The organism is Nocardioides sp. (assembly GCF_035576065.1).
In the GTDB taxonomy this organism is placed as follows: Bacteria; Actinomycetota; Actinomycetes; order Propionibacteriales; family Nocardioidaceae; genus Nocardioides.
Window position 1 is genome coordinate 1 of the sequence record NZ_DATLWX010000032.1, and the last position, 42,453, is coordinate 42,453.

Below are 42,453 nucleotides of genomic sequence, written 5' to 3' on the forward strand. Positions count from 1 at the left end.
TGCGACGTCACAAGATTCTCGAACTGGAAGGCACTCCGTAGGTGAAGCGTACTTCGTGGTCTGCTGGCTTGTCCGTAACCTCTGATGGTGTCGGCGTGGTGGCCCACGCGGGCAGCGTCGGGCTCCGTCTTCTGGCCGATCTCGACGCGAACGGTAAGGAGCGGACGTTCCAGTACGACGGAGCTGGCCGTGTGGTCAGCGAGACCGATGCGCTGGGCCGGTCCTCGTTACTCGCCTACGACGCTATGGGCCGCACTACCTCGGTCAAGAGTCCGACGGGCGCGACGACGAGGTATGCCTACGACGGAGCCGGGCGCCTGGAAACGGTCATTGACCCGTCCGGCCGGAGGACGGAGTACGCGACTACGACGCCGCCGACCGGGTCGTCGCGACGCGCACGCCGCTCGGCGGCGAGTCCAGATCGACCTACGCACCCAACGACCTGGTCAAGACTTCCATCAGCGCCGCTGGAATCGAGACAACCTACGCCTACGACGCGCTGGGCAATGTGTTGCAGATCAACGACGGGGCAGGCACGACCAAGATGACCTATGACTCCATGGGCCGTCGAGCACCGGCACTGGGAGTGGTCCTGGAACCGGTACGGGGACGGGCACTGGCACCGGCACCGGGCCTGGCACCGGTCCGATCCCCGGACCCCTGCCTGTCCCCGAGCCGGATCCCGGCGGCGGTGGCGGTGGCGGTGGCAACAATGATGACGACGGCTGCCAGGAGTCGCGCGAGGAGTACTACGCCTCCCTCGGCGCTCCTCTCCCCGTGTCGCCGAAGAACCAAGCCTCCAAGGACTACCAAGTGGCGGTCACTGGTCAGAACTACGAAACGATGATCCGCGACAGTACTTCCGCAGTGACCATGAAAGCCGACGGACTTTGGATGCCGGCTGACACGGCCGTCGACGCCAAGTGGATACAGCCGGGGTACGGCTCGCCCTACGTCGTTCCAGACGAGGTGCGGCCAGACATCTTCGCGTACGTTCGGATGGGGCAGCACAGTGAGTTCGGGAAGTATGGTCAAATCATCAACGATCCGTGTGTTCCTATAAAGAACCTCGACGTGATCGTTTCGCAGCCGCGTGGTGTGAGCTACTTTGAGTCTTTGCTTGCGGCCAACGGCCTCGGAGGGGCCGGTCAGGTCGTCGTGGTCCCCGATTAGGAGAAGGAAGGAGTGGAGAATGAGTGATGCCACATATGTCGTCGTTCTGGACGGAGAATGGCAATTTGATGCCCGCGCAATGTTGGCGCTGCTTCAGCAAGTTCAAGCGCCTGCCGTATTTCGGGAGGTCGGCGACGAGCTCTCCCTCATTTCGGGCGGCTCCGGGCCGCATTGGGAGGCCAGCATCACTCCAGACCGGGGCGGCTTTGTGGTCAAAGGCTCACCGAGAGACACTGCCGACATAGTGGCATGGGTACGCGGGTACGTGCCGAGTCATGTCGACCTGGAGATGTTCGACGAAGATGTGACGGGGGGACCTGTTCTGTTGTCGCCTGGCGTGACCGCGAATTACGTGGGGGAGACGATGTTTGGCAACGACTGGACGTCAACGGCGCAGAAGAGCTGGGAGCCGCCAACTCTAGAAGAACGGATGGGTGCTGGCCCGCCGCTTCACGTCCGCGAGGCGCTGGAAAAACAGCGGGAATCGCAGGGTGAGTAGCCGCGAGAGAGTAGTTTCATCGGGAACCTATGTGGCGGCCGGGGGAGTAGCCGGAACAGCACGGAACGGGCCGAGGCAACGCCACGCGTTCGGTGGCCGAACATGCTTGCGCCATGCACGGGCCCGGCCCGGGATTCCCCCCCCGGTGCGTCGGGCGGTCCGGGCACGGGTGGCGGCCCTGGCGGCGGCGATCCGGGCGGCGGTCCAGGCAACGGAACTGGGACTGGCACCGGAACGGGGACCGGGACTGGCAGCGCCATCCCGCATCCTTCCAAATGTACTACCGGGCTGACTTTTCGCGCTGATCCGAGAGAAGGAGAGCAGACTCATGGAGCCCTACGGGGAGATTCCTCGACATGAATGCGTTCCTATTGAAAATCTCGAGACCGCGACGAACGACCCCCGAGCGGTCGCCTATTTTGAGACTTTGATGGCCCAGCATGCTGTTCCCGGGTGGGTCGATGTTGTGCCGAGATGAGTTCTCCGTGGTATGTGATGGTGCTCGACGAATCGTCGCACACTTTCGACGCGGACACGCTGCAGTCCAGGCTCGAAGAGAACATTCATCCTTCGGGACAGATGCGTGCCGCTCCAGTCGCTGCACGTGGCCATCTCGCAGGCGAAGGGGATCAGCTACTTTGAAACGCTGCTCGCTGCGCATCACGTCCCTGGCGCGGTTCACGTCGTGCCGGAGTGATGTCCGTCGGTTCCAGTAGGAGGTCTACGTGGGTGTGAGTACGTTCGTGATGGTCGCGGACCCAGTTTGGCGGTTCGATGCCGAAGGCACGTTCGACGCGTTGCGGAGGGACTACGCCACCAGCGATCTTCGAGTCCGGGGCCCGAGAAGACTGGCAGCAGTCGGGTGGTCAGATTCTTGGGAAGTGAGCGTGGACGAAGGAGGGACTACCTTCATCATCTCCGCGCCCCCGCAGCCACTGATGTCGTTGGTTTCGTGGGTCCGAGCGTTCGTGCCAGTGGAGGTCGAACTGGAAGTCTTTGACGACCAGGACCCAGAGCCGGTCAGGCTGCGACCCGGGATCACACCGGATCAGGTCCGCTCTGAGTTCTTCCCCGACGCATGGATGGTGGAGGAGATGACTCCGAAGGAGCCCCCAAGTCGTGAAGAACGCGCGCGAGCGAGCAAGCCGCCTTACCTTCCTTGAGGCGTTTTTCTGCCTGACCCGCGGAGACGAATATCCCGCAGACGCGTCGGCGCGAACGCTGGCGTGGCGGGTTTCCCTCAGAGCATCGTGAATGCGCTTCACACTCGACGACATCCGGGCCACAACTGGAGCCACCGCCGGGGCCCCTTCTTCAGCAATGTCTGTGAGAGGAGTGTCACCATGAATGTTGCACCGCAACCTCGGCAAGGACATTGCCTACACCCGTGACGCTGACGACCGCATTACCAAGATCGTCTCGCCGGCAGGCACCACGTCTTACGGCTACGCCAACGGCGACCTCGTGTCCTCGACCGACCTGGCAGGGGCGGTGACGCGCTATGAGTACGACGGCGCCCACAACCTCACCAACGTCATCGGGTCCGGCGGGGTCTCGCTTGGCCGCAGCGTCTACGACGCCGCCGGACGGCTCGTCGCCTGGATCGACGCCGAGGGCAACCGCACCGAGATCTCCACGGACCTGAGCGCCAACCAGGAGCGGGTCACCGACCCGACGGGGCGCCTGACCACGGTCACGACGTTCAGTGACGACGGCGACAAGCTCCGTGAGGACAAGATCGCCGACGGTCAGACCCTCACGACCAAGTGGACCTACGACGCGCAGCACCGGATGCTCACGCAGACCGACCCGGTGGGTCAGACGATCACGGTGGAGCGCAACGCGGACGGGCTGATCACGAAGCGCACCGATGCTGCGGGACGCTCGACTACAACGCGTGGTCGCAGCCGACTGCTTTCCACGGCCCGGGCGGGGTAGGCGACTACGCCTGGACGTACGACGCCCGCAGGACCCAAGGGCGAGCAGGGGAAGCAGGGCAACCCAGTGTCGACGCATGCGGTCCAGGCGACCCGGTCGGGCGACGCTCGAGTGACGAGCTGGGGTTACGACCATGAGCACGTGGCCGCGGTGTGGCGCAACACCGGCACGGGAACCAGCTGGTGCAGACGTTAGTGACATCGCCGTTGTCAGGGCGCACTCGGAAGCCGTCGACTTCGTGGAGGAGCTTCTCCCTTCGCCTCCGCTCGAGGTGGAGTTGGCGCTGTGGGCGTGGCTCCTGGATCAGACCGGTCAAAGCGGGTCCCTCGCGAGCCTCCTCGACCATCGAATGTGACGGCCCGTACCCTCGCCGGGTGACGATCGGCGGGACTGGCGTGATGCTCGTGTGCTCGCTGGCCACCCTCGCGGTCTTCGCCCTCATCGCCCGGGCCCTGACCCCCAGGCTCGGCGGTGTCACTGCGATCGCGTTGTCGGGCTGTGCGTGGACGGTAGTCGCAATCGGCATCCTCACCCTGCTGCCGGCCCAGTGGGACACCGGCATCGTGCCGGCCGATGGGCGCCCGGAGACGTGCTCGATGGACTACGGCGGCCCGGCGCCCGACGGGTTCTGGATCCTGTCCGGTAGCCAGCGCATGCTCAACGTCGCCGTCTTCGTGCCGGCGGGCGCGCTGTGGGTGCTCGGCGTCGCGCGGTGGCGGCGATCGTGGATGCTGGCTCCGCTGGGCCTGGCCGCGCTCGGCCTCTACAGCGCCGGCATCGAGCTGCTCCAGTTCGAGCTGGCCCGCATCGACCGGTCGTGCGACGTCACCGACGTGGTCGACAACATCACCGGCGTCGTCCTGGGCGGCGCGATCGGGGTCGTCCTTGCCCTGGTGCTGCGCCCGTGGCGGCAGCGCTAACCTGCTCGGCATGGCCCAGTCACCTCAGCCGACTCCCCAGCCCCGCAGCAACGTCGCGCAGATCCCGACGTACGTCCCCGGCAAGCCGCCGACGCCGCGCGCCGGCCTCACGACATACAAGCTGTCCTCCAACGAGAACCCCTACCCGCCGCTTCCGGGCGTCGTCGAGGCAGCCACCCGGGCCGCCGAGGCGATGAACCGCTACCCCGACATGGGAAACACCGCGTTGTACGACGCACTGTCGGCCAACCTCGGTGTGCCGGTCGAGGACCTCGCGGCCGCCACGGGCTCGGTCGCGCTGATCTACCAGCTCTTCAACGCGTTCTGCGACCCCGGCGACGAGGTCGTCTACGCCTGGCGTTCCTTCGAGGCATACCCGATCGCGGCGACCGCCGCGGCGGCGACCTCGGTGCAGGTGCCGGTGCTCGAGGACGGTCGCCACGACCTCGACTCGATGGCGGCGGCGGTCACCGACCGCACCAAGGTCGTCATCGTCTGCACCCCCAACAACCCGACCGGGCCGGCCGTCACCCAGGCCGAGCTCGACGCCTTCCTGGCCAAGGTGCCCCCGCACGTGCTGGTGGTCGTCGACGAGGCCTACCTCGAGTTCGTCCGGATGGACGACCCCATCGACGGGCTTGCGACCTACCGCGCCCACTCCAACGTGGTGCTGACACGCACCTTCTCCAAGGCCTACGGTCTCGCGGGCTTCCGGGTCGGCTACGCCGTCGGACCGACCCCGCTGGCCGGGGCTCTGCGCGCGGTATCGCTGCCCTTCGGTGTCTCCTCGGTCGCCCAGGCCGCGGCGATCGCGTCATTGGCCTCGACCGATGCCCTCTTCGAGCGGGTCGACGCCCTCGTCGCCGAGCGCTCGCGGGTGATGGACGCCGTGCGCGACGCCGGCTGGGAGCTCCCGGACGCGCAGGGCAACTTCGTCTGGTTCCCCCTGGGCGAGCGGACGATGGAGTTCGCTGCTGCCGCCGACGAGCTCGGCATCGTCGTCCGCCCCTTCGCCGGCGTCGGCGCCCGGGTCTCCATCGGGGAGCCCGAGGGCAACGACCGGCTGATCACCCTGGCGCAGACCTTCCCGCGCTGACGCCACCCCGCTTGTAACGCCGGGTTGTCTGCTCTGACCACCCTGAAGCAACAGGGTGGGTACAACGGCTGACACGGCGTTACAAGCGCGCGGGCTCCGTCTTCGCGGGCACTCGGTCCATGGCCCTGAAGCTCGGCACGCGGCTCGGTGCCATCGTGGTGATCGCGTAGGCGATGCCCGCGACAAGAAGGGCGGGGGACAGGCCGAACCCGGTCACGGCGAGCCCGCCGAGCACACCGCCGAGCGGCATCAGTGACCAGCACAGGGCGGTGTTGAGCGAGGAGACCCGGCCGAGCAACGGCGCCGGGATCCGTTCGAGGATGACCGCCCCCAGGATCGGGTTGAGGAAGCCCGCAGCGACGCCGGCGACCGCGGTCACCACGAAGACGGCCCACACCGGCGAGTCGAGCGCCATCACCACGAATCGTGGCGCGCCGGCGATCAGGTAGGCGATCACGTAGGTCCGGAAGCGGGGCAGCGTCTCGCCCCACCTGGCCGCGATCAGTGACCCGAGCACCGCCGCGCCGCTCATGACGGCGAAGAGCGCACCGAGCACGGCCACCCCGGCGCCCGACTCCTTGGCCCACACGGGTGCGAGCACCGCGGCGTACGCCTGGTCGATCAGGTTGGTCGTCGCGATCATCGCGCAGAGGGCCAGCAGGACGCGGTCGGTGCGCAGGAACCGCCAGCCTTCCCGCAGTTCTTGGGTGTACGTCGACGGGTCGGCCTCGACCGTCCGCGTCACGGGCCGGCCCAGCCCGGTCGTGGCCAGCGCGAAGACGACGAGGGAGACGAGGAAGGACACTGCGTCGGCATACAGCGCGTTGGCGGCACCGATCCAGGCGACCAGCAGACCGGCGAGCGCCGCCCCGAGCATCGACGACGTGCGTTCGACCGCGCTGGCCAGCCCACTGGCGCGCTCGAGGGAGACGCCGGCGACGCGCGCGAGCTCGGGAGTCATGACCGCCTTGCCCGCATCACCCGGCCCCCGGAGGGCGCCCGTGACCGCCACCAGGGCGAGGAGCAGCGGGAAGCTCAGCAGGCCGACGTGGTGCAGCAGCGGGATCATCGCGACGACGAGCGCGGACGCCAGGTCGCAGGCGAGGGTCACCCGACGTGGCCCGACCCGGTCGAGGAGCGGACCGCCGAGCGCCTTGAAGATGACCAGGGGCGTGATCTCGACAGCAGCGACCAGGCCGGTCTGGGTCGCCGAGCCGGTGGTCGACAGGACGAACCACGGGATGGCGATCGTCGAGACCCGGGTGCCGACCAACGAGATGCCTTCGGCGACCAGACCGCCGACGAGCGGCCCGCGACGGCTCACTCGCCGGCTCCGAGGGCCCCGGGCCGAAGGAAGGCGTTGAGGTTGACCATGAAGGGAGCCGCACCCTTCGCCTGGCTGTCCGGCGTCTCCTCGATGATCGCGATGAGCCTCTCCACCAGGGCTTCTGCATCAGCGGGGGTCAGGGACCGCTCCCAGTCGCTGAGGGTGCCGACCGTGCGCCACTCATCGGGCAGGAATCGCATCTCGGCAACGGCGGAGCGCAACCTGTCGCCGTACACGAGGGCCACGGTGGCGAGGTAGGCCTCGACGTCCTCGTCGCTCTGGCGCTGCTGCTGGAAGTCGGTGCGCGTGCTGTCGTGGGTCGCGCACCACCAGCGGTCGCGGGCGTTGCCGCGCTCGGTGTCCTCGGTGATGAAGCCGTGCTGCGCGAGCTGACGCAGGTGGTAGGAGGTCGCCCCGGTGTTGAGTCCGAGGCGCTGGGCCAGGGTCGTCGCAGTGGCAGCGCCCTCGCCGCGCAGGAGGCTCAGCATCCGCAGTCGCACGGGGTGGCTCAGGGCACGGAGACCGGCGATGTCGGGGGTGACGGAGGAGGCCATGGAGCGACCCTAAGACTGCAAAGAGTCATTTGCAAATAGTTCTTTGGAAAGGATGTGGGCGGGCTCACCACATGTAGGGCGTCAAGGTCCTCAGCGCTGACAGGAGGCGGTCCCGCACCGCTTCTGCGTGGGCGAGGGGCAACGGCTCGGGAGTCCCGCTGGGCCGCACGCCGGTGAGGGTCAGGCCCAGCACCATGCGCAGCGTCCGGGACGCGTTGCTCACCCACGCCGGAGGCGGTCCGGGCTCGCGTGCAGTCCAGCTGTCCTCGACGGCCTGGATCCAGCAGATCGAGTCAGTGTCGCTCAGCTCGCTGCGGGTCAGCGTGAGCGCGATCGCATATCCGAGGCGCTCGTCCTCGCCGTCGCGCCACACGGCCTGGGTCGGGGTAACCAGCCGGTTGGCTGCGAGGTCCAGCATCGGCACCGGGTCCACCTCGGAGTGCTGACCCAGGACCGCGAGCAGGTCCGCGCCGTGCGCCACGGCGTGGAGCCACCCGAGCTCAGGGTCGTGACCGCGGAGGTCCGGCTCTGCGGCGTACCACCGCTCGAACGCCGCCGCCCAGGCCGGATCGAAGGGGCCGCGCGAGACCAGGCAGTCGAGGATCAGCGGAGCGAACGTACGCACCCACACGTCCCCGGCCGACATCCGGCTCGCCATCTCGTCGCCGAGGCGGTGGCAGGCGTCATCATCAAGCACGCCTCGGTCGATCCACGTGGCCAGGATCGAGTAGGCGAGCTCGTCGCGCTGGACCGGATCGGGGGAGGCGAGCATCGCGGCCAGCTCCTCGACGAGGGCGTGACGGTCGACCCCCTCAGGAACCGCGTAGTCGTCGGCCTTCACGGCGTGCCAGTCAGTCACGGAGCCCCCTCGAGATGTGCAGGACCGGTGCCTGCGCAGACGGTCAGCATGCCGTGTCCTCCACAGCGCCAGACCAAGAGGGCGGGCGCGTCGGACGGGTCGAAGTCCGTGCGGCCCGCTCGATCGAGCGGGCCGCAGGCGGCGTACGGCGACTTCGACACGTCCGACGCGCCGCGGCACGGCTATGTCCCCGAAGCGTGAGCCCAGCGAGGACGCAAGCTACGTCTACTTTGGACTCAGCTCGGTCTGGTTTAACCGGGCTGCCGATGGCACCACCTCTCCGGACGGAATCACTGGAACCGGATCGGGCATTGGATTTGGCGAACCCCCTGGTGCGGTGCCTTCGCGAATCGACACCATCGTGAGCCAGGCTGTTGCTCTACTCAAGAGCGGACCGCGGCAGTGATGCCCTTCCCGGAGGAACAATGGGCGGGCTCTTGCCACAGGATGCCGTGAGGGCCTACGAACTGGCGTCCTAGCAACTGGCAGGGACGGGACCCTACGACCGAACGAAGGATCTCGGGGGCGGCAGATGTGCCCGGGACGCCAGCGAGTTTCCACAGGAGGGAATTCGACAGTCCAACGCACCGGGGCCCTGAGGCAACAACATGGCGGGTGCAGGGACGGCTCCGGCCGGGTGCCTCGCACCCGGCCGGAGTGCATGGTCCTAGCGGTCGTTGGTGGTGATCGCCAATCCCTCGATCCGCACCGGCTTGCGCTCACTGACCACGACCTTGACCTTGCCGCTGCGCGGCTTGTCCAGGACGATCTGCCGCAGCCGGTTGACCCGGTTCCTGCCCTTCAGGCTGAAGGTCTTGATGCGCTTCTTGCCGATGAACACCGTCACGCTGCCCGCCTTGCGACGCGTGCTCACCACCAAGGTGATCTTGGTGGCGTCATGGATCCGAGCGACGAGCTTGGCACCCAAGTCGTGCGAGGTGACGTAGCTGCCGCCATACGCCGCCTTCTTCTTCACCTGGTCCCACACGCCCTTCTGAGCGAGTGCGTGGCTCTCGATCGGCACGGTGAACGACCGGGTCGCCGGGGTCGGGTCAGCCACGCCGGCCGCGTTGACCGCGGCCACGCTGAAGTCGTGCGTGCCCGCTGAGTAGGTCTCGGTCACGCCGTCCGCAGCGCACGGCACCTTCTCGTCGTCCACCCGGCACACGAACGTCGCCGGGGCGACGGTCGAGACGTAGTCGAGCGACTGCACCTGGTCCAGCACGACGGAGCCGTCTGCGGGACCGGCGGTGATCACGGTGTCCGGGACACCCGGCGCCGGTGGCGTCGTCGGCGCCGGCGGTGTCGCCGGGGCCACCAGCGCGAACGCCGCGTCGTTGACGTCGAAGAAGTAGTTGCCCACCGCTTCGATCTTGATCCGGACGTTGGTGGCGTCGACGTCTGGCATGGTCAGCGTCTCGGTCCCGTCGTTGGGGGTGGCAGGCGCCAGGACGGTCCCGAAGCTCGCACCACCGTCGGTGGACAGGGAGATCTTCACCGTGGGCGCGAGGCCCTGGGTGTTGTTCACCGCCCACGTGATCGGGACGGCGGAGCCGCGTGCGACGGCAGCGCCGCTGGCCTGCGACGTCACCAGGAACGGACCGGCGGCCGGGTCGACGGTCAGGGTGACGTCGTCGTAGGCGAGCCCCCCACCCAGCGGGGCCAGGTCGCGTGCCGTCAGCCGGAACTGCATCTTCCGGTCGTCGGCGTCCAGGCTGCCGAGGTAGTCGGTGTCCGGGAGGAACTCCGAGTAGCAGTCGAGGAGCGGGTCGGGCAGCTGCTTGTTGAGCGGTGTCGTCGCTGCCGGGCAGTCGCCGCTGGCAGCGTTGGTGTTGCCGGCCAGCACCTGAGCCATGTCGGGGAACACCCGCATGGGGCTGCCGTCGGCGAGGTTGATCCCCGGCGACGGGCTCTTCAGTGCGTCCGCGTCAGAGACGACGGCGTCGTCGCCGAAGACCCGGAAGAGCGGTCCGTAGACCTTGGTGTTGTCGGCCAGCTGGGTGCCCTCACCGAAGTTCGTCTGCTCCCAGAGGTAGATCAGGGAGTCGCCGTCGGGGTCGGTGCCGGTGCCGCTCAGGGCGAACGGCGTCCGGATCGGCACCGTCTTGTCCGCGGGCGCCGTGGCGACCGGGTTGGTGTTGTCACTGTCCAGCGGGATGCCCTGGGCGTGGGACGGACCACCCTGGGCGGTCTCGCCCACGAAGCCCGAGACGCCGCCGGCGGCTCCTGTGACGCCCATGGCCGCGACGTCGGTGCCACCAGCGGCCTCGATGGTCGGCAGGGCGTTGAAGATGACCTGGAAGCCGGCGTCGTCGGGGGCTGTCGGCGGCGCGTAGGGCAGCACGGGGTGGTTGTACTGGTCGTAGCCCCACTGCGCGATGGAGACCGTCTTGTCACTGACGGCCTCGATGGCGAGCTTGATGCCGACCGCGTTGTAGTTGGCGCCCCGCACGATCGGCTCCGTGGTCACGCCGTCGACCTGAAGGGTGAAGGAGTCGCCGGCCTGGTCGAAGTCCCGCAGGGAGACGGTCTGCACCTCGACGTTGTCGTAAGACGTCTGGTCCATGACCGCGTACGCCTCATCGACCGTGAGGAACGAGAAGTAGGGGTCGGTGTGGGGCTGGAGGTCGTCCTGCCCGCAGATCCCGGCGTAGGCCATGACCGACGAACCCGAACCTGGCTCGACCGAGGCGTCGGAGATGTTGCCGCCACACGCGCCCAGCGCGCCGTTGAAGGTGTGGTTGCCCCCGAACTGGTGGCCGATCTCGTGCGCCACGTAGTCGATGGCGAAGAAGTCGCCCTTGGGCTCCGGGAGCCCGGTGCAGCCGCCGCCCTTGTAGTCGCCGCCGATGACGCCGAGGTAGGCGACGCCGCCGCCGTTGACACCCAGCGCGACGTGGCCGACGTCGTAGTTGGAGGCGCCGATCAGCTGGCCGAGCACGGTGCGGTTCTTGCCGAGGGTGGAGCCGCTGCAGAAGGTCAGCTCGCCCGGGATGTCGTCAGCTTCGATGGGGGTCCCGTTGTCGTCGTACGGCGTGAAGCACGGCGCGGTGCCGCACGGACCGTTCGCACCGGTGGCCTCGGCGTCGGTGTCGAGGTTGAGGGCATCGGTGCCGTTCACGAGGCGCAGCTCGACCCCGAGGTCGTCGTTGTAGATCTCGTTGACCCGGTTGATGAGGGTGACCTTCTCGGCCAGCACGTTCGCGGTGCCGAAGTAGGCGGCGTACGTCGGGTCCGAGGTCAGCGCGAGGCGGAAGTAGCGGCGAGCCACCGGCTGGCCCGCGCCGGCCCGCTGGGCCTCGGTGACGGTCTCCCGCAGCGCCTGGATCTCGCCCTCGGCCCGACGCTTGTCGGGGCGGGGGAGCGCGCTGCCGAAGTAGCTGAGGTGGGCGGTGGTGCCGCGGCGGTTGTAGGCCGGGTCGACGTACCAGTCGCGGCCGTTGCCGGGACTGCGCACGAACACGTGGAAGCCCATCGGGGTCAGGTCGAGGGCGATCGAGGCGCCGGGGTCGTCGATCCCGCGACCGGCGAAGGTCGCGATCTCCGGGTGGGCGGCGGCGAGCTCCGACTCCATGACCTGGGTCCGGCTGACGCGGAAGGACTGCAGCACGCCCGACGGGTCGGGGACCGAGATGACACTCGAGCTGCCGGTGGCCGGCAGGTCGCCGCGCAGCGCAGCGAAGTCGACGCGGGACGCGGCGTAGTCACGCGGCTCGACGCGCACCTTGGCGCCGGTGGGCTCGAAGCCACGCAACGAGCTGAAGGCCTCATCGTCGGGGGCGGCCCCCGCAGAGGTGGTCATCACCGCGGGCAGCACCCCCGCTCCCAGCGCGAACATGGTGGTCAGGACGGCCAGACGGCGGGCACGGGGTGTGCGCACGATTCCCCCTCGAGAAGACATGGAGCCCGAACTCTGGCACGCCGGATGTGTCTGCGCCATACGCAGCGGCGATCTCGGTGATCTCGCCGCAACGGGGTGTCGTCGGGCGCCGGACGCTCCCTCGATGTGGTTGAAACCGGCATGATGTCCCCATGGCCGACACTGCGACGTACACCGACAAGGGCAAGCCGTTCGAGCGCGACATGAACTACCTGCCCGACCGGATCCTGGCGGGCTCGACGCCGGCGGATCCGCTCGAGGCGGAGTACGGCGCCAACCCGGACGCCCCCGTCTGGCCGGTCGAGCCCGGGAGATATCGGCTCGTGGCCGCCAAGGCGTGTCCGTGGGCCAACCGGGCGATCATCGTGCGGACGCTGCTCGGGCTCGAGGACGTCATCTCGCTGGGACTGCCGGGCCCGACCCACGACGCCCGCAGCTGGGCCTTCGACCTCGACCCGGACGGTGTCGACCCGGTGCTCGGCATCGAGCTGCTGCAGGAGGCCTACTTCAACCGGGTCCCCGACTACGAGCGCGGGATCACGGTGCCGGCGATCGTCGAGACCGACACCAAGAAGGTCGTCACCAACGACTTCCCCTGGATCACCCACGACCTCTTCTTCGAGTGGCGAGACCATCACCGTCCCGACGCGCCCGACCTGTGGCCCGAGGACTGTCGCGAGGAGATGGAGTCGGTGATGAAGCGGGTCTTCACCGAGGTCAACAACGGGGTCTACCGGTGTGGCTTCGCCGGCTCACAGGAGACCTATGAGGCGGCCTACGAGCGACTGTTCGACGCCCTGGACTGGCTGGAGGAGCGGCTCACCGACCGCCGCTACCTGATGGGGGACTCGATCACCGAGGCCGACGTGCGCCTGTTCACCACGCTCGCGCGGTTCGACCCCGTCTACCACGGGCACTTCAAGTGCAACCGCAACAAGCTGAGCGAGATGCCGGCCCTGTGGGGGTATGCGCGGGACCTCTTCCAGACGCCCGGCTTCGGCGAGACGATCGACTTCGACCAGATCAAGCAGCACTACTACGTCGTCCACACCGACATCAACCCGACCGGCATCGTGCCGCAGGGCCCCGACCTCTCGGGCTGGCTCACGCCGCACGGGCGCGGGTGAGCCCAGCCCCGATCAGCTGGTGGGCGGGTGCTGGCGGCCGCCTTCTGGTTCATGCCGAAACGTATCCCGCTGGGTTCTGGTGGAGCGACGGTTCGGTGGTGAGTTTCGGTCGGGGTAGGCGGGCGTGTCGAGCTCGTCGATGTGATGCGCTCGATCTGTGCGAGTAGTCGATCGACGAGGCGGAAGTTGCAGCCGGTGATCCTCGCGATGGTTGCTATGGCGGTGGTTTGGGCGAGGTGGTCGTCGTCGGTCATGTCGCTGGTGTGCCAGCGGCGCGTGAGGACGGCTGTCAGCTCGTCGGTCGTTAGTGCCCTGTATTGGTGTGCACAGCCGATCCGGCTGAATAGCTGGGGGTAGCGGGCGAGTCGTTTCTCTATGCCGGGCATGCCGATGAGGATGAGGCCGAGGTGGTGCCGGTCGTAGTAGTCGCGGACTTGCTCCAACCCAGTGGTTTTGAGTCGGTCAGCTTCGTCGATGATGAGCAGTTCGGTGAGCGCTGAGCCAGCGGAAGCGGTGTGCACGAAGGGATCGACGATGCCGAGCTGGTGGTAGTCGACTGCGTAGGAGACCTGCTGGCACGCGCGTGGCAGTGCTTGGTCGATCTCGCGTGTGCTCGCGCTGACGGTCGGTGTCCATACGGCGGTGCGGGCCTCCAGGACGCGGGCAGGCACAGCGCCTGGTTCTTGGGTGGTGGCGAGGTCGTGTTGCCATCGGGCCCACTCGTCGCTGCCGGGCCGTCCCACTTCCAAGGAACGGGAACGCCAGCGGTCAGTGCCGCACGACCCACCAAAGGGGTAATCCAACCCGGGCGGCCTTGAGACAAGACCGCCAACGCACCCTCGCTGACCTGCGGGATTGATTGGGGCGTCATCGCTTGAGCGTCGACGCAATGGATCAGTCAATGTGGTCGATGTCGTTGATGCTTCGGAGTCTCATGATGGGCGACAGGCCGACAATGCTGGCCGCCAGCAGTCCGCCCAGTCCTGCGAGGAAGAAGGTGGGCCGCAGGCCGATCTGGTCGGCCAGCACTCCTCCACAAATAGCGCCGAGTGGCCTGATGCCGTAGTTAACGGTGGAGTAGGCGCCTGCCACGCGCGAGCGCATTTCATCTCGGGTGACCGCGGTGCGCATCGCGTTGTTGTTGATGTCGAAGAGCATCACACCCAAGGCCGAGACCGCCTCAACCGACGCGATGAGGATGACGGCTCGGGAGCCCGTGCTGGCGAAGGCGAGGGCGATGAACGGTAGGCAGTAGAGGGTGGCGCCGAGCGCAATCGTGGGTCCGATACCGAGTCTGCGTGAGACTTGTGGAGCCGCTAAAGCGCCGAGGAGACCACCGGAGGCTCCCAAGGTGAAGGCCAGGCCGATCTGTCCGGCACTGAGCTGCAGTTCTCGGGCCGCGTAGAAGACGAGGAGTCCTTGGACGACGAACGCGGCAAAGTTCATGACGGTGGAGACGCCGAGGCTGGCTCGGAGGTGGGGATGCGCGATTAGGTAGCGGATACCCCCGACGAGTCGGCGCAAGTAGTGCTCGGGTTGATCGCTCTGTTCGCCCAGGTTCCCCGATGTGCGGGTCTCATGAACGCTGCGAATCACCACGGCGGAGATGAGGAAGCTGGCTGCGTCGATGATCATCGCGACCGGTGCCGTGATTGCTTGCACGAGGGCGCCACCCGCGGCGGGGCCGGCTATGCCTGCGACCGAGTTGGTGGTCGAGAGCATTGAGTTGGCGGCGACGTAGTCGCGGCGGGGCACCAGGTGCGCGAAGAAGCGTGGGTAGGAGGTGTCATAGACGACGCCGCCAGCGCCTAGTGCGAGCCCGGCCGCGTAGAGCAGCGGCATCGAAAGGGCGTCAATGAGCCAGGCGCAGGGGACAGCGCCGACCGCGAGCGCTTGAGCGAGGTTGGCAGCGATGAGCAGTGCGCGTGGCCGGGGGTGTCGATCGGCCCAGGTGCCGACGAACAGTGAGACCAGGTTCGGGGTCCAGATCGCGGCGGTGAGCAGCGCGACCTGGGTTGCACTCGCCTGAAGAGTGGTGGCGGCGATCAGCGGCAGCGCAAGCGCGGAGATTTGGTCGCCGAACGCCGAGACCGCGTGCCCGAACCAGTAGCGCAGGAAGTTTCTGTTTTCTCGGATGGAGCCCCCGTCACCCGGCTCCTGGATCACGCGGGATGCACGTTCGTCGAGGGGAGCAAATGGAGCAGGAGGCGCACTCGACGCGCATCAGCGGGTGCGTCGTCCGGGTCGCGGTTCGCCAAGGGTGCGATGAGCTGCTCGATCTGGTCATCGAGCTCACGCAACTCCTCACGGGTGACCACGAGACCGGTGTTGCGCCTTGAAGCGACCGCGAGCCACTCCAGCTCCAGGTCGGGGCGGGTCTTTGCGACCCAGTCTGCGACGGGATCTCCCCCCGCAATCTCCAGCGCATCGCTCAGCTCGGCCGCAGCTGCGGGATCGCTGGGATCGACCTCGAATCGGAAACCCCTCCCGGCCGCGCGCCACCACCTGCTCCTGCCCGAGCCGTGATCGGGATCGTCCTCGACTAGGCCATGCTCAGCCAGGTGGCGCAGGTGCCAGCTGGCCACCGAGGGGCTCGTGCCCACCTGGGGCGCGAGCCTCGTCGCGGTCGACGGCCCGCCTTCCCGCAGCCTGTTCAACATCGCTAGCCGGACCGGGTGCGCCAACGCGCGCATCCCTCGCGCGTCTAGTTCCACATCACCGAGTCTGTTCATGGCCCACCTCTTGAGAGAACTCTATCGAGAGAACTCTCTCACATGGAGCCGTGCAGCAGTTCAGGCAGCGTGCCGATCGGGGGCTGGCGGCAGAGACATTCACAGGATCGCTCTTCGTCGCCGAACAGACCTGAGCAGTCGACAGCGACGCGCCGCCGATGACTCAGGCTCCGGGCCTGTCACCTAGCGACGGAACAAGCACCGCCACTTATCGCTGAGAGTCACATCATTGGGGGTCTGGGGGTGCTTCTTGGCTCGTGGGTTCCCAGACGATGTAACCGCGTTCGCCAGTCGGGATATGGACGATCGCGTCTACCATCCGACGTCGAGTCACCCCCTCGTCCGGACTGCCGGCGTTCTCAATCTGTTGGATCTCGGAGGAATGCCCCTGGGCATCGGGAGCGAGACAGTAAAGATGGAGGAGAGGACGCTCTAGGCCAGCCAGCGCGTTGAGTGCGGTCTCGATCAGGTGCCACGACCAGTGCGCCTTCCGGCGTCGACCAGCACGGCATCTTCCTGGAGGACCTGGGGCAGCCGCCGGAGGTCGGCGATCGTGCCGTCCAGGTAGCCCGGGTCGGACGTCTTGTACCAAGCGGGGTCGTGGTTGAACCCTTCGTAAACGTTGCTGGCACCCTGGTTGACCACGAAGGCATGGTTCCACGAACCGCACTCCGGCCCTTTGGTGTTTCGAGGACGCCGACCGGGTCCGGAGCTAGGGTCGTGCTGCGAGGCCGTTGCGTATTCAGGTCGGGCCCCGATGGACCCCTTGGCTGAATGGTCGCGTGGAGCGTCCAAGCCCACCCGCCCTTCTCTTCGAGGACAACGATGAACTCTCTGCGCCTCCGGCTTTGCTTCGCGCTCTGTGGCTCCCTTGCCATCTTCGGGATCGCTGCGCCCGTCGCGGAAGCCCAGAACAACGCCGACAGTGCCGTCCAGAACAGCGTTCGCCCCGCCAAACGGGACATCAGCATCCTCTACACCCAGACGGCCCAACGCGGGTCGCTCAGGCCAAAGAGCGGGCACGGCCACTACACCCACGTCCTCAAGCTCAAGGGCGTCAGCCGTCAGGTGCTGTGGTTCTCTGATCGCCCCACCCGCCTGACCGGCGACATCCCGGTAGCCGGGTTCCTCGACTCCTGGAAAGGCTTCGGCTTCAGCGCCGATCCGCCCAACGCCGCGCTGACGCTGCTCAACGCCACAAACGACCAAGACACGATCGTCGTCGAGCTCGGCAAGGGCGTGTACTTCCCGCGTCACCGCCGCGTGAACTATCCGGTCCGGATCGTCACCCGAGCGACCGGCAACCTCGCCCACCTCGAAACCCGTCGCGACGACAAGATTGCCCAGCACTTCGGCCCGGCTTCACTGTTCATCGACGACACCTCCGTCCGAATCATCGGCAGCTGCCCGATCAGGCCCTACACGGAATGTGACCAGTTCAGAATGCTCGGCGCCGACCTCTACAAGGCCGACCTCACCGGCGCCTCACTGGTCGGCACCGATCTCATGTACGCCAATGCCCTCGACGCCAACCTGACCAGCGCCTATCTCACTTATGCCCTCCTCGACAACGCCAGGTTCACCGACGCCAACCTGAGCGGCACCCACTTCACCCACGCCTCCCTCACCAACACCAGCTTCACCGGCGCCAACCTGAACGGCGCTCTGTTCATCAATACCGACCTCCAGAACGCCGACTTCACCGGCGCCAACCTCACCAACGCGTACCTCACCAATGCCGACCTCACCGATGCCAACTTCACCAACACCAAGTTTTGCCAGACAACGATGCCCGACTCGTCGATCAACAACAGCGGCTGCTGACACGGCCGCGAGGCGCTTTATCGGAACCACGAATCGAACGATTTGGAGCTTCGTCCGGGGTTGGTTGGCGCCGCTGCGGTTCGCTCGCTCATCTCATCAGCCCACAGTTCCCAGTAGTCGACGTGGTCGTGTCCCTGAGGGGATTCGCCGCACCGTATCCGTGTGACGCCGTCTTGCCGGTTCTATCCAGGTGGCTTGGAGGTGGGTACAGGTCGTCACCCGGCGTTACAAGAGCGCGCATCCCGCCTAAGGTGCCGGGCTGGTCGGCGCTGACGTCGTCGTCGTGGGCGGCGAGGTGGTGGGGGGCGTCGTCGTCGGCGGCGAGGTCGTCGGGGTGACCGTCGGCGTCGCAGTGGGAGTCGGCGTCGGAGTAGGCGTCTCGGTCGGCGTCGGCGTCGGAGTCGGCGTCGGGACGGGTTCCAGTCCCTGGACGAACGCCGAGAGCGTGGGACCGTCCTTGGTCCACAGCAACCGGGCGGCGTACAAGGCGCGCTTGCCGACGTCCTCGTAGTCCTTCTCGCCCTGGTAGCTCTGGTAGCACGGGAGGTTGGTGCCCTTGCAGACCCAGCCGTGGAAGAACAGCCGGTTGGCGTGGGTGCTTGTCGCCTCGACGTAGTCGGCGCCGCCGGGGCCGCAGACCCCGGAGTTCTGCCGGTTGACGAGGGCGTGGCCGCGGGTGCCCTGCCAGCCCTGGTGGCGGAACTGCGAGCGGCGCCAGATCGTGCGGTAGCGGCAGTCGCCGTAGTTGCCGCGGGAGGTGATCAGGTAGTGCCAGTCGCCGTGCTTGACCATGACCGGGTTCTCCAGGACGCCCACGTCGCGGATGAGCTCACGACTGAGGCCGAAGGTGCCGGTGCCGGCGGCGTTGAGGCGGATCATCCGGATCGTCGACGGCGTCCCCTGCGTGCGGTAGAGCAGGTAGCGACGGCCGTCGGGTGCGATGTATGACGACGGGTCGATCACGCCCCGGCGGGGGAGACCGACGCGACCGCCGACCGGGTCGAAGGCGGGCTGCGTCGAGGAGTAGTCGGGGCACACGAGCGGTCGGTTGCTGACCGGGGTGAACGTCTCGGACAGTGTCGGTGCGGTGGCGACGCCGATGCAGCGGTCCTGCTCGTGGGGAAGGCCGCGCGAGGGCATCGTGTAGTAGGCGAGCCAGCCGGAAGGGCTCTGCTCGAGCTCGGGTGCCCACACCCCGGCGAACTTCGCCCACGCCGGCCTGGCGTTGAGCAGGTCGCCGGTCGGGTTCCACGCGGCGTAGTCCAGATCTGCGCTCGAACCGCGGCCGCGGAAACCGGTCGCTGCGCCGAACCAGCGGGTGCCGTCGTGGACGACGCTCGGGTCGCCGAAGTCCCGGTTCCAGATCAGTGGTCTCGGCGCGGCGGCTGCCCGGCGGGCGCGATCATCACGGGTGGGTGCCTGACCGTCGGCGCCGTCGTCCGCGCCGCTGGCCGGGGTCGAGACCGGCGAGAGGGCGAGCAGCGCAGGAAGAGCGGCGAGCGCGGTGAGCGCGCCGGCTCGGCGGACGAAGTGTCGCGTGTTGCGTGAGTTCATGGTGTGGACCCCCTAGGCGTCATCTCCTTGATACCCCGCCGATGGGGCTGGAGTGAAACCGAGGACGCGCCGAGGTGTCGCCCGCCCTACAGGAAATCGGCGATCACCGGCACGCCGTCGACCCAGTCGATGGTGGCGGCATACATCGGCCGGACGGCCCGCGACCGCTTCCTGACCCGTTCCTTGCGGATGCCTGGACGGCACGGGGTGGTGGTGCCGTGGCAGGTCCAGGCGTGGAAGTAGATGCGCAACCGCTTCGAGTGGGGCATCGGGGTCACGTCGGCGCCACCCGGTCCGCAGAGGCGGGTCGACAGGTCGAGGAGCACGCCCGTGGTGGCCTCGGTCCAGTTGAAGATCGAGGTCGACCGGCGCCAGATCGTCCGGTAGGAGCAGCCGGTGAAGTCGCCCTGGGAGAGCAGCATCACCCAGCCGGCCGGGCGCTCGATGAGCACCGGGTTCTCCAATACGCCGTCGTGGCGGAAGAGCTCGACACTGGTCGCGGCGGCGTGCTGACCGTTGCTCGTCAGCGGCAGCAGCCGGATGGACGAAGGGATCCGGTCGGTCTTGTAGACCAGGTGTGGCCGACCGCCGGCCACCACCAGGGACGGGTCGATCACGCCTGCGCGGGGGAGCCCGGGCAGGGCGATCGGAACGGCGTCGTCGGCGGCCGGCACGTCGACGTACGACGGACAGACGAGGGGATGGTCGCCGATCGGCTTGAACCCGGTGACGGCGGAGCGGGACCGCGCGACGCCGATGCACCGGCCGTACTCCCCGAGGCCGCGCACCGGGGCGGCGAAGTACAGCACCCACCAGCGGCCGACGCGAGCGATGTCGGAGGCCCAGATGTCGCCGTCGTCGTGCGACCAGGCGGGGAGGCGCACGAGGGCGGAGCCGGTCGTGCGCCAGGACGCGTCGGGGCCTGCGGCGTACGCCCGGGGAATCAGGCTGCCGGTGGAGAACCCGACGAAGCCGTCGCCGCGCACCGCCACCGTCGGGTCGGCGAATCCGGTGCCCAGCACCGGGCGCGGGATCCGGTCGGCGCTCGCTGGCCCCCCGCTGACGACGACTCCGACCAGCATGGGGCCCAGCAGCAGGCTCGAGGTGGCGAGTCGGAGTCGGAGGCGCACGGGCGACAACCTAACCCGGGCCGATTCGCGCCGGGGGTGGCGCGGCGGATACTTTGACGCCACCATGTGCCCGGGGTCACACACGCCTACGAGCACCTGGGCACAGTCAGCCATCGGCGTGCCGGAGACCCCGCGCAGCCGCCAGCGAAATGGAGTGTCATGAACGACACCACAGGAGTCAGCTCAGGAGCATTCGGCCCGGATCTCGTGGAGGTCTTCGGACCCTCGCAGCGAGATGGCGGCCCCGACCTCGTGCAGCTGCTCACCCCCGAGGGCGAGCGGGTCCACCACGCCGAGTTCGACTACGACTTCTCCGCCGAGCAGCTCCGCGGCTTCTACCGCGACATGGTGCTCACCCGGCGCATCGACACCGAGGCGACGGCCCTCCAGCGGCACGGCGAGCTGGGCATCTGGGCCCAGCTGCTCGGCCAGGAGGCCGCGCAGATCGGCGCCGGTCGAGCCCTGCGCCCGCAGGACTACGTCTTCCCGACCTACCGCGAGCACGGCGTCGCCTACTGCCGCGGCGTCGACCCGCTCGACCTGCTCGGCCTCTTCCGCGGTGTCGACCAGGGCGCCTGGGACCCGGCTGACAACAACTTCGGTCTCTACACGATCGTCATCGGCGCGCAGGTGCTCCACGGCGTCGGCTACGCCATGGGCATCCAGCGCGACGGCGCCGTCGGCACCGGCGACCCGGAACGGGACGCGGCCGTCGTCGCCCACTTCGGCGACGGGGCGTCCTCGCAGGGCGACGTCAACGAGGCCTTCATCTTCGCGGCGTCCTACAACGCGCCGGTGGTCTTCTTCTGCCAGAACAACCAGTGGGCGATCTCCGAGCCGATCGAGCGCCAGACGCGCATCCCGCTCTACCAGCGCGCCCTCGGCTTCGGCTTCCCCGGTGTCCGCGTCGACGGCAACGACGTGCTGGCGACGTACGCCGTCACGCAGGCCGCCCTCCAGCGCGCCCGCGACGGCCAGGGCCCGACCCTGGTCGAGGCCTACACCTACCGCATGGGTGCGCACACCACGACCGACGACCCGACGCGCTACCGCCTCTCCGACGACGTCGAGCACTGGAAGCTCAAGGACCCGATCAAGCGGCTGGAGGTCTACCTGCGCCGCAACGGTCTCGTCGACCAGCAGTTCTTCGACGACCTCGACCAGGAGGCCAAGGACCTCGGCCACCACCTCCGTGAGGGCTGCAAGGCCCTGGCGGACCCGAAGCCGATGAGCGTCTTCGACCACGTCTACACCGAGATGACCGACGAGCTCGCCGCCCAGCGCGACGGCTACGCGGCCTACCTCGCTTCGTTCGAGGGAGAGCACGCATGAGCACCACGCAGAAGATCACCCTGGCCAAGGGCCTCAACATGGGCCTGCGCAAGGCCATGGAGGACGACCCCAAGGTCCTCATCATGGGCGAGGACGTCGGCAAGCTCGGCGGCGTCTTCCGCATCACCGACGGTCTGCAGAAGGACTTCGGTGAGGACCGCGTCATCGACTCCCCGCTCGCCGAGTCCGGCATCGTCGGCACCGCAGTTGGTATGGCGCTGCGCGGCTACCGTCCCGTCGTCGAGATCCAGTTCGACGGCTTCGTCTACCCGGCCTACGACCAGATCGTCTGCCAGGTCGCGAAGATGACCTTCCGCTCGCAGGGCAAGTCGAAGATGCCGATGGTCATCCGCATCCCCTTCGGCGGTGGCATCGGCGCCGTCGAGCACCACAGCGAGTCACCCGAGGCCCAGTTCGCCCACACCCCGGGCCTCAAGGTCGTCGCGTGCTCCAACCCCGTCGACGGCTACTGGATGATCCAGCAGGCCATCGCCTGCGACGACCCGGTCATCTTCCTCGAGCCCAAGCGGCAGTACCACGCAGACAAGCTCGAGCTCGACGAGTCGGCGACCCCCGACCCGCTCTTCGCGTCCCGCACGGTGCGGGCCGGCACGGATCTCACGCTCCTGGCCTACGGCCCGACGGTGAAGACCGCGCTCAAGGTTGCCGAGGCTGCTGCGACCGAGGGCAAGTCCATCGAGGTCATCGACCTGCGCACGCTGTCCCCGCTCGACATGGCTCCGGTCCTGGAGTCGGCCCGCCGCACGGGTCGGGTCGTGGTCACCCACGAGGCGCACGTCAACCTCGGTATGGGTGCCGAGCTGTCGGCCCGCATCACCGAGGAGTGCTTCTACTCCCTCGAAGCCCCGGTGCTGCGCGTCGGTGGCTTCGACACGCCCTACCCCGCCTCGCGCATCGAGGAGGAGTGGTTGCCCGACCTCGACCGCGTCCTCGATGCCGTCGACCGTTCGCTGGAGTTCTGAGATGGCTGAGTTCAAGCTGCCCGACGTGGGCGAGGGGCTGACCGAGGCCGAGATCGTCTCCTGGAAGGTCAAGGAGGGCGACGTGATCGAGATCAACGACATCATCGTCGAGATCGAGACCGCCAAGTCGCTGGTCGAGCTGCCGTCGCCATACGAAGGAACCGTGCTCGCACTGATGGTGTCCGAGGGCGAGATGGTCCAGGTCGGTACGCCGATCATCTCGGTCGGCTCCCCGTCCGACGCCGCCGCGCCGGCGCCTGCTGCCCCTGCGGCTGCCGCGCCCGAGGTGGACCTCTCCGACATGGACCTCTCCAACCCGGCCGCCTCCGGTGGCGGTGAGGGCGAGTCGCTCGTGGGCCGCAACAAGGCCGAGCGCGGTCCTCAGCGTCGCGCCCGCCGCGGCTCGGCGTCGCCGTCGACCACCGCCGGCGCGCAGGCCCAGCTCCAGGTGCAGGGTGCGTTCGCCCCCGGCGGCGCGCAGTCCGAGGAGGTCGCGGCCGTCGACGAGCCGGCCGTCCCCGCGACGTCTGCCCGTCCGGGACCCGCTGCTGCTCCGGCCGAGGCGCTGGTGCCGCCCGCCGCGCAGTCACCCAGTGAGGTGCGGGCGCTGGCGAAGCCGCCGGTGCGCAAGCTCGCCAAGGACCTCGGCATCGACCTCAAGACCCTCACAGGGTCGGGTCGCGACGGAGTCATCACGCGGGCGGACGTCGAGGCTGCGACCTCTGCGGCCTCGTCGTCCGGCGCTGCTCAGGCCGCTCCGGCCGCGACAGGTGCGGTGGCCCGCTCCGGCGAGCGGGAGACCCGCGAGCCGATCAAGGGCGTGCGCAAGATGATGGCCCAGGCCATGAGCCAGTCGGCCTTCACCAGCCCGCACGTGACCGAGTGGATCACCGTCGACGTGACGGCCACGATGGAGTTCGTGGCGCGGCTGAAGAAGCGGCGCGAGTTCAAGGACGCGAAGGTCAGCCCGCTCCTCGTCCTGAGCCGCGCGGTCATGCTGGCGATGAAGCGCACCCCGGAGATCAACTCCTTCTGGGACGACGCCGCCCAGGAAGTAGTGTTCAAGAACTACGTCAACCTCGGCATCGCTGCTGCGACGCCGCGGGGACTGGTCGTGCCCAACATCAAGGACGCCGACCAGCTCTCGATGCTGGAGCTCGCCGGTGCCCTGGCCGGCCTGACCGCCACCGCGCGGGAGGGCAAGACGCAGCCGGCCGAGATGGCGGGCGGCACCTTCACGATCACCAACGTGGGTGTCTTCGGCGTCGACGCCGGGACGCCGATCATCAACCCGGGCGAGGCGGCGATCCTGTGCTTCGGCGCGGTGCGCAAGCAGCCGTGGGTGGTCTCCAAGGACGGCGTGGACGAGATCGTCGTCCGCGACATCACAACCCTGGCACTCTCCTTCGACCACCGGCACATCGACGGCGAGAAGGGCTCACGCTTCCTCGCCGACGTCGCTGGTCTGCTCGAAGACCCAGGCACGGCACTGCTCTTCTGAGAGCGACCGTCGCCAACCTGACTGACGTCAGTCAGGTTGGCTACGGGCCCGACTGTGTGGGTTGTGGTGCCACTTGCTGGTGCACGGAACCCACACGGTCGACCTGGTCTGTCGCGCCCTGGGCCGGGTTCTGAAAGGATCACCCCATGACCGCGGAGACGCCGCAGCCCACCGCAACGGTTCTCCTCCGGGCTCAGGAGGTCGCCGAGCAGCTTCGGCGCGAGTTCGAGGAGGAGGCTGCCCTCGCGACCGCCCACATTCGTGAGTTGGAGGCCGCAGCCGTCCGCGACCGCGCGGTGGCCGAGCAGGTGCGTGCCGAGGCCGACCAGGTGCGGGCAGAGGCCGAGCAGGTGCGGGCAGACGCCGAGCAGGTGCGAGTCGCCGCTGAGCAGGCGCGGGTTCGCGCCGAGCAGGTGCTCGAGGAAGCCTCCGAGGAAGCGCGGACGATCGTTGCCGACGCGGGCGCCCAGGCCACAGCCCTGCTGCGCGCCGCAGAGACCCAGCGTGACCGGCTCCTCGAGGAGGCTCGCCAGCGCGCGGACCAGCGGCTCCTCGAGGTGTCCGGCCTCATCGAACAGGTCCGGTCCGAGGCTGCGGAGCTGAGTGGCTCGGCCGAGACCGAGGCGGCCGCCGTGCTGGAGTCGTCGCAGCGCGAGGCGGCTGAGCACCAGGCGCGAGCCCTGGCAGCAGCGGAGGAGCTCGCGCGCTCCTCGACGACGGAGGCCGAGCAGGTCAGGGCGGCCGCTGGAGCCGAGGCGGAGGCGGTTCTCGAAGCGGCCGCGAAGGAGGCGAGCCAGCTGCGGGCGGCCGCCGAGGAAGCAGCTCTCGCAGTCCGTGAGGAGGTCGCGGCCGAGCATGCCCGCGCGGTGGAGACCGCGGCTGCGTTGCTGGCCGACGCGAGGGTGGAGGCCGATCGCGAGCTCAGGGCCGCCGGTGAGCAGACGGCGTGGGCCAAGGCCACCGTCGACTCACTCCTCGTCGCAGGCGAGCAGGAGCGCCAGGCGATGCGCAAGGCAGGGCTTCGCGAAGCAGCCGAGCACGTCGCCGTCCAGCGGCGGCGCACCCAGGAGCTGCTGAACCAGGTCACCGAAAAACTCCGGGTCAAGGTCGCCGAGGCGGACCGCAAGGCTGTCGAGATCAGCGAGGCGGCCCTCCATGTCTCGCAAGCCGCTGAGGCGGAGGCGACTCGCGTGCGCGCGGCCGCCCAGGAGGACGCCGAGCGGGCCCGGCAGGAGGCAGAGTGGCAGGGCGCCCGTGTGATGGAGCGCGCCGAGCGGCGACGCGCCGAGGCCGAGGCCGGCGCCGCGAGTCTGCGGACCCAGGCGGCCGAAGAGGTGGTGCGAACTCAGAACATGGCCGCGCAAGAGCTGCGCCGGACCAAGGAGGAGTGCCTGTGGATGCTCACCGAGGCGCGCGCCGAGGCCGACGACATGCGCCAGAAGGCCAAGGCTCTGCTGGCCGATGCGCGTCTCGAGGTCACCACGCTCCGAAGTCGCCGCGACGGCATCACCGCTGAGCTCAGCCAGCTGTCCGGCGTCATCGAGGCCCTGGCGGTTCCCACCGAGGCACAGGCCGCTGAGACGCCGCAACACCACGAGTCGCGTACACCCACCCCCAGCACCGACGAAGAGGATCCCTCATGACCGAGTCCGACCCCCAGTTCCGAGTGGTTCTCCGCGGCTACGAGCCCGGCCAGGTCGATCGGCGGCTGGCCGAGCTTGCCAAGCGGGTCGAGAGCTCCGAGCAGAAGGCTGCGTCGTACGCCGAGCGCGTGCGCATGCTCGAGCAGCACGCTGCCGAAGGCGCCGACCGTGAGCCCGAACCGGTCAGTGAGCCGACCTTCGCGCATCTCGGTGAGCGGGTCAGCCAGATCCTGACCCTCGCCGACGAGGAAGCGGCTGCGATCCGTGAGCGCGCCGACGCCGACGCCCAGGCCCTCCGCGAGCAGGTGGAGAAGTCGACCACCGGGCTGCGGAGCGAAGCCGAGCAGTACGCCGATGAGCGGCGCCGCGACGCCGACGCCGAGAGCGGTCGCGTCGTGACCGATGCGCAGCGGGAGGCCGATGAGATCCGCGACGCCGCCGAACGCGACGCCGCCGCTCGACGTCAGGAGGCCGAAGCCATCTACGAGGAGCAGCGTGCCAACGCCGCCCGCGCGGCGGCCGACTTCGAGACCACGCTCGCCGCCCGCCGCGAGCGCACGGCGACGGAGTTCCGTGAGCAGCAGGCCGCCACCCAGCAGCAGCTGGAGACGATGGCGAGGGAGGTCGAGGAGATGCGGGCCCGCGCCGAGGATGAGCGGGAGGCGGCCGAGACCGAGTCGCGACGCGTGCTCGCCGACGCGCAGAGCCAAGCGACGGCGATCGTGCGCGAGGGCCGCGCGAACGCGGACCGGGTGCGCGCCGACTCCCAGCGTGAGCTCGCTGCCGCGACCCAGCGCCGCGACAGCATCAACGAACAGCTCGTCAACGTCCGTCAGATGCTCACCACGCTCGCGGGATCATCGGTCGGCATGCTGACGGCCGACCTCGCGGACGAGGTGCAGACGCCCACTGAGAAGTCCGCCGACGAGCCGGAGTCCGCCGACGAGCCGGAGTCGGCGGATCAGCCGGATTCGGCGGATTCGGCGGAGGAGGAGTCGGAGCCCGTGGCGGAATCCGACTCGGTGGACGAGTCGGCCGAGGCTGTGGAAGACCAGCGCAGCTGACCCGTCCTCAGCCGTTCTCGGCGGGCGACGCCTGCCGGGTGTGCCAGGCGGCGAGCACCTCGGCCTCTCGCTCCGGACTGATCCCCACCGCGGTCTCCCCGAGGGTGTCGTGCGCGGTCTCGGCGACCGGCCGGAGTCGGAGCCCGGTGTCGAGCGCGGGCTGGGGTGAGTGGGACATCATCCCGTCGTACTCCGGGCGGGGCAGCCACAACGGGACGGAGCCGTCACCGGCCCAGGGCTCCACGCCCTGCTCGGTCAGGAAGTCCGAGTCCACCCAGGTGAAGGCCCGCCGCCCGGACACCCCGTCGGACACTCCGGCAGCGACCTCGTCCAGCAGGTCGCCCAGCCCGAGCAGCTGGCCCACCGCGTCGAAAGCGCCGGTGGTCCGCGCCTCACACGCGTCGAGGATCCACGCCGCCAGGTCGCGTACGTCGATCACCTGGACCACATCGTCAGGCGACCCAGGGGCCAGCACCTCACCGCCCCTGGAGAGTCGGTCGGGCCAGTAGGAGAACCGGCCGCTCCCGTCGCCCGGACCGACGATCAGACCAGGCCGCACGATCATCGACGAGGTGGTGCCGGTCGCGACGATCTCCTCGCAGGCGACCTTCATCGGCCCGTAGGCGTCTGGGTCCTCGGCCAGGTCGACGTCGTCGGAGACCGGCTCGACGAGCGGCTCCATCGCCGACGATCCGTTGTCGGCGTACACGTTGATCGTCGAGACGAAGACCCAGTGGGGCCGCGCCACGATCTCGACCGCGCGGCGCACGTGCGAGGGGAGCCGGGCGACGTCCACGACCGCGTCCCACGTGCCCTCCTGCAGCCCGATCGGGGCGTCCGTCGAACGGTCCCACGGCAGGTGCGTCGCGCCGTCAGGCACCGGGGATGAGCCGCGGCAGGCGCAGGTGACCTCCCAGCCGCGGTCTACCGCCTGCTGGGCCACGCTGAGGGAGAGGAACTTGGTGCCGCCGAGGACGAGGAGTCGCATGCCTCACTCCACCGCGGCGGCCGGGAGTGGAGCAAGGGGGTTCACTGAGGGCGGAACTGTGGTCAGCTCACCCGGCCGAGACGCCCGGCGGCGGCGTGGCACTCCCGAGGATCCACGCGTCGAAGAACGCGGAGAGCTCCAGCCCGGTCTCCTTCTCCCAGTGCGCGTAGATGGCGTCGCGGGTGACGGACCTGTTGTCCTGGGCCGTCAGCCACGAGCGGGCGATCGCGAAGAACTGGTCGTCGCCGAGCTCGAGGCGCAGCTCGTTCCACATGATCGCAGGCAAGTAGTAGATGTTGGACCCGGCGAACTGGGCCCGGTCGTAGGCGCCCGGAGGGCCGTACTCGTCGCGCAGGTCCTGGTCGATGGCTCGCCAGCCGGCGATGGTCGCGCTGGTCTTGGCGCCGTCGTGGTCCGCCTCCCACAACGCCTGCATCAACATCGTCATGCCCTCGTTGAGCCACACGTCGCTCCAGTCGGCCGGGGAGACCTGGTCGCCGTACCACTGGTGGACGAGCTCGTGCACGATCACCTGCGGGGACCGTGCGTATTCGGTGTTGCCGATCGTGATCATCGTCTGGGTCTCCATCGCCGACTGCGAATCGGTGGCGACGATGCCGGCTGAGCTGAACGGGTAGGGCCCGAGGCGTGCCTCGATCCAGTCGACTGCAGCAGCCCCGGCCCGCAGGTCGTCGAGCACGAGGGGCTGGCCGCGGGGATACCAGTAGTCGAGCGTCACGCCGCTCTTCGACGTCTGGGCAGCGTGCGCGTAGTCACCGATGGCGAGGGTGATGAGGTAGGACGACGCGGGTTCGTCCAGCTGGAACTCGGTCGTGCGCCGACCGTCCTCGGTCGTGTCGCCGACGAGCCGTCCGTTGGCGACGCCGGTCCAGGGTTCCGGAGCGGTGACGGAGATGTCGTAGAGGGCCTTGTCGGCCGGCTGGTCGTTGACGGGATACCAGCTGTAGGCGCCGTACGGCTCCTGCATCGTCCACACCTCGCCCCGATCGGTGACGGTGAAGCCGACGGTGGAGAAGTCTCTGCGCGTGGTGGGCGCCGGGACCGGTCCTGGCTCGCCGGCGTAGGAGACCACCAGCTCGTGCTGGTCGTCGGTGACGATCGGCGCCTTGACGACCAGATCCTTGCCGCGATGGGTGTACGCCGCCTTCTGCCCGTCGAGGGTGAGGCTCTCGACCTCCAGGACCGGGGAGAAGTCGAGACCGAACTCATTCGCGTCCCGGGCCGCGCGGAAGGTGATGGTCGAGGTGCCGGTCAGCGAAAGCTCCGTCGGGTCCCACGCCAGGTCGAGGTCGTAGAGCAGAGCGTCGACGTCGGGTCCGCCGACCGCCGGATAGACCGAGTCCTCCACCGGGGTGCTCATGGCCAGCTCGAGGTCGGGCTCGGTCCGCTCGCTCAGCGCCGGGGTGCTCGCACGAGCCGTCGTCGGACCCGTGCTGTCGGAAGGGGAGACCTCCGAGGTGGGCTCGGACGGTGACTCGGACGGGGACTCGGACCCGGACCGGGAGCCAGGCGAGGGTTCGGGCTCCGAGCCGACCGAGCACCCGGCGAGCAGGCTGGCTGCGACGGCGAGCGCACACCGCCTCATCACGCGCCGCGTCGTCATCACTCGCCCCGGAGCAGGGGTCGTGCGAGCTTCCGGCCGTGGTGGATCTGGGCCTTCACGGTCCCGAGCGGCACGTCGATGAGCTGAGCGATGTCCTCATAGGCCATGCCGTAGACGTCGCGGAGGAGCAACGGCTCGACGTATTGCGGGTGCTCCTTCTCGATCGTCTCCATCGCGTCGAGCAGATCAAGTCGGGTGCCGGCGATGACCGAGGTGGTGCGCGGATCGGGTCGGTCGTGCTGGCCGCCCTCGAAGTCGGTGGGCACGGCCTGGTTCTTCAGCTTGCGGTAGGTCGTGCGCGCGCTGTTGAGCGCCACGACGTGCATCCAGGTGGTGAACCGGCCGCGGCCGTTCCACGTGCCGATCTTGGTGGCGACGTTGAGCAGCGCCTCCTGACACGCGTCCTCGGCGTCGCCGGAGTAGGGGAGAACCCCCCGGCAGACGTTCAGCGCACGCGGGCGAACTGCCTCCAGGAGGGTCTCCAAGGCAGCACGGTCGCCCTCGCGGGCGCGCCGCGCGAGGTCATCGATGTCGTCCGGAGTCACACCTGCAACATAATGCAGGGGTGTCCGTCCCCTCCCGTCTTGGTCGCTACCCCGTGCGGCGTCGCATCGGGGCGGGCGCATTTGCGACCGTGTGGCTGGCCTACGACGAGCAGCTGGACTGTCCCGTCGCGATCAAGGTGCTGGCCGACAACTGGACCGAGGACCAGCACGTCCGGCAGCGCTTCATCGAGGAAGGCCGCTTCCTGCGCAAGGTCGAGTCGCCGCACATCGTCTCGGTCTACGACGCCGGCGAGCTGGAGGACTCCCGTCCGTTCCTGGTCATGTCGTATGCCGACCAGGGCACGCTCGCAGACCGCTTGGAGCTCGAGCCGCTGACCGTCTCGCAATCGCTCCACGTCATCGGGCAGGTCGGCGCCGGCCTCCACGCACTGCACCAGCGTGGCGTGCTGCACCGCGACGTGAAGCCCGCCAACGTCCTGTTCCGCACCGTCGAGGTCGGCGGCGAGCGGCAGGTCAGCGCGATGCTCGGCGACCTCGGGCTCGGCAAGGCGATGGACATGTCGTCGCGGCTGACGATGATCGGCGGCACCCCGTCCTTCATCGCCCCGGAGCAGGCGCAGGGCGAGCCGCTCGACGGGCGGGCCGACCAGTACTCCCTCGCGGCGCTGGCCTATCTCATGCTGGCCGGGCGGGCGCCGTACGACCACGTCTCGCTCAGCGCCGCTGCTGATCCCGGCCCGCTGCCTCCGCTGGACAACGGGCTGCCCGACGACGCGGAGAAGGTGCTGGCGACGGCCCTGTCGAAGGACCGTGGGGGGAGATATCCCGATGTGCCGTCCTTCGTCGAGGCCCTCGACAGTGCCTTGGTCGACCACACCGAGGAGCCGCCGACCTGGATCGCGGTGGATGAGGACCTGACCAGGCCGGAGCCGCGAGTGGACTCCAACGCCTCGCCGCGGCGGGCGCAGCGCGTGCGGGCGGCCGCCGGGGCCTCGGCCCTCGTCGTCGGGCTCGTCGCCGGCTACTCCGCCCAGCGCCTGGTCGCCACCGAGCAGACGATCTGGGACTCGACGAACAGCATCTCGGTCACCGTTCCCGATGACTGGACGCGGGTCGTCGACGCCGAGCCATGGCGAGCACCCGGTGGGACGACCGATGAGCCGTCGGTCGCGGCGGGAGACGCCGAAGGGTGGAACGGGATCACTGACCCCGGCGAGGGCATCTTCATCGGGGTGCTTCCGGGGGAGTCGTTGCCCACCGGCGTGCCGGAGCGTCCCGAGTGCGGGGCCAGCGGCGGGGCGGTGCCCGGCCGGCATCTCGGCGGCGAGTCCATCACCGTGGAGTTCACCGGGTGCTCCGACGACGGCGGGATCACGATCGAGCGGACCGTGCAGGTGAACGCCGACCAGCTGCTGCGGGTGCAGGTGCGTGCCGGCGACCGTGCCGTCGCCTACGACGTCATCGACTCGATCACGACGCCGGGACTGTGACGGGCGTCAGCCGGTCCTGATGCCGCGGATGACCTTGACGATGAGATCGCGCATCCCGGGCAGGTCCTTCTCGCGGCCCATGATCGCGATCTCCGCCTCGGCCTGGTCCGACCGGCTGATGTCCAGCCAGACGATGATGCCGAAGCGGCGGTAGCCCTCGAAGAGGTAGTTGAACTCCAGCGAGTCGTGGGTGCGTTTGGTCCGCTGGAAGTCCTCGAAGTCTGGGTCACGCTCCAGTTCGAAGAGCGTGCGATCGACGATGTCGGGGATCGTTTCGTGCTGTGACGTCACCTGCTCGACGCGGAGGACGAAGGTGTGGCCCGGATAGCCGGGCATCTTGTACTTCACCTCGTTGGAGCTGGGTTCGCTGCGGCTCCACCCGTCGGGCGCCGGGAAGTAGGAGGCGTTCCGCCCCGACCCCACCTTCACGTCCTCCATCTTCAGGCCCGTCGGTAGGGCGTCCTCGGTGGGATCTTCCTGCAGCGGCACCGGCGGATCACCCGGGGCGCTGGGGTCCGCGCCTGCGACCGGGCTGGGGATGCCGGTGGTGTCGGGCTCCGGGGCGAGCATGGCCGCAGCAGCAAAGCCGCCGACGATCCCCGCCGCCAGCAACGCCACTATTGCGACGAGTCCCCGCAAACCCATGGGAGGCAATCTAGCCCTGTCGGTCTCCCACTAGCGTGAGCGCATGCGTTCTCGGCTCGCTGCCCCTGTCCTGGTGACCTCGCTGCTGCTCACGGGCTGCCAGTTGCTCGGGGCCGGCGAGAGTCCCACGAACACCCTCCGTGCCCTGGAGATCGGGCTCACGACGGGCGACCTCAGTGCCGTCGACTTCCGCTCATCGGACCCGACGGAGGACTACGCAGCCGTCGTCGAAGGGCTCGATGTGCCCCACTCCGTGGACGTGGGGGAAGCGGAGGTCACCGAGGACACCGCGACCGCTGAGGTGGACTGGCAGTGGGACACCGACGTGGCGGACCCCTGGACCTACTCCGCCACCGTCGACCTGACTCTCGTCGAGGACACCTGGCAGGTCGTCTGGGCGCCGGCGCTGGTCGAGCCGTCCCTGGTCGAGGGGGAGCGCCTCACCCTGCAGCGCACCGGCGCCGAGCGCGGCCGGATCACCGGCGCCGGGGACAGGGCGATCGTCGCGCCCCGGGACGTCGTCCTCCTCGGGCTGGACAAGACCAAGCTCACCGCCGAACAGGTGGCCGGCGGCCAGGTCGCACTCTCCGCGCAAGCGATTGCCGAGGCGTTGAAGGTCGACGCTGCGGCATACACGAAGCAGGCCGAGGCGGCCGGGGAGAAGGCGTTCGTCCAGGCGCTCGTGCTGCGCGCCGAGGAAGCCACGACGCTCGTCCCGCCCCGCTATGCCGAGATCCCGGGAGCCGTCTCGCTCGCGACCCAGCAGGACCTCGGGCCGTCGCGCGGGTTCGCCGCGCCGATCCTGGGCAGCGTCGGCGAGGCCACTGCGGAGATCATCGAGGAGTCGGCCGGTGAGGTCGAGGCGGGCGACGTGGTGGGCCTCTCGGGCCTCCAGGCGCGGTATGACGACCAGCTCGCCGGCACCCCGGGGCTGACCGTCGTCGCGGCCGGTGCGGACAACGACCGCGCCGTGCACGAGGTCCCTGCGGTGGCGGGGGCAGACCTGCGCACGACGATGGACATCGACCTGCAGACCAAGGCGGAGTCCGCCCTTGCCTCGGTCGGACCCCCCAGTGCGCTCGTGGCGATCCGCCCCTCGGACGGCGCGATCCTGGTCGCGGCCAGCGGTCCCGGGAGCGAGGGTCTCAACACTGCGACATACGGGCAATATGCGCCCGGCTCGACCTTCAAGGTGGTCTCGTCGCTGGCGCTGCTGCGCTCCGGACTGCGACCCGAGCAGCCCGTTCAGTGCCCCGCCACCACCGTGGTCGACGGCAAGACGTTCAAGAACTACGACGACTATCCGGCTTCCGGGCTCGGCACGATCACCCTCCGTCAGGCCGTCGCCAACTCCTGCAACACCGCCTTCATCGCTGCCCGCGACCGGCTGGCGGACGGCGACCTGGCTGAGGCTGCCGCGGCGCTGGGCCTGGGCGTCGACCACGACCTCGGGTTCCCTGCCTACTTCGGGCAGGTGCCGGCTCCCGAGGGGGAGACCGAGGCCGCGGCCGACCTGATCGGTCAGGGCAAGGTGCTGGCGTCGCCGATGACGATGGCAACGGTGGCTGCGTCGGTGGCCGCGGGTCGCGCGGTGCTGCCCGTGCTGCTGCCCGACCACGAGGTGACGCAGACCGCCCCGGCGTCGCTGTTGACGCCTGCGGAGGCTGCCGACCTGAGGGCTCTGATGCGAGCGGTCGTGACCGAGGGCTCCGGCTCGTTCCTCGCTGATCTGCCCGGTGAGGTGGGCGCCAAGACCGGCACCGCGGAGTACGGCTCGCCCGACGGGTCCGGCTCGCTGCCCACCCACACCTGGATGATCGCCACGCAGGGGGACCTCGCCGTCGCCGTCTTCGTCGAGACCGGGGAGTCGGGCTCGCGCACGGCCGGACCGATCCTGGAGCGCTTCCTGTCCTGACGTCGTGCCCGTCCCCCCCGGTAGTCCGTATCAAATTGGTCGTCGGAACCGCATGAGCCGACCATTTTGATACGGACTATTCCGACTCGAGCGAGACCACGTCCCACTGCAGCGCCCGCGTGGCGCGGGGCGCCCGGCAGGTCAGCTGCGCCTCGTCTCGTCGGCTGCTCGCCACGACCACGCGGACGTCACGGGGGAGCGGGGCGCTGCCGACGACCTCGACGGTCCACGTCCCCGCGTCGAAGGTGCCTGCCTGTTCCACCAGCGCCGGCAGCGCGCTGGTGAGCGGGGCCGGTCCCCATTGCCGGAGCACCGCGGACATGGCCACCTGCTCGGCGGGGTGCAGACCCGCCACGCCGCGCAGCCGCTCGACGTCCACGCGACCCTGCCGGTGGGCTGCCACGGTCGTCACCGACTGCTCCGGCGACATCCCCGCGTAGCAGGCCCCGTCGGGCAGGAGCAGCACGTTGGGCGCGAACCGGTCACCGCCGAGGTGGCTGCACTCGAAGGTCTCCTCGGGCCACTCCCGGGCCAGCGCCGCGGCGACGGGTCGACCCTTGATCGCGCAGCAGGCGTCGTGGATGCCGTGGGTGCACACGAGCATGAGCGTTCCGGAGTACGGCGCCCCGGCACCCGGCGCCGAGGTGGCGAGCAGGTCGTCGGGCTGGTCCCAGTGACCGGTGCGCAGCTCGCCGTCCAGGCAGCTGAACCAGCGGCGTCGGCCGAGGTCGGCGGGCACGCGCCGACTCGTCTCCCGGCCATGTGGCCGGATGAGCAGGATCCGCAACCGTGGGTGCTCGAGTCGACGCAGGATCGCTGTCGGCAGGTCGGTGTCGAAGGGGGCGTTGACCGGCCAGGGTCCGGGGTGCTCGACCAGCAGCCAGTCACGTTGCGGCGGGGCGGTCCCGACGATCGGATCGCCCCGCTCGGCGGCCCCGTCGGAGCAGCGGAAGGTCATCCGGCGACAACCAGTCCAGCCTCGATCAGCTGCCGGGCGGTTGCCGTGCCGAGCTCGTCGGCGCGGAGCACGTCGCCGGCCAGCAGGCGCTTGAGCACTGCCTCCGGCACGTCCCCCACCGACATGGTCCCCGCCCGGGTGCGCAGCTGCCGGTCGGTGTCGGTGCCGTCGAGGTCGGCATCGAGGTGGTGGCGCAGCCGGAGGGCCGTCGTCTCCGTCAACGCCGCGGCCAAGGCGTGCTGCGCCAAGGGACCCAACGGCTCTGCTCGCTGAGCAGCCCGGCGCTGGGTGCGCAGCCGGGCGGCGACCTCGGCGGGGTCGAGCGCCTCGAGCAGGGTACGGAGCTTGGCGGTCACAAGGTCGGCGTCCAGCTGCTCGGGAGCGAGGGTGGTGCCGAGCGCGAGGGACTCGCGAGCCTCCGGGTCGTGGCTGAGCCCCTCGAGCGCCATCGCGACGAGCTGCTCGGCCACGGTGTAGCGCGTCCAGCTGTGGACGCCCAGCGTCAGGTGGACGGTGACACCGCCCAGGGCAGTGGCGGAGTGCAGGTAGCCGCGCGGGAGGTAGAGGACGTCGCCCGGCTCCAGCACGACGTCGATGATCGGCTCCTGCTCCGCAGCCAGGCCTACGGCGTCGCGCCGGTCGGTCCATGGCTGGTCGCGCAGGGGCAACGGCAGCACCGGCGAGTGGATCGACCACCTCTTGCGCCCGCTGACCTGGAGGACGAAGACATCGTGGACGTCGTAGTGGTCCGCGAAGCCCTGGTTGTCGGGAGGAGTGACGTAGGCGTTGGCCTGGACGGGGTGGCCCAGGTCTGTCGCGAGCTGCTGACAGAAGTCGATGATCGGCGGCCACGTGCGGTGGAGCCCTTGCAGGACGAGCGTCGAGCCGCTGGCGAAGAGAGCCGCGGCCTTGTCGTCGCTGACCTGGTCGGCGATGCCCGCTCCCACGCCTCCCGGGGCGGTGAAGGCGGCGTTGCCCAGGGTGGTGCCGTCCTTGGCGACGCGCAGGAAGGGCGTGCGCAGTCCCCGTCGGCCGAGCAGCTCGTCGATCGAGTCCTCACTGAGCAGGTCGGCGAAGCAGGTGGGGTCCGCTGCGGCGTACGAGCTGGCCTCTCGAGCCCACGTCGCCTGCGCGAACGACCCCACGTCATCGACGAGGCGCGCCAGTGCCGGCCGTTCGCCGAGGGTGGAGCCAGCGGGCCCGGGGTCGTCCCCGGGCCCGCCGTCATCCACGATCGCCTGCGGCATCAAGAAGTGCTGTCGGCACCGCTGTCGGCACCGCTGTCGGCGCCGCCATCAGCGCCACCGTCGCCACCTGCACCGCCGTCAGCGCCGCCATCAGCGCCACCGTCGCCACCTGCACCGCCGTCAGCGCCGCCGTCGGCCCCGCCGTCCGCACCACCGTCCGCGCCGCCGTCCGCGCCGCCGTCAGCACCACCGTCAGCACCACCGTCGGCGCCGCCTTCGGCCGGGTCTTCGATCTGGGAGTCAGTCATGTCGTCCTCCATCGCACGTGGCCGCGAGGGCCGTGGGAGCGGCACCGTGCAGCGCCGCTTCCCTCTGTATAGCGCGAACCGATCGACCTGCCCACCCCCCGAGGGAAGGCGCCGACCGCGCCCCATGGCCCCGCCTCTAGCGTGAGCCCATGCGGTTCGAAGCTGTGCATCTCGTCTCCCTCACCGACCCCGCACCTGACGGGCCGGTCGACGTGACGGTCACCGACGGCGTCGTGACCGCGATCGAGCCCGCAGCCGACCCGAGTGCCGATGGCGGCTGGCTGATGCCGGGGCTGTGGGACCAGCACGTCCACCTCGGCCAGTGGTCGTTGACGTCCGCACGGCTCGACCTGGCACCGGCGCGCTCGAGCGCGCACGCGGTGGCGCTCGTGCGCGAACGGCTGGCCGAGCAGCCCGACCTGCCCGTCATCGGCTGGGGGCACCGGCCCACCGCCTGGGACGACTCCCCGGTGGTCTCCGACCTCGATGCGATCGACACCGACCAGCCGATCGTGCTCATCTGCGGCGACGGCCACCACGGCTGGCTCAACACTCGTGCCCTGCAGATGCTCTTCCTGCCCACGCGCGAGGGGGTCGTCGCAGAAGGGGAATGGTTCCAGGCGTATGGCCGCCTCAGCACGGTGCTCGGGGTCGACGGTACGGGCCCCGAGTCCTACCGCCGGGCCATGGAGGCCGCCGCGGCGGTGGGGATCGTCGGGGTCGTGGACTTCGAGTTCAGCGGTGGTGTCGCCGAGTGGCTGGATCGCTGGAGCGGCGGTGCCGACCTCCTGCGCGTCCGCATGGCGTCGTACGCCGATGGGCTGGCCGACGTCCTGGAGCGTGGTCTGTCCTCGGGGCAGCCCATGGGCGACGACCCACGCCTCACGATGGGGCCACTCAAGATCATCAGCGATGGATCCCTCAACACCCGCACGGCCTGGTGCTGCGAGCCCTACGCCGAGAAGGCGGTCCTGGGCTTCCCGCACGGCCAGCCCAACCAGACTCCCGACGAGCTCCGTGCTCTGCTCCGGCAGGCGGAGAAGGCCCGCCTCGACGTCGCCGTCCACGCCATCGGCGATCGCGCGGTGACCGAGGCCCTGGCGGCCTTCGAGGACACCGGTGCGTGCGGCGGGATCGAGCACGTGCAGCTCACGACCCGCGACGACGTACGCCGCATGGCCGAGCTCGGCCTCCGCGCCAGCGTGCAGCCGGCCCACCTCCTCGACGACCGCGAGGTCACCGAGCGGCTGTGGCCGGGTCGTGGTGAGCGCTGCTTCCCGCTGCGGTGGATGCTCGACGACGGCGTCGACGTGGTGTTCGGCTCCGACGCTCCGGTCTCGCCGCTCGACCCGTGGCTGGCGATGGCGGCTGCCGTGCACCGCGCCGCGGAGGGGGACGAGCCGTGGCACCCGGAGCAGTCGGTCACCGCTCGCCAGGCCCTGGCGGCCTCCACCGACGGCTGGGGCACCGTCGCCGTGGGCCACCCGGGCGACCTCGTGCTGCTCGACGCCGACCCGCTCGCCGGAGCCGACGACCCCGCCCACGCAGCGAGGCTGAGGTCGATGGGCGAGCACGTGCTCGGCACCTGGGTGGCGGGCGAGCGAGTCCACCCACTGGTCCCGTGACAGCGGGGCCGCGGCTGGTCTGCGTCCCGGGGCTGGGCCTTCGGGACGACGCCTGGGCTCCTACGATCGCAGCGCTGGGCCTCCACGAGGCCGTCGTCCAGCACCTGCCGGGCTTCGGGGTCCGCGCGACGCCCGACGACGACCTCACACCGGCAGCCCTCGGCGCCCGGCTGGCGGCAGGGCTCGCGGAAGAATCACGCCCGACCGTGCTGATGGGCCACTCAGCGTCCTCCCAGATCGTCGTCCACGCTGCCGCGCTGATCCCTCACCTGATCTCCGCCGTGGTCCTGGTGGGCCCGACCACCGATCCGCGGGCAGCCTCCTGGCCCCGGCTGGTGGCGCGTTGGTTCCGCAACGTCGTGTGGGAGCCGCCGTGGCAGGTGCCGATCCTGGCGCGCTGCTACCGCCGCACGGGGCTCGGGTGGATGCTGCGCGCTATGGGTGCCGCTCGCCGCGACGACATACGGGTGGCACTGTCGTCCGTCCGCTGCCCCGTCCTGGTCGTCCGCGGACCCCACGACCACATCAGCCCGGCCTACTGGGCGCGCGACCTCGCCTCGACCGCCCCACCCGGATCCGCGGCCGTCACCCTGGCGAAGGGTGCTCACATGGTGCCGCTCACGCACGGCGACCTGTTGGCGGCGGCGGTGGCAGAGTTCCTGGACGCCCGCTGAGGCGACCCCCAGTGCGCTCGGGCAATGAATGCGCTGGCCTGACTGACGTCAGTCAGTTCAGCGACTCACCTGACTGACGTCAGTCAGGCTGGGGCCACCCATGTGACGCGGGCAACTGCGAGTCACCCGGTTTCATGGTGGTTCGCGGTTTCACGGTCGACGGCGTGAACAGATCAGCCATTCTGTTCACATTTATGGACCACGTTCTTGCATCTGTGTGACGTATCCCACTAACGTCTGGCTGGGCTGCTGGCGTGGCCGTCTTTGGTTGATCCGACCCGAACCCTCAGAGGATCCAGATGAACGCGCTACGCAGGACTGTCCGCACGGTTGTCGCCCGACTTCGTGGGGGTGGCACCCACGTCCTCGCACTCGTCGTCGGCGTCATCGTCGCCCTGCCACTCGCCGTGGTGGCGGCACCTGCGGGAGCGGCACCGGACGGCACGCTGCGAGTCCTGTTGTTCTACAAGGACAACTTCCACGCCTCGCACGTCCAGGCGCGTCAGGCCGTCAACACCCTGGCCGGGCAGCTCGCCACCCAGTACGGCCAGACCCTGCAGGTGCAGGAGACCCAGGACCCTGCCGCGTTCACCACGGCCAACCTGGCGAGCGTCGACGCGGTGGTCTTCGCCCAGACCGGTGGGGTGCTTTTCACCATCCCCCAGCGGCAGGCCCTCGAGAGCTACATCCGTGGCGGCGGCGGGTTCATGGGGATGCACTACACCGGCTGGTCGGTGGGCCAGAGCGAGCACGACGTCAACCCCTTCTACCTCCGGCTGGTCGGCGCGATGTCCGAGGGGCACCCGGAGAACCCGGCGATCCGCCCGGGACGCGTGACCGTCAAGGCGACGGGCCACCCGCTGACGCAGGGACTGGGGACCGAGTTCACCCGCAGCGACGAGTGGTACGACTGGACTCTCAACCCGGCTCCCAACGTGCGCGTCCTGCTCGAGGTGGACGAGAGCTCCTACGGCATGGGCCGCCAAGGCTCCTCGCACCCGATCACCTGGTGCCAGCAGATCGACAGCGGCCGGTCCTGGTACTCCGGGATGGGCCACGAGGGCACGGCCTACTCCGAGGCGCCCATCCTCGCCCAGATGAAGAACGGTCTCGCGTACGCCGCGGGCCTGCTGGCCGCCGACTGCTCGCCTCCCCCCAAGGATCAGGCCGGCGCCTGGGGCGGTGTGACACCGTGGCCGCTCGTGCCCATCAACATGGCGCTGACCTCCGACGGCAAGGTGCAGTCCTTCGGCAGCGTCGGCGGCTTCGGCAGCGACACCACGCCCTACGACTGGACGGGCAACGACTCCGTCACCCAGGGCGGTCAGATGGAGATCGACGTCTGGGACCCCACACAGCCGCGGACCCTGGCCAACGTCACCTCCGGACTCGTGTCCAACAACACCTACACCGACCTCTTCTGCTCCATGCAGGTGCAGAACCCCCACACTCGCGCGACGATGACCGTCGGCGGTGACGACAACCTCGGCGGCAACGCGCCGAACGACGCCTCGCTCGGCGTGACGAGCTTCAAGACCGGTCAGGGTCTGCGGAACGAGGCCCCGATGAACGTCCCGCGGTGGTACCCGACCGGCACGACGATGCCCAACGGCGACCTCGTCGTGCAGGGGGGCAGCGTGCGAGGCGGCCCCGGTGGCTTGGGCGTGCATACGCCCGAGATCTACACCCCCAACTCAGGCAACGGCTGGAGGCTCCTGACCGGGGCCACGAGCTCCGCGGCGTACGGCGACGGGGGCACCGACCATGCCGGCGCCGACGAGAACCGCTGGTGGTACCCCCGCGCGTTCGTCGCGCCGGGCAGCGGCAACCTCTTCAACATCACCGGCACGCAGATGTACGAGCTCAACCCGGCGGGCACGGGCGCGCTCACGCTCCGCGGCACCCTGCCGGCGGCCGTCGCCAACCAGGGCGGCCTGGGCAACCCGGTCGGCGCCACGTCGACCGCGGTGATGTACCGCCCGGGCAAGATCCTGCAGGTCGGTGGCGGCTGGTGGGGCAACGGCGGCGGTCCTGCGGGCGCGCGCGCCGGCTTCACCGTCGACATCACCGGCGGCACGCCCAGCCCGGCCGTGGCGGCGACGCAGCCGATGAGATTCCCGCGGCACTGGGCGACGTCCACGATGATGCCCGACGGCAACGTGCTGGTCACCGGCGGCTCCCGCGACAACAACGGCAACGGCGGCTACGTCACCAACCCGGAGATCTGGAACCCGGTCACGGGGCAGTGGACGACCGTCGAGGTGCCCCACGAGCACGCCCGGCTCTACCACTCCGCCGCGCTGCTGCTGCCCGACGGGCGCGTGATGATCGGCGGAGGCGGCACCCCTGGTCCGCGCAACTACACCGACGTCGAGCACTACTCGCCGTCGTACCTCTTCGACGGCAACACACCGGCGGTGCGCCCGACGATCACCAGCGCTCCGGCGAAGGTCGGCTACAACGGCACCTTCCAACTCGGAGCCTCCGAGGCGATCTCCCGGGTGACGCTGGTCCGCAACGGCTCAGTGACGCACGGCTTCAACAACGACCAGAACTTCCAGGATCTGGCCTTCACCCAGTCCGGCGGCACGCTCACCGTCACGGCGCCGCAGAACGGCACGTACGCGCCGCCAGGCGCCTACATGGTCTTCGTCTTCAATGCCGCCGGCACGCCATCGGTGGCGAAGATCGTCGACATCGACCCGACCACGCCGATGGCGCAGCTGACGCCGCGGGTCGTCGACCAGTTCGAGTACCCGCGGGTGCCCACCGACTGGCGCACCGCCGCCGCGCCGGCGACCGTCGACGTCGCGCCCGGTGACGCCCGGATCGCACCGTGGACGGTCAACGGCAGCACGGTCCAGCTCGTCCGCGGCACCGTCGCGACCAATGGCGGCCTCGGCGCGACGGGATACCAGCTCGCGCTGGGCGCGTCCGGGAACATCACGCGGACGCTCACGGGCCTGACCCCCGGCACCCAGTATCGGATCTCGCTGCGCTACGCCCGCGACAGCCGGTCGGCGGGGACGACGGCCGCGACGTCCACGCTGGGCGTCGGATCGCTCAGCACGACCCTCACCGCGACGACCGCCAATCCGTCGCAGAGCTCTCGGGCGATCACGTACGCGACGTACTCGGGGTCGTTCACGGCATCGAGCACGTCGCACCCGCTCACGCTGACGGCCACGGGCGGCGCTCGCATGATGATCGACGACCTCGTCATCGTCGGCGGCACCTCGGAACCGGAGCCGCAACCCGGCGGGCCAGCGGCCGTGCGCTTCAGGTTCGATGAGGGGAGTGGGACGTCGTCGGCGAACTCGGGGACGAACACTGCGGTGGGTGCTGCGACGTTGAACGCGGCATGGTGGACGGCGGCGGGGAAGCTCGGGGCGGGGGT

The 42,453-nt window shown here is 69.4% G+C and carries 35 protein-coding genes; 18 read left to right on the forward strand and 17 right to left on the reverse strand.

All coding sequences use genetic code 11. From position 1 onward, the window contains the following. Window positions 1-777: 777 nt before the first annotated feature. The 5 genes from VNJ48_RS15515 (at window position 778) to hisC (ending at window position 5,626) form a co-directional block, all read left to right on the forward strand. Window positions 778-1,173 (forward strand): hypothetical protein, encoded by a 396-nt coding sequence (locus tag VNJ48_RS15515; RefSeq protein ID WP_325603683.1) that lies wholly within the window; start codon window positions 778-780, stop codon window positions 1,171-1,173. 19 nt (window positions 1,174-1,192) lie between these two features. Further along, window positions 1,193-1,672 (forward strand): hypothetical protein, encoded by a 480-nt coding sequence (locus tag VNJ48_RS15520; protein WP_325603686.1) that lies wholly within the window; start codon window positions 1,193-1,195, stop codon window positions 1,670-1,672. Between the two features lie 1,347 nt (window positions 1,673-3,019). After that, window positions 3,020-3,610, forward strand: coding sequence for a hypothetical protein (locus VNJ48_RS15525; protein ID WP_325603688.1), 591 nt, complete (start codon window positions 3,020-3,022; stop codon window positions 3,608-3,610). Between the two features lie 374 nt (window positions 3,611-3,984). Beyond that, window positions 3,985-4,530: a VanZ family protein gene (locus VNJ48_RS15530; RefSeq protein WP_325603690.1), complete on the forward strand. Its 546-nt coding sequence runs from the start codon at window positions 3,985-3,987 to the stop codon at window positions 4,528-4,530. Window positions 4,531-4,540: 10 nt separating this feature from the next. Continuing rightward, window positions 4,541-5,626 (forward strand): histidinol-phosphate transaminase, encoded by a 1,086-nt coding sequence (gene hisC, locus VNJ48_RS15535; protein WP_325603692.1) that lies wholly within the window; start codon window positions 4,541-4,543, stop codon window positions 5,624-5,626. A 79-nt stretch (window positions 5,627-5,705) separates the two neighbouring features. Here hisC and VNJ48_RS15540 read toward each other — a convergent pair whose 3' ends face one another. The 3 genes from VNJ48_RS15540 to VNJ48_RS15550 all read right to left on the reverse strand — a co-directional run bounded on the left by VNJ48_RS15540 (window position 5,706) and on the right by VNJ48_RS15550 (window position 8,366). After that, window positions 5,706-6,950 (reverse strand): MFS transporter, encoded by a 1,245-nt coding sequence (locus VNJ48_RS15540; protein WP_325603694.1) that lies wholly within the window; start codon window positions 6,948-6,950, stop codon window positions 5,706-5,708. Beyond that, window positions 6,947-7,507 carry a helix-turn-helix domain-containing protein gene (locus VNJ48_RS15545; RefSeq protein ID WP_325603696.1) on the reverse strand — a complete coding sequence of 187 codons (561 nt, stop codon included), beginning with the start codon at window positions 7,505-7,507 and terminating at the stop codon, window positions 6,947-6,949. The genes VNJ48_RS15540 and VNJ48_RS15545 overlap by 4 nt, the downstream gene beginning before the upstream one ends. A 64-nt stretch (window positions 7,508-7,571) precedes the next feature. Continuing rightward, window positions 7,572-8,366 carry a DUF2785 domain-containing protein gene (locus VNJ48_RS15550; protein WP_325603698.1) on the reverse strand — a complete coding sequence of 265 codons (795 nt, stop codon included), beginning with the start codon at window positions 8,364-8,366 and terminating at the stop codon, window positions 7,572-7,574. A 48-nt stretch (window positions 8,367-8,414) separates the two neighbouring features. Between VNJ48_RS15550 and VNJ48_RS15555 the strand changes: the two genes are divergently transcribed. Further along, window positions 8,415-8,567, forward strand: a complete 153-nt coding sequence (locus VNJ48_RS15555; protein WP_325603700.1) for a hypothetical protein — start codon at window positions 8,415-8,417, stop codon at window positions 8,565-8,567. A 466-nt stretch (window positions 8,568-9,033) separates the two neighbouring features. Here VNJ48_RS15555 and VNJ48_RS15560 read toward each other — a convergent pair whose 3' ends face one another. Beyond that, entirely contained in the window at window positions 9,034-12,246 is a 3,213-nt protein-coding gene (locus tag VNJ48_RS15560) for a reprolysin-like metallopeptidase (RefSeq protein WP_325603701.1), read from the reverse strand. 152 nt (window positions 12,247-12,398) lie between these two features. Here VNJ48_RS15560 and VNJ48_RS15565 point away from each other — a divergent pair, with 152 nt between their 5' ends. Continuing rightward, window positions 12,399-13,373, forward strand: a complete 975-nt coding sequence (locus tag VNJ48_RS15565) for a glutathione S-transferase family protein (RefSeq protein WP_325603703.1) — start codon at window positions 12,399-12,401, stop codon at window positions 13,371-13,373. On the opposite strand, the gene VNJ48_RS15570 is transcribed toward VNJ48_RS15565, so the two are convergent. The 4 genes from VNJ48_RS15570 to VNJ48_RS15585 form a co-directional block, all read right to left on the reverse strand. Further along, on the reverse strand, window positions 13,283-14,044 hold the full coding sequence (locus tag VNJ48_RS15570; protein WP_325603705.1) for an AAA family ATPase: 762 nt from the start codon (window positions 14,042-14,044) through the stop codon (window positions 13,283-13,285). The two genes, VNJ48_RS15565 and VNJ48_RS15570, sit on opposite strands and share 91 nt — an antisense overlap. Before the next feature lie 223 nt (window positions 14,045-14,267). Next, a complete protein-coding gene (locus VNJ48_RS15575) occupies window positions 14,268-15,539 on the reverse strand; it encodes an MFS transporter (RefSeq protein WP_325603707.1) in 1,272 nt (423 codons plus the stop codon). Next, window positions 15,536-16,105: a helix-turn-helix domain-containing protein gene (locus tag VNJ48_RS15580; RefSeq protein ID WP_325603709.1), complete on the reverse strand. Its 570-nt coding sequence runs from the start codon at window positions 16,103-16,105 to the stop codon at window positions 15,536-15,538. Before VNJ48_RS15580 ends, VNJ48_RS15575 begins: the two co-directional genes overlap by 4 nt. 465 nt (window positions 16,106-16,570) lie before the next feature. Continuing rightward, the gene (locus tag VNJ48_RS15585) at window positions 16,571-16,750 is read right to left on the reverse strand and encodes a hypothetical protein (RefSeq protein ID WP_325603712.1); all 180 of its coding nucleotides are present in this window, start codon (window positions 16,748-16,750) and stop codon (window positions 16,571-16,573) included. A gap of 180 nt (window positions 16,751-16,930) precedes the next feature. On the opposite strand from VNJ48_RS15585, the gene VNJ48_RS15590 reads away from it, so the two are divergent. Further along, window positions 16,931-17,929, forward strand: coding sequence for a pentapeptide repeat-containing protein (locus tag VNJ48_RS15590; RefSeq protein ID WP_325603714.1), 999 nt, complete (start codon window positions 16,931-16,933; stop codon window positions 17,927-17,929). A 246-nt stretch (window positions 17,930-18,175) separates the two neighbouring features. On the opposite strand, the gene VNJ48_RS15595 is transcribed toward VNJ48_RS15590, so the two are convergent. Further along, the gene (locus VNJ48_RS15595) at window positions 18,176-19,483 is read right to left on the reverse strand and encodes a family 43 glycosylhydrolase (protein WP_325603716.1); all 1,308 of its coding nucleotides are present in this window, start codon (window positions 19,481-19,483) and stop codon (window positions 18,176-18,178) included. An 86-nt stretch (window positions 19,484-19,569) separates the two neighbouring features. Continuing rightward, the gene (locus tag VNJ48_RS15600) at window positions 19,570-20,613 is read right to left on the reverse strand and encodes a family 43 glycosylhydrolase (protein WP_325603718.1); all 1,044 of its coding nucleotides are present in this window, start codon (window positions 20,611-20,613) and stop codon (window positions 19,570-19,572) included. Window positions 20,614-20,772: 159 nt separating this feature from the next. Between VNJ48_RS15600 and pdhA the strand changes: the two genes are divergently transcribed. From pdhA to VNJ48_RS15625, 5 genes are all read left to right on the forward strand, one after another. Beyond that, on the forward strand, window positions 20,773-21,945 hold the full coding sequence (gene pdhA, locus VNJ48_RS15605; protein ID WP_325603720.1) for a pyruvate dehydrogenase (acetyl-transferring) E1 component subunit alpha: 1,173 nt from the start codon (window positions 20,773-20,775) through the stop codon (window positions 21,943-21,945). Then, entirely contained in the window at window positions 21,942-22,928 is a 987-nt protein-coding gene (locus VNJ48_RS15610) for an alpha-ketoacid dehydrogenase subunit beta (protein WP_325603722.1), read from the forward strand. The genes pdhA and VNJ48_RS15610 overlap by 4 nt, the downstream gene beginning before the upstream one ends. Window position 22,929: 1 nt before the next feature. Next, on the forward strand, window positions 22,930-24,429 hold the full coding sequence (locus tag VNJ48_RS15615; protein WP_325603723.1) for a dihydrolipoamide acetyltransferase family protein: 1,500 nt from the start codon (window positions 22,930-22,932) through the stop codon (window positions 24,427-24,429). A 146-nt stretch (window positions 24,430-24,575) separates the two neighbouring features. Next, window positions 24,576-26,072: a hypothetical protein gene (locus VNJ48_RS15620; protein WP_325603725.1), complete on the forward strand. Its 1,497-nt coding sequence runs from the start codon at window positions 24,576-24,578 to the stop codon at window positions 26,070-26,072. Then, complete coding sequence (locus tag VNJ48_RS15625) at window positions 26,069-27,136, forward strand: hypothetical protein (RefSeq protein WP_325603727.1); 1,068 nt, start codon at window positions 26,069-26,071, stop codon at window positions 27,134-27,136. The genes VNJ48_RS15620 and VNJ48_RS15625 overlap by 4 nt, the downstream gene beginning before the upstream one ends. A 7-nt stretch (window positions 27,137-27,143) precedes the next feature. Here the strand turns inward: VNJ48_RS15625 and VNJ48_RS15630 are convergent, their stop codons facing one another. The 3 genes from VNJ48_RS15630 to VNJ48_RS15640 form a co-directional block, all read right to left on the reverse strand. Then, a complete protein-coding gene (locus VNJ48_RS15630) occupies window positions 27,144-28,124 on the reverse strand; it encodes an epimerase (protein WP_325603729.1) in 981 nt (326 codons plus the stop codon). Between the two features lie 67 nt (window positions 28,125-28,191). Next, on the reverse strand, window positions 28,192-29,748 hold the full coding sequence (locus VNJ48_RS15635) for a M1 family metallopeptidase (protein ID WP_325603731.1): 1,557 nt from the start codon (window positions 29,746-29,748) through the stop codon (window positions 28,192-28,194). Further along, complete coding sequence (locus VNJ48_RS15640; RefSeq protein ID WP_325603733.1) at window positions 29,748-30,293, reverse strand: RNA polymerase sigma factor; 546 nt, start codon at window positions 30,291-30,293, stop codon at window positions 29,748-29,750. The genes VNJ48_RS15635 and VNJ48_RS15640 overlap by 1 nt, the downstream gene beginning before the upstream one ends. Before the next feature lie 20 nt (window positions 30,294-30,313). On the opposite strand from VNJ48_RS15640, the gene VNJ48_RS15645 reads away from it, so the two are divergent. Then, window positions 30,314-31,744 (forward strand): serine/threonine-protein kinase, encoded by a 1,431-nt coding sequence (locus tag VNJ48_RS15645; RefSeq protein WP_325603735.1) that lies wholly within the window; start codon window positions 30,314-30,316, stop codon window positions 31,742-31,744. A 6-nt stretch (window positions 31,745-31,750) separates the two neighbouring features. Here the strand turns inward: VNJ48_RS15645 and VNJ48_RS15650 are convergent, their stop codons facing one another. After that, window positions 31,751-32,389, reverse strand: coding sequence for a hypothetical protein (locus tag VNJ48_RS15650; protein ID WP_325603737.1), 639 nt, complete (start codon window positions 32,387-32,389; stop codon window positions 31,751-31,753). A gap of 43 nt (window positions 32,390-32,432) precedes the next feature. Between VNJ48_RS15650 and VNJ48_RS15655 the strand changes: the two genes are divergently transcribed. Further along, window positions 32,433-34,304, forward strand: coding sequence for a penicillin-binding transpeptidase domain-containing protein (locus VNJ48_RS15655; RefSeq protein ID WP_325603739.1), 1,872 nt, complete (start codon window positions 32,433-32,435; stop codon window positions 34,302-34,304). A gap of 76 nt (window positions 34,305-34,380) precedes the next feature. Here VNJ48_RS15655 and VNJ48_RS15660 read toward each other — a convergent pair whose 3' ends face one another. Genes VNJ48_RS15660 through VNJ48_RS15670 form a run of 3 tightly spaced genes read right to left on the reverse strand, consistent with a single transcriptional unit; the run spans window position 34,381 to window position 36,757 of the window. After that, window positions 34,381-35,262, reverse strand: a complete 882-nt coding sequence (locus VNJ48_RS15660) for a sucrase ferredoxin (RefSeq protein ID WP_325603741.1) — start codon at window positions 35,260-35,262, stop codon at window positions 34,381-34,383. Further along, window positions 35,259-36,509, reverse strand: coding sequence for a cupin domain-containing protein (locus VNJ48_RS15665; RefSeq protein ID WP_325603743.1), 1,251 nt, complete (start codon window positions 36,507-36,509; stop codon window positions 35,259-35,261). The genes VNJ48_RS15660 and VNJ48_RS15665 overlap by 4 nt, the downstream gene beginning before the upstream one ends. Further along, window positions 36,509-36,757 (reverse strand): hypothetical protein, encoded by a 249-nt coding sequence (locus VNJ48_RS15670; RefSeq protein WP_325603745.1) that lies wholly within the window; start codon window positions 36,755-36,757, stop codon window positions 36,509-36,511. Before VNJ48_RS15670 ends, VNJ48_RS15665 begins: the two co-directional genes overlap by 1 nt. 149 nt (window positions 36,758-36,906) lie before the next feature. On the opposite strand from VNJ48_RS15670, the gene VNJ48_RS15675 reads away from it, so the two are divergent. From VNJ48_RS15675 to VNJ48_RS15685, 3 genes are all read left to right on the forward strand, one after another. After that, window positions 36,907-38,382 (forward strand): amidohydrolase, encoded by a 1,476-nt coding sequence (locus VNJ48_RS15675; RefSeq protein WP_325603747.1) that lies wholly within the window; start codon window positions 36,907-36,909, stop codon window positions 38,380-38,382. Beyond that, on the forward strand, window positions 38,379-39,056 hold the full coding sequence (locus tag VNJ48_RS15680) for an alpha/beta hydrolase (RefSeq protein ID WP_325603749.1): 678 nt from the start codon (window positions 38,379-38,381) through the stop codon (window positions 39,054-39,056). The genes VNJ48_RS15675 and VNJ48_RS15680 overlap by 4 nt, the downstream gene beginning before the upstream one ends. A gap of 299 nt (window positions 39,057-39,355) precedes the next feature. Next, window positions 39,356-42,453 (forward strand): ThuA domain-containing protein (locus tag VNJ48_RS15685; RefSeq protein WP_325603750.1); only part of this gene is annotated, 3,098 nt, incomplete at its 3' end.

Bases quoted from the DNA above. Each gene is read 5' to 3' on its own strand.
- VNJ48_RS15520 (WP_325603686.1), top strand. From the start codon at position 1,193: ATGAGTGATGCCACATATGTCGTCGTTCTGGACGGAGAATGGCAATTT.
- VNJ48_RS15525 (WP_325603688.1), top strand. From the start codon at position 3,020: ATGTTGCACCGCAACCTCGGCAAGGACATTGCCTACACCCGTGACGCT.
- hisC (WP_325603692.1), top strand. From the start codon at position 4,541: ATGGCCCAGTCACCTCAGCCGACTCCCCAGCCCCGCAGCAACGTCGCG.
- VNJ48_RS15545 (WP_325603696.1), bottom strand. From the start codon at position 7,507: ATGGCCTCCTCCGTCACCCCCGACATCGCCGGTCTCCGTGCCCTGAGC.
- VNJ48_RS15555 (WP_325603700.1), top strand. From the start codon at position 8,415: ATGCCGTGTCCTCCACAGCGCCAGACCAAGAGGGCGGGCGCGTCGGAC.
- VNJ48_RS15565 (WP_325603703.1), top strand. From the start codon at position 12,399: ATGGCCGACACTGCGACGTACACCGACAAGGGCAAGCCGTTCGAGCGC.
- VNJ48_RS15580 (WP_325603709.1), bottom strand. From the start codon at position 16,105: ATGAACAGACTCGGTGATGTGGAACTAGACGCGCGAGGGATGCGCGCG.
- VNJ48_RS15590 (WP_325603714.1), top strand. From the start codon at position 16,931: ATGAACTCTCTGCGCCTCCGGCTTTGCTTCGCGCTCTGTGGCTCCCTT.
- VNJ48_RS15595 (WP_325603716.1), bottom strand. From the start codon at position 19,483: ATGAACTCACGCAACACGCGACACTTCGTCCGCCGAGCCGGCGCGCTC.
- pdhA (WP_325603720.1), top strand. From the start codon at position 20,773: ATGAACGACACCACAGGAGTCAGCTCAGGAGCATTCGGCCCGGATCTC.
- VNJ48_RS15610 (WP_325603722.1), top strand. From the start codon at position 21,942: ATGAGCACCACGCAGAAGATCACCCTGGCCAAGGGCCTCAACATGGGC.
- VNJ48_RS15615 (WP_325603723.1), top strand. From the start codon at position 22,930: ATGGCTGAGTTCAAGCTGCCCGACGTGGGCGAGGGGCTGACCGAGGCC.
- VNJ48_RS15620 (WP_325603725.1), top strand. From the start codon at position 24,576: ATGACCGCGGAGACGCCGCAGCCCACCGCAACGGTTCTCCTCCGGGCT.
- VNJ48_RS15625 (WP_325603727.1), top strand. From the start codon at position 26,069: ATGACCGAGTCCGACCCCCAGTTCCGAGTGGTTCTCCGCGGCTACGAG.
- VNJ48_RS15630 (WP_325603729.1), bottom strand. From the start codon at position 28,124: ATGCGACTCCTCGTCCTCGGCGGCACCAAGTTCCTCTCCCTCAGCGTG.
- VNJ48_RS15635 (WP_325603731.1), bottom strand. From the start codon at position 29,748: ATGACGACGCGGCGCGTGATGAGGCGGTGTGCGCTCGCCGTCGCAGCC.
- VNJ48_RS15650 (WP_325603737.1), bottom strand. From the start codon at position 32,389: ATGGGTTTGCGGGGACTCGTCGCAATAGTGGCGTTGCTGGCGGCGGGG.
- VNJ48_RS15655 (WP_325603739.1), top strand. From the start codon at position 32,433: ATGCGTTCTCGGCTCGCTGCCCCTGTCCTGGTGACCTCGCTGCTGCTC.
- VNJ48_RS15660 (WP_325603741.1), bottom strand. From the start codon at position 35,262: ATGACCTTCCGCTGCTCCGACGGGGCCGCCGAGCGGGGCGATCCGATC.
- VNJ48_RS15665 (WP_325603743.1), bottom strand. From the start codon at position 36,509: ATGCCGCAGGCGATCGTGGATGACGGCGGGCCCGGGGACGACCCCGGG.
- VNJ48_RS15670 (WP_325603745.1), bottom strand. From the start codon at position 36,757: ATGACTGACTCCCAGATCGAAGACCCGGCCGAAGGCGGCGCCGACGGT.
- VNJ48_RS15675 (WP_325603747.1), top strand. From the start codon at position 36,907: ATGCGGTTCGAAGCTGTGCATCTCGTCTCCCTCACCGACCCCGCACCT.